This is a genomic window from Pseudomonas sp. FG35 (genome assembly GCF_057809295.1).
This window is the reverse complement of sequence record NZ_JBMDJR010000005.1, coordinates 342,748-398,352: the sequence shown is the minus strand read 5'-3', so window position 1 is coordinate 398,352 and position 55,605 is coordinate 342,748. Positions and strand designations below refer to the sequence as shown.

Annotated in this window: 54 protein-coding genes, 1 other RNA gene and 1 pseudogene (1 of these 56 only partly in view); 27 read left to right on the top strand and 29 right to left on the bottom strand. The window is 60.8% G+C overall.

Features of this window, described 5'->3' with window-relative positions; all coding sequences use genetic code 11:
• The 8 genes from gcvT to ACODTD_RS13165 form a co-directional block, all read right to left on the bottom strand.
• A protein-coding gene (gcvT, locus tag ACODTD_RS13200) for a glycine cleavage system aminomethyltransferase GcvT (protein ID WP_011336465.1) crosses the window boundary here: on the bottom strand, positions 1-753 show its 5' portion. 330 nt of this gene lie to the left of the window's left edge; 753 of the gene's 1,083 nt are visible here — the first part of the coding sequence; its start codon is at positions 751-753; the stop codon falls past the left edge of the window.
• A 157-nt stretch (positions 754-910) separates the two neighbouring features.
• Positions 911-2,527: an ABC transporter permease gene (locus ACODTD_RS13195; RefSeq protein ID WP_489104911.1), complete on the bottom strand. Its 1,617-nt coding sequence runs from the start codon at positions 2,525-2,527 to the stop codon at positions 911-913.
• Positions 2,528-2,698: 171 nt separating this feature from the next.
• On the bottom strand, positions 2,699-3,703 hold the full coding sequence (locus tag ACODTD_RS13190; RefSeq protein ID WP_489104910.1) for an extracellular solute-binding protein: 1,005 nt from the start codon (positions 3,701-3,703) through the stop codon (positions 2,699-2,701).
• Between the two features lie 107 nt (positions 3,704-3,810).
• Positions 3,811-5,028, bottom strand: a complete 1,218-nt coding sequence (locus ACODTD_RS13185) for a 2-octaprenyl-3-methyl-6-methoxy-1,4-benzoquinol hydroxylase (protein ID WP_489104919.1) — start codon at positions 5,026-5,028, stop codon at positions 3,811-3,813.
• 9 nt (positions 5,029-5,037) lie between these two features.
• Positions 5,038-5,523 carry a DUF4442 domain-containing protein gene (locus ACODTD_RS13180; RefSeq protein ID WP_011336469.1) on the bottom strand — a complete coding sequence of 162 codons (486 nt, stop codon included), beginning with the start codon at positions 5,521-5,523 and terminating at the stop codon, positions 5,038-5,040.
• Positions 5,516-6,703 (bottom strand): 2-octaprenyl-6-methoxyphenyl hydroxylase, encoded by a 1,188-nt coding sequence (gene ubiH, locus ACODTD_RS13175; RefSeq protein WP_011336470.1) that lies wholly within the window; start codon positions 6,701-6,703, stop codon positions 5,516-5,518. Before ubiH ends, ACODTD_RS13180 begins: the two co-directional genes overlap by 8 nt.
• The gene (gene pepP / locus ACODTD_RS13170) at positions 6,700-8,034 is read right to left on the bottom strand and encodes a Xaa-Pro aminopeptidase (protein WP_285354327.1); all 1,335 of its coding nucleotides are present in this window, start codon (positions 8,032-8,034) and stop codon (positions 6,700-6,702) included. The genes ubiH and pepP overlap by 4 nt, the downstream gene beginning before the upstream one ends.
• 27 nt (positions 8,035-8,061) lie before the next feature.
• Positions 8,062-8,622 (bottom strand): YecA/YgfB family protein, encoded by a 561-nt coding sequence (locus tag ACODTD_RS13165; protein ID WP_007951810.1) that lies wholly within the window; start codon positions 8,620-8,622, stop codon positions 8,062-8,064.
• A 125-nt stretch (positions 8,623-8,747) separates the two neighbouring features.
• Here ACODTD_RS13165 and ACODTD_RS13160 point away from each other — a divergent pair, with 125 nt between their 5' ends.
• The 4 genes from ACODTD_RS13160 to ACODTD_RS13145 all read left to right on the top strand — a co-directional run bounded on the left by ACODTD_RS13160 (position 8,748) and on the right by ACODTD_RS13145 (position 10,166).
• Positions 8,748-8,957 (top strand): TIGR02449 family protein, encoded by a 210-nt coding sequence (locus tag ACODTD_RS13160; protein WP_007940359.1) that lies wholly within the window; start codon positions 8,748-8,750, stop codon positions 8,955-8,957.
• Entirely contained in the window at positions 8,954-9,271 is a 318-nt protein-coding gene (locus ACODTD_RS13155) for a cell division protein ZapA (protein ID WP_007951811.1), read from the top strand. The genes ACODTD_RS13160 and ACODTD_RS13155 overlap by 4 nt, the downstream gene beginning before the upstream one ends.
• 30 nt (positions 9,272-9,301) lie before the next feature.
• Positions 9,302-9,480: non-coding RNA, 6S RNA (ssrS, locus tag ACODTD_RS13150), on the top strand.
• Positions 9,481-9,560: 80 nt separating this feature from the next.
• Positions 9,561-10,166, top strand: coding sequence for a 5-formyltetrahydrofolate cyclo-ligase (locus ACODTD_RS13145; RefSeq protein ID WP_201818848.1), 606 nt, complete (start codon positions 9,561-9,563; stop codon positions 10,164-10,166).
• A 35-nt stretch (positions 10,167-10,201) separates the two neighbouring features.
• Here ACODTD_RS13145 and ACODTD_RS13140 read toward each other — a convergent pair whose 3' ends face one another.
• Positions 10,202-10,357 carry a hypothetical protein gene (locus tag ACODTD_RS13140; protein WP_007911192.1) on the bottom strand — a complete coding sequence of 52 codons (156 nt, stop codon included), beginning with the start codon at positions 10,355-10,357 and terminating at the stop codon, positions 10,202-10,204.
• A gap of 197 nt (positions 10,358-10,554) precedes the next feature.
• On the opposite strand from ACODTD_RS13140, the gene ACODTD_RS13135 reads away from it, so the two are divergent.
• The 4 genes from ACODTD_RS13135 to ACODTD_RS13120 all read left to right on the top strand — a co-directional run bounded on the left by ACODTD_RS13135 (position 10,555) and on the right by ACODTD_RS13120 (position 15,928).
• Entirely contained in the window at positions 10,555-11,004 is a 450-nt protein-coding gene (locus tag ACODTD_RS13135) for an EVE domain-containing protein (protein ID WP_011336473.1), read from the top strand.
• Positions 11,005-11,127: 123 nt separating this feature from the next.
• Entirely contained in the window at positions 11,128-12,093 is a 966-nt protein-coding gene (locus tag ACODTD_RS13130; RefSeq protein ID WP_221615785.1) for an HlyD family secretion protein, read from the top strand.
• Positions 12,090-14,810, top strand: coding sequence for a ribosome-associated ATPase/putative transporter RbbA (gene rbbA, locus ACODTD_RS13125; protein WP_489104909.1), 2,721 nt, complete (start codon positions 12,090-12,092; stop codon positions 14,808-14,810). The genes ACODTD_RS13130 and rbbA overlap by 4 nt, the downstream gene beginning before the upstream one ends.
• Positions 14,810-15,928, top strand: coding sequence for an ABC transporter permease (locus ACODTD_RS13120; RefSeq protein WP_064379942.1), 1,119 nt, complete (start codon positions 14,810-14,812; stop codon positions 15,926-15,928). Before rbbA ends, ACODTD_RS13120 begins: the two co-directional genes overlap by 1 nt.
• 16 nt (positions 15,929-15,944) lie before the next feature.
• On the opposite strand, the gene ACODTD_RS13115 is transcribed toward ACODTD_RS13120, so the two are convergent.
• Complete coding sequence (locus tag ACODTD_RS13115) at positions 15,945-16,352, bottom strand: flagellar basal body-associated protein FliL (protein WP_007951814.1); 408 nt, start codon at positions 16,350-16,352, stop codon at positions 15,945-15,947.
• A 150-nt stretch (positions 16,353-16,502) separates the two neighbouring features.
• Here ACODTD_RS13115 and ACODTD_RS13110 point away from each other — a divergent pair, with 150 nt between their 5' ends.
• The 4 genes from ACODTD_RS13110 (at position 16,503) to ACODTD_RS13095 (ending at position 20,032) form a co-directional block, all read left to right on the top strand.
• The gene (locus ACODTD_RS13110; protein ID WP_011336478.1) at positions 16,503-17,480 is read left to right on the top strand and encodes an NADPH:quinone oxidoreductase family protein; all 978 of its coding nucleotides are present in this window, start codon (positions 16,503-16,505) and stop codon (positions 17,478-17,480) included.
• Positions 17,481-17,647: 167 nt separating this feature from the next.
• The gene (locus ACODTD_RS13105) at positions 17,648-17,998 is read left to right on the top strand and encodes a hypothetical protein (protein ID WP_221615787.1); all 351 of its coding nucleotides are present in this window, start codon (positions 17,648-17,650) and stop codon (positions 17,996-17,998) included.
• Positions 17,964-19,760 carry an S-type pyocin domain-containing protein gene (locus tag ACODTD_RS13100; protein ID WP_489104908.1) on the top strand — a complete coding sequence of 599 codons (1,797 nt, stop codon included), beginning with the start codon at positions 17,964-17,966 and terminating at the stop codon, positions 19,758-19,760. Before ACODTD_RS13105 ends, ACODTD_RS13100 begins: the two co-directional genes overlap by 35 nt.
• Positions 19,757-20,032: a bacteriocin immunity protein gene (locus ACODTD_RS13095; protein ID WP_011336728.1), complete on the top strand. Its 276-nt coding sequence runs from the start codon at positions 19,757-19,759 to the stop codon at positions 20,030-20,032. Before ACODTD_RS13100 ends, ACODTD_RS13095 begins: the two co-directional genes overlap by 4 nt.
• A gap of 50 nt (positions 20,033-20,082) precedes the next feature.
• On the opposite strand, the gene ACODTD_RS13090 is transcribed toward ACODTD_RS13095, so the two are convergent.
• Entirely contained in the window at positions 20,083-20,697 is a 615-nt protein-coding gene (locus tag ACODTD_RS13090; protein ID WP_041475457.1) for an energy transducer TonB, read from the bottom strand.
• Positions 20,698-20,761: 64 nt separating this feature from the next.
• Positions 20,762-21,079, bottom strand: a complete 318-nt coding sequence (locus ACODTD_RS13085) for a hypothetical protein (protein WP_011336480.1) — start codon at positions 21,077-21,079, stop codon at positions 20,762-20,764.
• A gap of 222 nt (positions 21,080-21,301) precedes the next feature.
• Between ACODTD_RS13085 and glpT the strand changes: the two genes are divergently transcribed.
• On the top strand, positions 21,302-22,651 hold the full coding sequence (gene glpT, locus ACODTD_RS13080) for a glycerol-3-phosphate transporter (RefSeq protein ID WP_489104907.1): 1,350 nt from the start codon (positions 21,302-21,304) through the stop codon (positions 22,649-22,651).
• On the opposite strand, the gene ACODTD_RS13075 is transcribed toward glpT, so the two are convergent.
• The 7 genes from ACODTD_RS13075 to ACODTD_RS13045 form a co-directional block, all read right to left on the bottom strand.
• Positions 22,627-23,295 carry a gamma-glutamylcyclotransferase gene (locus ACODTD_RS13075; RefSeq protein ID WP_064379938.1) on the bottom strand — a complete coding sequence of 223 codons (669 nt, stop codon included), beginning with the start codon at positions 23,293-23,295 and terminating at the stop codon, positions 22,627-22,629. The two genes, glpT and ACODTD_RS13075, sit on opposite strands and share 25 nt — an antisense overlap.
• Before the next feature lie 197 nt (positions 23,296-23,492).
• Positions 23,493-24,461 carry a CDP-6-deoxy-delta-3,4-glucoseen reductase gene (locus ACODTD_RS13070; RefSeq protein WP_064379936.1) on the bottom strand — a complete coding sequence of 323 codons (969 nt, stop codon included), beginning with the start codon at positions 24,459-24,461 and terminating at the stop codon, positions 23,493-23,495.
• Entirely contained in the window at positions 24,461-25,927 is a 1,467-nt protein-coding gene (ubiD, locus tag ACODTD_RS13065) for a 4-hydroxy-3-polyprenylbenzoate decarboxylase (RefSeq protein ID WP_221615789.1), read from the bottom strand. Before ubiD ends, ACODTD_RS13070 begins: the two co-directional genes overlap by 1 nt.
• 69 nt (positions 25,928-25,996) lie before the next feature.
• Positions 25,997-27,994, bottom strand: a complete 1,998-nt coding sequence (locus ACODTD_RS13060) for an acyltransferase family protein (RefSeq protein WP_221615790.1) — start codon at positions 27,992-27,994, stop codon at positions 25,997-25,999.
• Between the two features lie 172 nt (positions 27,995-28,166).
• Complete coding sequence (gene rho / locus ACODTD_RS13055; protein WP_011336486.1) at positions 28,167-29,426, bottom strand: transcription termination factor Rho; 1,260 nt, start codon at positions 29,424-29,426, stop codon at positions 28,167-28,169.
• A 250-nt stretch (positions 29,427-29,676) separates the two neighbouring features.
• On the bottom strand, positions 29,677-30,006 hold the full coding sequence (gene trxA, locus ACODTD_RS13050; protein WP_003206727.1) for a thioredoxin TrxA: 330 nt from the start codon (positions 30,004-30,006) through the stop codon (positions 29,677-29,679).
• 120 nt (positions 30,007-30,126) lie between these two features.
• A complete protein-coding gene (locus ACODTD_RS13045) occupies positions 30,127-30,834 on the bottom strand; it encodes a FadR/GntR family transcriptional regulator (protein ID WP_011336487.1) in 708 nt (235 codons plus the stop codon).
• A 256-nt stretch (positions 30,835-31,090) separates the two neighbouring features.
• Here ACODTD_RS13045 and ACODTD_RS13040 point away from each other — a divergent pair, with 256 nt between their 5' ends.
• From ACODTD_RS13040 to ppx, 5 genes are all read left to right on the top strand, one after another.
• Positions 31,091-31,876 (top strand): transporter substrate-binding domain-containing protein, encoded by a 786-nt coding sequence (locus tag ACODTD_RS13040; RefSeq protein ID WP_011336488.1) that lies wholly within the window; start codon positions 31,091-31,093, stop codon positions 31,874-31,876.
• Between the two features lie 21 nt (positions 31,877-31,897).
• Positions 31,898-32,578 (top strand): amino acid ABC transporter permease, encoded by a 681-nt coding sequence (locus tag ACODTD_RS13035; RefSeq protein WP_011336489.1) that lies wholly within the window; start codon positions 31,898-31,900, stop codon positions 32,576-32,578.
• On the top strand, positions 32,575-33,225 hold the full coding sequence (locus ACODTD_RS13030; protein WP_011336490.1) for an amino acid ABC transporter permease: 651 nt from the start codon (positions 32,575-32,577) through the stop codon (positions 33,223-33,225). The genes ACODTD_RS13035 and ACODTD_RS13030 overlap by 4 nt, the downstream gene beginning before the upstream one ends.
• The gene (locus ACODTD_RS13025) at positions 33,212-33,949 is read left to right on the top strand and encodes an amino acid ABC transporter ATP-binding protein (RefSeq protein ID WP_011336491.1); all 738 of its coding nucleotides are present in this window, start codon (positions 33,212-33,214) and stop codon (positions 33,947-33,949) included. Before ACODTD_RS13030 ends, ACODTD_RS13025 begins: the two co-directional genes overlap by 14 nt.
• 248 nt (positions 33,950-34,197) lie before the next feature.
• Entirely contained in the window at positions 34,198-35,700 is a 1,503-nt protein-coding gene (gene ppx, locus ACODTD_RS13020) for an exopolyphosphatase (protein ID WP_489104906.1), read from the top strand.
• Between the two features lie 66 nt (positions 35,701-35,766).
• On the opposite strand, the gene ppk1 is transcribed toward ppx, so the two are convergent.
• Together ppk1 and hemB are read right to left on the bottom strand one after the other, a co-directional pair.
• On the bottom strand, positions 35,767-37,992 hold the full coding sequence (ppk1, locus tag ACODTD_RS13015; protein WP_285354318.1) for a polyphosphate kinase 1: 2,226 nt from the start codon (positions 37,990-37,992) through the stop codon (positions 35,767-35,769).
• 18 nt (positions 37,993-38,010) lie between these two features.
• Complete coding sequence (gene hemB, locus ACODTD_RS13010; RefSeq protein ID WP_007951836.1) at positions 38,011-39,024, bottom strand: porphobilinogen synthase; 1,014 nt, start codon at positions 39,022-39,024, stop codon at positions 38,011-38,013.
• A 208-nt stretch (positions 39,025-39,232) separates the two neighbouring features.
• On the opposite strand from hemB, the gene ACODTD_RS13005 reads away from it, so the two are divergent.
• Positions 39,233-39,889 carry a DedA family protein gene (locus ACODTD_RS13005; RefSeq protein WP_285354317.1) on the top strand — a complete coding sequence of 219 codons (657 nt, stop codon included), beginning with the start codon at positions 39,233-39,235 and terminating at the stop codon, positions 39,887-39,889.
• On the opposite strand, the gene ACODTD_RS13000 is transcribed toward ACODTD_RS13005, so the two are convergent.
• Entirely contained in the window at positions 39,870-41,105 is a 1,236-nt protein-coding gene (locus ACODTD_RS13000; RefSeq protein ID WP_489104905.1) for a sterol desaturase family protein, read from the bottom strand. The two genes, ACODTD_RS13005 and ACODTD_RS13000, sit on opposite strands and share 20 nt — an antisense overlap.
• A 115-nt stretch (positions 41,106-41,220) precedes the next feature.
• Here ACODTD_RS13000 and elbB point away from each other — a divergent pair, with 115 nt between their 5' ends.
• Positions 41,221-41,889: an isoprenoid biosynthesis glyoxalase ElbB gene (elbB, locus tag ACODTD_RS12995; RefSeq protein ID WP_197867131.1), complete on the top strand. Its 669-nt coding sequence runs from the start codon at positions 41,221-41,223 to the stop codon at positions 41,887-41,889.
• A gap of 48 nt (positions 41,890-41,937) precedes the next feature.
• Here elbB and ACODTD_RS12990 read toward each other — a convergent pair whose 3' ends face one another.
• Positions 41,938-42,393, bottom strand: coding sequence for a YaiI/YqxD family protein (locus ACODTD_RS12990; protein WP_041475621.1), 456 nt, complete (start codon positions 42,391-42,393; stop codon positions 41,938-41,940).
• 4 nt (positions 42,394-42,397) lie between these two features.
• On the bottom strand, positions 42,398-44,293 hold the full coding sequence (locus ACODTD_RS12985; RefSeq protein ID WP_489104904.1) for an FTR1 family protein: 1,896 nt from the start codon (positions 44,291-44,293) through the stop codon (positions 42,398-42,400).
• A 151-nt stretch (positions 44,294-44,444) separates the two neighbouring features.
• Between ACODTD_RS12985 and ACODTD_RS12980 the strand changes: the two genes are divergently transcribed.
• From ACODTD_RS12980 to ACODTD_RS12960, 5 genes are all read left to right on the top strand, one after another.
• On the top strand, positions 44,445-45,818 hold the full coding sequence (locus ACODTD_RS12980) for a COG3014 family protein (protein WP_201818828.1): 1,374 nt from the start codon (positions 44,445-44,447) through the stop codon (positions 45,816-45,818).
• A 202-nt stretch (positions 45,819-46,020) separates the two neighbouring features.
• A complete protein-coding gene (locus ACODTD_RS12975; RefSeq protein WP_011336501.1) occupies positions 46,021-47,415 on the top strand; it encodes a COG3014 family protein in 1,395 nt (464 codons plus the stop codon).
• Positions 47,416-47,430: 15 nt separating this feature from the next.
• Positions 47,431-47,805 carry a YcfL family putative periplasmic lipoprotein gene (locus tag ACODTD_RS12970; protein WP_011336502.1) on the top strand — a complete coding sequence of 125 codons (375 nt, stop codon included), beginning with the start codon at positions 47,431-47,433 and terminating at the stop codon, positions 47,803-47,805.
• A gap of 36 nt (positions 47,806-47,841) precedes the next feature.
• Entirely contained in the window at positions 47,842-48,429 is a 588-nt protein-coding gene (gene lpoB, locus ACODTD_RS12965) for a penicillin-binding protein activator LpoB (protein WP_007951848.1), read from the top strand.
• 3 nt (positions 48,430-48,432) lie between these two features.
• Positions 48,433-49,176, top strand: a complete 744-nt coding sequence (locus ACODTD_RS12960; protein WP_221615794.1) for a penicillin-binding protein activator LpoB — start codon at positions 48,433-48,435, stop codon at positions 49,174-49,176.
• Positions 49,177-49,236: 60 nt separating this feature from the next.
• On the opposite strand, the gene ACODTD_RS12955 is transcribed toward ACODTD_RS12960, so the two are convergent.
• From ACODTD_RS12955 to ACODTD_RS12945, 3 genes and pseudogenes are all read right to left on the bottom strand, one after another.
• Positions 49,237-49,869 carry a LysE family transporter gene (locus tag ACODTD_RS12955; RefSeq protein WP_011336504.1) on the bottom strand — a complete coding sequence of 211 codons (633 nt, stop codon included), beginning with the start codon at positions 49,867-49,869 and terminating at the stop codon, positions 49,237-49,239.
• 114 nt (positions 49,870-49,983) lie between these two features.
• Positions 49,984-50,560: pseudogene (locus tag ACODTD_RS12950) on the bottom strand (mechanosensitive ion channel domain-containing protein).
• The gene (locus ACODTD_RS12945) at positions 50,560-52,470 is read right to left on the bottom strand and encodes an ATP-binding cassette domain-containing protein (protein WP_011336506.1); all 1,911 of its coding nucleotides are present in this window, start codon (positions 52,468-52,470) and stop codon (positions 50,560-50,562) included. Before ACODTD_RS12945 ends, ACODTD_RS12950 begins: the two are co-directional and overlap by 1 nt.
• A 50-nt stretch (positions 52,471-52,520) precedes the next feature.
• Between ACODTD_RS12945 and ACODTD_RS12940 the strand changes: the two genes are divergently transcribed.
• Positions 52,521-52,982, top strand: coding sequence for a TIGR02444 family protein (locus tag ACODTD_RS12940; protein WP_011336507.1), 462 nt, complete (start codon positions 52,521-52,523; stop codon positions 52,980-52,982).
• Here ACODTD_RS12940 and ACODTD_RS12935 read toward each other — a convergent pair.
• A complete protein-coding gene (locus ACODTD_RS12935) occupies positions 52,979-54,043 on the bottom strand; it encodes an AlgP family protein (protein WP_489104903.1) in 1,065 nt (354 codons plus the stop codon). The two genes, ACODTD_RS12940 and ACODTD_RS12935, sit on opposite strands and share 4 nt — an antisense overlap.
• 192 nt (positions 54,044-54,235) lie before the next feature.
• Here ACODTD_RS12935 and ACODTD_RS12930 point away from each other — a divergent pair, with 192 nt between their 5' ends.
• Positions 54,236-54,901 carry an FKBP-type peptidyl-prolyl cis-trans isomerase gene (locus ACODTD_RS12930; protein WP_221615796.1) on the top strand — a complete coding sequence of 222 codons (666 nt, stop codon included), beginning with the start codon at positions 54,236-54,238 and terminating at the stop codon, positions 54,899-54,901.
• A 60-nt stretch (positions 54,902-54,961) separates the two neighbouring features.
• Here ACODTD_RS12930 and ACODTD_RS12925 read toward each other — a convergent pair whose 3' ends face one another.
• On the bottom strand, positions 54,962-55,420 hold the full coding sequence (locus ACODTD_RS12925; RefSeq protein WP_041475458.1) for an Rsd/AlgQ family anti-sigma factor: 459 nt from the start codon (positions 55,418-55,420) through the stop codon (positions 54,962-54,964).
• Positions 55,421-55,605: the final 185 nt, after the last annotated feature.

Here is a 55,605-nt window from a genome sequence, read left to right as displayed (position 1 = left end):
GGCCATGTTCGAGGCCAGAGGCGAAACGTCCTGGTGGATGTCCTGACCGTAGAGGTTCATGCCGGCCTCGACCCGCAGCGTGTCGCGGGCACCGAGGCCGATGGGGGAAATGCCGGCGCCCACCAGATCGTTGAAGAATCCGGGGGCCTGATCGGCCGGCAGGGCGATTTCCAGACCGTCCTCACCGGTGTAGCCGGTGCGCGCAATGAACCAGTCGCCGTCGACGTGGCCTTCGAAAGGCTTGAGCATCTGGATCAGGTTGGCGCGGGACTGGGTCACCAGCTCGGCAATCCTGTGCCGGGCATGGGGACCTTGAATGGCGAGCATCGCCAGCTCGGAGCGTTCGGTCATCTGAACATCGAAGCTGCCCAATTGTGCCTGCATCCAGGCCAGGTCCTGATCGCGGGTGGAGGCGTTGACCACCAGACGATAACCGTCCTCAAGGCGGTAGACGATCATGTCGTCGACGATACCGCCGCGCTCGTTGAGCATGGTGCTGTACAACGCACGGCCGGGGCTGTGCAGGCGTTCGACGTCATTGGCCAGCAAATGCTGAAGCCAGGCCTTGGCCTGGGGGCCGGTGACATCGATCACGGTCATGTGGGAAACATCGAACACCCCGCAATCGCGACGCACCTCGTGGTGCTCCTCGACCTGCGAGCCGTAATGCAGGGGCATGTCCCAACCGCCAAAATCGACCATCTTCGCGCCGAGGGCGAGATGCAGGTCATACAGAGGCGTACGCTGTCCCATGGGTTTCTCCTTCCGGGCGTGGCGAAGGTGCGGAGCGCTGCTGCACGGTTCGGAAAACCCTGTAAAAAAGGGCTTTCAGCCGATTTCAGCGACAGGGTCTGTCAGACGGACCGCACCGAATGCCGCGCATTGTAGCCGCATGATTCAGGACTGACGACTAAGTGTTTCGATGCGCCGAACGGCGAATAAGTCCGATGACCGGCAACAGACCGACCAGCACCAGGGTCAACGCCGGCAACGACGCCCTCGCCCATTCGCCTTCGCTGGTCATTTCGAAGATCCGCACCGCCAGTGTGTCCCAGCCAAACGGGCGCATCAGCAAGGTCGCGGGCATTTCCTTGAGCACATCGACGAACACCAGCAAGGCGGCGCTGAGCGTGCCGGGCAGCAGCAACGGCAGATACACTTTGAAAAACAGTCGCGGCCCACTGACACCCAGGCTACGTGCCGCTTCAGGCAAAGAGGGCCGTATACGCGCCAGACTGCTTTCCAGAGGCCCATAGGCCACCGCCACGAAACGCACCAGATACGCCAGCAGCAGCGCCGCCAGACTGCCCAGCAGCAACGGTTTGCCAGCACCGCCGAGCCAGCCGGACAGCGGAATCACCAGCTCCCGGTCCAGATAACTGAACGCGAGCATGATCGACACCGCCAGCACCGAACCCGGCAAGGCATAACCGAGATTGGCCAGACCGACTGCGGAATTGATCGCCCGGGTGGGCGCCAGACGCCGGGCGAATGCCAGCAACATCGCCACGCTGACCGTGATCAGCGCTGCCATGCCGCCCAGATACAGGGTGTACAGAATCAGTCCCGCGTAGCGCTCATCCAGATCGAATCGCCCGCGCTGCCAGAACCACACCGCCAGTTGCAGCACAGGAATGACAAACGCGCAGGCGAACACCAGACCGCACCAGCCGGTCGCCGCCCAGGCCTTAGGCCCGCGCAGGTGATACAGCGCCTTGACCCGTGGTCGCTCGTTGCTCGCCCGATTGGCGCCTCGCGCGCGGCGTTCGCCGTACAGCACCAGCATCACCACCAGCAGCAACAGGCTGGCGAGTTGTGCGGCGCTGGGCAGGCTGAAGAAGCCGTACCAGGTCTTGTAGATCGCGGTGGTGAAGGTGTCGAAGTTGAACACCGACACCGCACCGAAATCCGCCAGGGTTTCCATCAACGCCAGCGCCACGCCGGCACCGATGGCGGGCCGCGCCATCGGCAATGCCACACGCCAGAACGCCTGCCACGGTGACTGGCCGAGCACTCGCGCGGCTTCCATCAGGCCCTTGCCCTGAGCCAGGAACGCAGTACGCGCCAACAGGTAGACATAGGGATAAAACACCAGCACCAACACCAGAATCACGCCACCGGTGGAGCGCACTCGCGGCAGGCGCAGGCCGGTGCCGAACCATTCTCGCAGCAGGGTTTGTACCGGGCCTGCGAAATCCAGCAGGCCGACGAACACGAACGCCAGCACGTAGGCCGGGATTGCGAACGGCAGCATCAGCGCCCAGTCGAGCCAGCGGCGGCCGGGGAATTCGCAGAGGCTGGTGAGCCAGGCGAGGCTTACGCCGATCAGTGTCACACCGACGCCGACGCCGAAAACCAGCGTCAGTGTGTTGCCCAGCAGGCGTGGCATCTGGGTTTCCCACAGGTGCGACCAGATCTGGTGGTCGATGGTTTGCCATGAGAGCAGGAGCACGCTGAGGGGGAGCAGCACCAACGCGGCGATGGCGAAGACGATGGGGTACCAGCGGCGTTGGGCGGGGTGGGCCAAGGAAACAGTCTCGTTCAAATGATTGTGCCCACGTTTTGCGTGGGCACACATTCTGTGACGCTCCGCGTCACGCTGTCGATGATGCGACGCAGAGCGTCGGGGACTGCATTCCCACGCAGACGGTTCGACGCCTCGACGTGGGAACGATCAAACATTGCTGTCAGGAAAGACTCAATTCCAACCCGCCCGATCCATCATCCGGATCGCTTCAGCCTGACGCTTGCCTGCCACTTCAACCGGCAATGTATCGGCTACGAACTGCCCCCACGCCGCCACTTCTTCCGAAGGCTTCACCGCTGGATTCGCCGGGAACTCCTGGTTCACATCGGCAAAGATCTTCTGCGCTTCAGGCGTGGTCATCCACTCCACCAGCGCCTTGGCCGCTTCCGGGTGCGGCGCATGTTTGGTCAGGCCGATGCCCGACAGGTTGACGTGTACACCACGATCCGCCTGATTCGGCCAGAACAGTTTTACCGGCAGGTCCGGCTTCTGCTTGTGCAGGCGGCCGTAGTAATAAGTGTTGACGATGCCGACATCGCACTGGCCGGCGTTGATCGCTTCCAGCACCGCGACGTCGTCGGAGAACACGTCGGTGGACAGGTTGTTGACCCAGCCCTTGAGGATCTGCTCGGTCTTCTCGGCGCCATGCACTTCGATCATGGTGGCGGTCAGCGACTGGTTGTAGACCTTCTTCGCCGTGCGCAGGCACAGGCGGCCTTCCCAGTTCTTGTCGGCCAATGCTTCGTAGGTCGTCAGCTCGCCCGGCTTCACCCGTTCGGTGGAATAGGCGATGGTCCGTGCGCGCAGGCTCAGTCCGGTCCAGGCGTGGCTGGACGAGCGATATTGCAGGGGAATGTTGGCGTCGATGGTTTTCGAAGTGAACGGCTGGAGAATGCCCATCTGCTCGGCCTGCCAGAGGTTACCGGCATCGACGGTCAGCAGCAGGTCGGCGGTGGCGTTCTCGCCTTCGGCCTTGATCCGCTGCATCAGCGGCGCTTCCTTGTCGGTGATGAACTTGATCTTCACCCCGGTCTTGGCGGTGTAGGCATCGAACACCGGTTTGATCAGTTCATCGATACGCGAGGAGTAGACCACCACCTCGTCGGCGGCCTGGGCGGCAGTGCTGCCGATCAGGGTCAGGGCCAGTGCGGTCAGAACACGCTTGGATGCCAACATGGGAGCGGTCTCTCGGTCGGGAAAAGTGGCCCAAATGATAAGGACTCACATTTACCAGCTCAATCGATCACTTTCCCAAGGAGTTACCAGATGTTGCACGACAGTCGTCAGGCCTTGGCCAGGGCCGGCAAGTCCCCGGTCAGCCCCAATGCTTCACGCACGAACAGCGCCTTGGCCTCGGGCATCTGCTCGACGATTTTCAGCCCGGTGTTGCGCAGCCAGCGCAGCGGCAGCGGGTCAGCCTGGAACAACCGCTCGAAGCCTTCCATCGCCGCCATCAGTGCCAGGTTGTGCGGCATACGCCGACGCTCGTAGCGGCTCAGGACTTTCACGTCAGCCAGGCGTTCGCCGCGTTCGTTGGCCTGCAACAACACTTCGGCCAGCACCGCGGCGTCGAGGAAACCCAGGTTCACACCCTGCCCCGCCAATGGGTGAATGGTGTGTGCGGCATCACCGATCAGCGCCAGGCCTTCGGCCACGTAGCGCTTGGCGTGACGCTGACGCAGCGGCACACACAGGCGCGGGTCGGCGCTGATGACCTCGCCGAGGCTACCTTCGAACGCGCGCTCCAGCTCACGGCAGAAGTCCGCTTCCTCCAGCGCCATCAGCCGTTCGGCTTCGCTCGGCGTGGTAGACCAGACGATCGAGCACCAGTCCTGCTGACCGTCACGCTCCAGCGGCAAAAAGGCCAGCGGCCCGTGATCGGTGAAACGCTGCCACGCGGTCATGCGGTGCGGTTTGCTGCTGCGCACGCTGGTGACGATGGCGTGATGCAGGTAATCCCACTCGCGAGTGGCGACACCGGTCAGACGGCGCACGGCAGAGTTGGCGCCGTCCGCCGCGATCACCAGCGGCGCGCGCAAGGTGCGGCCATCGGCCAGGGTCAGCAGCCAGTCGTCACCGGAACGGCGCATCTGCTCCAGCCGCGCGTTGGCCAGCAGGCCCAGGTCGCAATCGTGCAGACGCTCGAGCAAGGCATCCTGGACCACGCGGTTTTCAACAATATGCCCAAGCACATCGGCGTGCACACTGCTGGCCGAGAAGTGGATCTGGCCGGTGCCGCTGCCGTCCCAGACGTGCATGTCGGTGTAAGGGCTGGTGCGTCGATTGACGATGCCGTCCCACACGCCGAGGCGATCGAGGATTCGCTGGCTGGCCGCCGACAGTGCGCTCACCCGTGGCTCGAACGGTGCGTCGCCCTTGAAGGGTTTGACGCTCAACGGGCTGCCGTCGAGCAGCAGGACTTCCAGCCCGCTGCCCTGCAACGCCAGCGCCAGGGCACTGCCGACCATTCCGGCTCCGACAATCAGCACATCCGCGCGCATTTCCATGCTTTAAGCCTGTCTCGCTGGCGGCTTGAGCCGCACGTAAAGGGTTTTACCGACCCGCGCCACCAGGTTGCCGGCGCCGTCATGAATGTCGACCTGCAACTGCGGCAGGTATTTCTCGCCACTGGCGGTCTGCCGGCGGATCTCGTCGAGCAGGGTGTCGTCGATGTTGAACCGGGCGAACACCGGGCCTTTGCCCGGCGAGATGAAATCAATGTCGGCGGCCTTGTCCCAGACGATGTACTTCGAGCCGAGGTTTTCCATGAGCATCAACATGAAGAACGGATCGACCATCGAATACAGACTGCCGCCGAACTGGGTGCCGACGTAATTGCGGTTGTACCAGCCCAGGCCCATCGAGACCTGGATGTCACGAAAGTCATCGCTGATGTGCTGCACCCGGACACCGGCGCCGAAGTACGGCGGGTAGAGCGTCATGATCCAGCGCATCAGCCGCGCCTTGCCAAACCGTCTGATCAGCCACTCACGCATCCGGCCGCGTCCCCAGCCCCATGGCCTGACGGGCGAACCAGCGTTTGGCCGGCGGCAGCAGATCGAGGCCGAGCAGGCCGATGTTGCGCCCCAGCGACACCAGCGGCTGGGTGCTGCCGAACAGGCGCGTAACCTGATCGGAGAAACCGACGGTGAGGTCCTGATCGAGACGCTGACGCTCGCGATAGGCCTGCAAGGTCGCAAAATCCCCCAGCGGTTTGTCGCTGGCCAGCAACGCGGCGGCCAACGCATCGGCATCGCGCAGGGACAGGTTGAAACCCTGCCCGGCAATCGGGTGCAAGCTGTGGGCGGCGTTGCCGAGCACGGCCAGATGCGAGCGCACCTGCTCTTCGGCTTCCACCAGCGACAGCGGATACAGATGCCGCGCGCCGACCTGCTTCAGAGTGCCAAGACGGTAACCGAACACGCCTTGTAGCTCGCTGAGGAAATCTCGTTCGCTCAGGTCGGCCAGCCGTTGCGCGTCCATGCCCAGACGGGTCCAGACCAGCGCGCAGCGGTTTTCCGGCAGCGGCAGCAGCGCCATCGGACCTTCGTCGGTGAAGCGCTCGAAGGCCATGCCGTTGTGCGCTTCGCTCGGCGTGATGTTGGCGATCAGCGCGCTCTGGTTATACGGACGCTTGCGTACGTTGATGCCCAGTTGCTCGCGCAGACCGGAACGACCGCCATCGGCGAGCACCGCCAGATCGCACTCGACCGTGGTCTCGTCATTGAGGGTCAGGCGATAGCCGTCGGGCAACGGTTCCATGCGGCTGACTTCCGCCGGGCAGCGCCAGCTGATCACGTCTTTGTCGAGGTGCTGCCACAGGCACTGGCCGAGCCAGGCGTTTTCCACCACGTAACCGAGCGCCGGGACGCCCTCTTCCATCGCCGACAGGCGAGCGGTGGAAAAGCGTCCACGGTCGGACACGTGAATCTGCTTGATCGGCTCGGCGCGACGGGAGATTTCCTGCCACACGCCCAGCCGCTGATAAATCTGCCGCGAGCCGAAGGACAGCGCCGAAGAACGCGCGTCGTAGCTTGGCTGCCAGGTGTCACCGGGGGCGAACGGTTCGATCAGCACGATCTTCCAGCCACGGGCCTTGGCCCCGGCCTGCAAGGCCAACGCCAGACTGGCGCCGACCAGACCGCCACCGATGATTGCCAGATTGACCCGACTCATGCCGCGCAGGTCCGTGCTTGCGCCATCAGGGCTTCGATCTCGGCGACGGTTTTCGGCACGCCGCCGGTCAGGATTTCACAACCGCTCTTGGTCACTACCACGTCATCCTCGATGCGCACGCCAATGCCGCGCCATTTCTTCGCTACGTTCTGATTGTCCGGGGCGATGTAGATGCCCGGCTCCACGGTCAGCGCCATGCCGACTTCCAGCACCCGCCATTGGCCGCCGACCTTGTATTCGCCGACGTCATGCACATCCATGCCCAGCCAGTGACCGGCGCGGTGCATATAAAACGCCTTGTAGGCCTCGGTAGCGATCAATTCGTCGACTTCGCCCTGCAACAACCCCAGCTTCACCAGCCCGGCGGTGATGACCCGAACCGTGGCTTCGTGCGCCTGGTTCCAGTGCTTGTTCGGAGCAATTTCGGCGAATGCCGCTTCCTGCGAGGCCAACACCAATTCGTAGATCGCTTTCTGCTCGGCGGAGAACTTGCCGTTGACCGGCCAGGTGCGGGTGATGTCGCTGGCGTAGCAGTCGATTTCGCAACCGGCGTCGATCAGCACCAGATCGCCGTCCTTGAGCAGTGCGTCATTTTGCTGGTAATGCAGGATGCAGCTGTTGCGCCCGGCAGCGACGATCGAGCCATAGGCCGGCATCTTCGCCCCACCCTTGCGAAACTCGTAATCCAGTTCGGCTTCGAGGCTGTACTCGTACAACCCGGCACGACTGGCCTGCATCGCCCGGATGTGGGCCTGGGCGGAAATCCGCGCCGCTTCGCGCATCACCTTCACTTCTGCCGCCGATTTATACAGGCGCATGTCGTGCAGCAGGTGATCCAGGGCAACGAATTCGTTCGGCGGCTGGGCGCCGAGGTGCGCCTTGGAGCGGATCACGTTGATCCAGTCCATCAGGTGGCGGTCGAATTCCGGGTTGCTGCCCATGGCCGAATACACCCGGTCGCGGCCTTCGATCAGGCCCGGCAGAATGTCGTCGATGTCGGTGATGGGGAAAGCGTCATCGGCGCCGAAATCGCGGATCGCACCTTCCTGGCCGGCGCGCAGGCCGTCCCAGAGTTCGCGTTCGGCGTTGCGTTCACGGCAGAACAGCACGTACTCGCCGTGTTCGCGACCGGGCATCAGGACGATGACCGCCTGTGGCTCGGGGAAACCGCTGAGGTACTGGAAGTCGCTGTCCTGGCGATAGACATGCTCGACGTCGCGGTTGCGAATGGCGACCGCGGCGGCAGGCAGGATCGCGATGCTGTTGGGTTCCATCTGCGCCATCAGCGCCTTGCGGCGCCGGGCGTATTCCGCTTTCGGGATATGGATCATGGGCAGATGGCTTTCCCTGGCACGCGATCAGTGCAGCGACGGCTTGGCCGCTGGCGGCACGTCGGCCTTTTTGGTTTCGGAGAACAACAGCAGCGGCGCGACACGCAGGTACTCCATGACTTCCATGTAATCGCTTTCGCCGTCTTCGGATTCTTCCAGGGCGTCTTGCACCTGGGAGATCGCTGCCAAATCCTGCAACACTTCGGTAGCTTCGGTGCTCAGCATGCTGCTGTCGCGGCAGTTCAGGCCGAAACCGGTGAGGAAGCCCTGGCACCATTCGCCCAGCGCGGCGGCGCGTTCGGCCAGAGGTGCGTCATCGTTCGGCAGCAGCAGAACCACGGTGACGTCGTCGCCAGTGAGTTCGCTCTTGACCATCTCCTGCAGACCGATCAGCGCGTTGCGGACGTTGTCCTGCGGCTCGCTTTCAAGCAGCTCGGCGGCATCGATCAGCCATTCTTCGGCATTGAAGCCGGCGCCGGCACAACTGCGACCGAGCAACAGGCCGTGCAGTTCGGCAGGCGAAACGGAGTGACCGCTGGAGTTCAGCAGGGTGGCGAAGCCTTGGTACGGGGAATTCTGAATGGGCATGGGCAGCTAGGCGCCAGACGGCGCTATGTCTAGAATGAAGGCCTTGTATCCTACATCGACAGACTCGCCAAGACCATTAAAGGCTGTCCGCCAGCCAAACCCATCAGACCGAATCAGTGGACACAATGGAAGACACCGACCTGCAAGCGCTGATGGCCAGACTCGAACTGCTGATTACCCGAGTCGAGCAACTAAAGAGTCAAAATGCACTCTTACTTGCTCAGGAAAAGACCTGGCGCGAGGAACGCGCGCACCTCATTGAAAAAAACGAAATCGCCCGGCGTAAGGTCGAATCGATGATTTCGCGCCTCAAGGCCCTGGAGCAAGACTCATGAGTTCAAGCAATAGCGTTACCGTGCAGATCCTCGACAAAGAGTATTCGATCATCTGTCCCCAGGAAGAGCGCAGCAATCTGATCAGCGCCGCCCGCTACCTGGACGGCAAGATGCGCGAGATCCGCAGCAGCGGCAAAGTCATCGGCGCCGACCGCATCGCCGTGATGGCCGCGCTGAACATCACCCACGATCTCTTGCACAAAGAAGAGCGCCCGGACATCCAGGCCAGCGGCTCGACCCGTGAACAGGTGCGTGACTTGCTCGATCGTGTCGATCTGGTGCTGGCCGACGATCCGGACATCAGCAAGGGCTGATTCGCCAGGCCGCTTGAGTTATACTCGCCGCACTCCCTGGGGTGCTTGCCAGTTGACGATGTCCCTGAGCCGATTTGCACTACCCTGGGGGTTGCACGTTGGGCTGGTGTGCATGTCCGCCAGACGGAAAGCCTTAAAGCCTACTGCATCCTCCACCTTGAACTCTCGGGTTCAAGGGCTAAGTCGACAGCGGCTCATCCGGGGAGCCTGATTCGAATCCGATGCCGGTGCATGCCGGCATCGGATTTTTTATGCGTACGTTTTCGTCCCACCCTGCCGAAGCCGAACCATGACCGAACCCGCGCTGCTGCCCCGTCCTCAACTGCGCCGCCTGCTGCGCAAGGCCCGCCGCTCGCTGACACCGAGTCAGCAACGCCAGGCCGCCGAAGGCCTGTACAGGCAACTGGCACAAGACCCGCACTTTCGCCGGGCCAAACATATTTCCCTGTACCTGCCCACCGACGGTGAAATCGACCCGCGCCTGTTGCTGCGCGCCGCCCAGCGTCGGGGCAAGAAAACCTACCTGCCGGTGCTCAGTGCCTGGCCGCGGACCAAAATGGTCTTTCAGCAAATCCGCCCCGGCGAAAAACTAAAACCCAACCGTTTCCGCATTCTTGAACCGCGCGCCAATCTGGCCCGTCAGCGCAAGGTCTGGGCGCTGGATCTGGTGTTGTTGCCCCTGGTGGGGTTTGACGATGTCGGCGGACGCCTGGGTATGGGCGGCGGTTTCTACGATCGCAGCCTGGCGTATCTGGCCCGACGACAGAACTGGCGCAAGCCGACGCTGCTGGGCCTGGCCCATGAATGTCAGAAAGTCGAACGTCTCGCGCAAGCGAGCTGGGATGTACCGTTGCAGGGAACGGTGACAGACAAGGCGTGGTATTTCGCAGGATAGACGCCGCGCGGATCAGCGGCGTCGAAAAGGCAGTGTCAGCGCTTGAAGGCTGTCGACTGTTGTACTTGTTGCGCCACTTCAATCGGTGCATCGGCCTTGTTGGCCCACAGACTTTGCGCATAACCGGTGGTCACGACGCCCAGACCGAACAAAATCACCAAAGTCCACAGCAAATCCGGTTTGCGTTTCATCGATTGCCCCCCTCAAGGCACATCATCACGATGACAGCAGCGGTTTCCATTCGTAGGCCGTGCAGCAGCGTCAAGCTTTAAAGGCCGGCATTTTGCGACAACGTGAACCTCTGCGCAAATGCTGACGTCAACCGACCGTCGGTTTGTCATAAAATTGCCGGACAACCTGCCCAATGACCGCTTGAGGAGCACACACCATGGCCTACTGGCTGATGAAATCCGAGCCCGACGAGCTCTCGATCAAGGGCCTGGAAAAGCTCGGCAAGGCGCGCTGGGACGGGGTTCGCAACTATCAGGCACGCAATTTCCTGCGGGCCATGGCGGTGGGGGACGAATTCTTTTTCTACCACTCCAGCTGCCCGGAGCCGGGAATTGCCGGAATCGGCAAAATAATCGAAGCCGCGTACCCGGATCCCACCGCACTGGAACCGCAAAGCCATTACTACGACCCGAAAGCCACCCCGGATAAAAACCCCTGGAGCGCGATTGATGTCGCCCACGTCGAAACTTTCAGCCGGGTCTTGAAGCTGGATTATCTGAAACAGCAGACCGCGTTGGCCGAGATGCCGCTGGTGCAGAAGGGCTCGCGACTGTCGGTGATGCCGGTGACGGCCGAGCAGTGGGCGGCAGTACTCGGTTTGCGCTGAGAGGCGTTGCCCCTTGCGGCTGACATGGCTCAGCGCTGCCTGCGTCGCCGATCATTTGACAGACATCAAGCGATGCCATCGCTTTACCCGTCAGACTGAACGCCCAAGCCGCAGGATGCCCTCATGTCAACGTACCGACGCTCCTCTCTGTTATACGCCGGCGCCCTCATCCTGTTGTTGATGGCGGCCGGAGGCTTCGGCTACTGGAAGTCCATGAGCAACCGCCTTCCCGAGGGGCTTCACAGCGCAAACGGGCGACTGGAGGCCACGCAAGTGCAGATCGCCAGCAAGACCCCGGGACGTCTTGCCGAGGTCTTGGTCGATGAAGGCGACAAGGTCAGCAAAGGGCAACTGCTTGCTCGAATGGACACCCGAACCCTCGAGGCCCAGCGCAATCAGGCCGAAGCCGAGGTTATCCGCGCCCGCGAGAACCTCGCCGCCGCCCAGGCCAACGTACAGTTGCGCCTGAGCGAGCAACTGCTGGCCCAGCAAGAACTTGGCCGCTCACAGTCGTTGTTCAAGCATGGTTTTGTCAGCGCGCAGGTTATCGATCAACTGCAATCACGGATCGGCACCGCTAGCGCTGCTGTGACTGCTGCCCGGGCACAGGTCGCTGCAGTCAGCGCGGCCATCGGTGCAGCCCAGGCCCAGGTTGCGCAACTGGCCAGCGAGATCGATGACAGCCGTCTGCGCGCGCCGATCGACGGGCTGATCCAGCTGCGCATGGCCGAACCCGGCGAAGTGCTGGGTGCCGGCGGCAGAGTCCTGCTGCTGATCGATCCCGGCGACCAATACATGAATCTTTACTTGCCGGCCTCTGTCGCCGGGCGTCTGGCGGTCGGCGATGAAGCGCGGATCCTGCTCGACGCCCTGCCCGACCAGGCATTGCCGGCGAAAGTCAGTTTCGTGGCGGCCAAATCGCAATTCACACCCAAAGAGGTTGAAACCCGCGACGAGCGGCAAAAACTGGTCTTTCGCGTCAAGCTGCGACTGACTCGACCTGGCGACGTCCCCCAGGCCAAGCCCGGCATGCCCGGCACGGGCTATGTGCGCACCGCGCCGATCGACTGGCCGGCCCAACTGCAATGAACAGCGTCGCGGTTCACGCGAACGCCATCACTCACCGCTATGGCGAGCGGCAAGCGCTGGATGGCATCGCGTTCGACCTGCCGGCCGGTACCCGCTGCGGCTTGATTGGCCCTGACGGAGCGGGCAAATCCAGTCTGTTGGGGCTGATTGCGGGCGTGAAAGCCCTCCAGCAAGGGCAACTGGAAGTGCTTGGCGGTCCGATTCAGGATCGCAGCCACCGCAACACGCTTTACGCGCGTATCGCTTTCATGCCGCAGGGATTGGGCGGCAACCTGTACCCGGAACTGTCGATCCGCGAGAACGTGCATTTTTTCGCCACCTTGTTCGGCCTCTCCGCCGACGAAAGCGCGCAGCGCCTGCACAACCTGTTGCTCGCCACTGATCTGCTGAGGTTCGCCGATCGACCGGCCGGCAAACTCTCCGGTGGCATGAAACAGAAACTCGGACTGTGTTGCGCACTGATTCACGAACCGGATCTGTTGATCCTCGACGAGCCGACCACCGGCGTCGATCCGCTCTCGCGCCGCAAGTTCTGGGAATTGATCGACGATGTTCGGCGCCAACGACCGCAGCTGACCCTGCTGGTCGCCACGGCCTACATGGAGGAAGCTGAACAATTCGAGCATTGCCTGATGCTCGACGGCGGCCGGATGATCGCCACCGGTCTGAGCCGCGAACTGGCTGCTGTCACGCCGAGCGGCAAGCTTGATGACGCCTTCACTCATTTTCAGGGTGAAAGCCGTCACGCCACTCAACCGCTGCACATCCCGCCTTACACCGGCAACACCGATATTGCCATCGAAGCTCATGACCTGACGTTGCGCTTCGGCAACTTTACGGCTGTGGATCACGTCAGCTTCGCCATCGGGCGAGGCGAAATTTTCGGTTTCCTTGGCTCCAATGGCTGCGGCAAGACCACCACAATGAAAGTCCTGACCGGACTGATGCCCGCCAGCGAAGGTAACGCAACGCTGCTGGGCAATCCGGTGGATGCGAAGGATCTGGCCACGCGCAAACGGGTCGGATTCATGTCTCAGAGCTTTTCGCTGTATGGCGAACTCAGCGTGCGGCAAAACCTTGAACTGCACGCACGCCTGTTCGATTTGCCGAAAACCGAGAGCGCCCAGCGCATCGACGCGCTGATTCAACGCTTCGATCTGCACGGTGTCGCCAATCAATCGTCCGGGGCCTTGCCTCTGGGAATACGCCAGCGCCTGTCACTGGCGGTCGCGGTCTTGCACAGCTCGGAAGTGCTGATTCTGGATGAGCCGACCTCTGGAGTTGATCCCGCGGCGCGAGACGATTTCTGGCGCCTGTTGATCGAACTGTCCCGTGATCAAGGCGTGACCATTTTCCTTTCCACCCATTTCATGAACGAAGCTCAGCGTTGCGACCGCATTTCCCTGATGCACGCGGGCAAAGTGCTGGCCTGTGACACGCCGACGGCACTGCAACAACAGTTTGGCGGCAAGTCCCTGGAGGCGGCGTTCGTGACCTGCCTTGAACAGGCTCAGGGTAGTGCCGAAACCGCCCCGCCTCCCGCGCCGTCACCGGCCCCGAAGGCGCCGGCCAGCTCCGTCAGGGAGCGGGTTTTCAGTTTCGGTCGTCTGACGGCAGTGGCTCGCCGCGAAGGCAAAGAACTGATCCGCGACAAAGTGCGCATGGCGTTTGCACTGCTGGGTGCCATTTTCATGATGGTGATTTTTGGCTTCGGGATTTCCCTGGATGTAGAGAACCTGGCCTTCGCCGTGTATGACCAGGATCAAACGCCACAAAGCCGCGCCTATCTGGAGGCCTTCCGCGGCTCCCGCTATTTCGCCGAACAGCCGCCCATCGAAGATGCACAGGCTCTGCACCGCCGGCTGCAACGTTCGGAAATCAAACTGGCGCTGGAGATCCCGCCCGGATTCGGCCGCGACCTGTACGCCGGACATCGGCCGGAAGTCGCGGCGTGGCTGGATGGCGGCATGCCCTTTCGCGCCGAGACCAGTCGCAACTACGTCGAGGCCGTCCATCTGGCCAATCTTGAGCAACTTGCCGAACAAAGCAGCCCGGCATTGACCCTGTCAGCCCCAGCCACGCTGCAGACCCGCTTTCGCTATAACCAGGATGTGGTCAGCGTCAATGCCATCGGCCCCGGCGTGATGGCGCTGATTCTGGCCTTCATTCCGGCGATGCTGACTGCGCTCGGCATCGTGCGCGAGAAAGAGCTGGGCTCGATCACCAATTTCTACGCCACGCCCCTGACCCGCCTCGAATTTCTGCTGGGCAAACAACTACCCTATCTGCTGGTCAGCCTGGTCAACCTCGCCGTGCTCGTGGCGATGAATCGCTGGCTGTTCGGCGTGCCCTTCAAGGGCAGCCTGCCGACCCTTGCGTTCGGCGGGCTGCTGTATGTACTGGCCACTACCAGCATGGGCCTGCTGATTTCAGCGTTCACCCGAACGCAGATCGCGGCGATCCTCGGCACCATGATCATCACCAGCCTGCCGACCATCCAGTTCTCGGGTCTGATCGTGCCGCGTTCTTCGCTGGAAGGAGCCGCCGCCGTGATGGGCTTGCTGTTTCCGGCCGGTCACTTCCTCGACATCGCCGTAGGAACGTTCACCAAAGCTCTGGACCTGCGTCAACTCTGGCCACAATGTCTGGCGCTGGGCGGCTTTTTTATCGGGTTCACCGGCTTGAGCCTGATCATGCTGAAGAAGCAGGAGGCCTGATGCACAAACTCGTACACATCCTGCGATTGGGTCTCAAGGAACTGACGAGCCTGCGCCATGACAGCGTGTTACTGCTGTTCCTGTTCTACGCCTTCACCGTGGCCATCTATATGCCAGCCGCCGGTTCAGTGATCGGCGTGCATAACGCCAGCGTGGCGATTGTCGACGAGGATCACAGCGCCCTTTCGCGCCAATTGGCCGAGGCGCTGCAGCCTCCGGAATTCCAGACGCCGGTAACGCTGCCCTACGAGCAACTGGATGAAGTCATGGACAGCGGCCGATACACGTTCGTCATCAATATCCCCGCCGGTTTTCAGACCGACCTGCTCGCGGGTCGCCAGCCAGCCCTGCAAGTCAACGTCGACGCCACCGCCATGAGCCAGGCATTCATGGGCGCCGGCTACATCAGCCGAATATTTCAGCGTGAATTATTGGCATATTCAGGCCAGGGTGATGTGCAGACCGGGTCTGCGGTACAACTGACGACTCGAGCCCTGTTCAATACCAATCTTGAGGGCGGCTGGTTTCTGGCCGTGATTCAGATCGTCAACAACATCACCATTCTGGCGATCATTCTGACCGGCACCGCGCTCCTGCGCGAGCGCGAACACGGCACCCTGGATCATTTGCTGGTGCTGCCGCTGACCGCACTGGAAATCATGCTGGCGAAAGTCTGGAGCAATCTGCTGGTGGTGGTGCTATGCACCTGGCTGTCACTGGAAGTGATTGTCAAAGGAGCGTTGGGCGTACCTTTATCCGGCTCATTGAGCCTGTTTTTGCTGGTCACGGCCGTTTATCTGTTCGCCAGCACCGCGCTGGGTATCTTCCTGGCAACGCTGGCGCGTTCGACACCGCAGTTCGGCCTGCTGGCCATCCCGGTGATTATCCCGATGCTGCTGTTGTCGGGCGGCAGCACACCGCTGGACAGCATGCCGCAGTGGTTGCAATGGGTCATGCAAGGGTCACCGTCCACCCACTTCGTCAGCCTCGGCACCGCGATCCTGTTTCGCGACGCCGGACTGAGCGTAGTGTGGCCTGATTTGCTGGCGCTGGTCGTGATCGGTTTACTGTTCTTTTTCATCGCCCTGGCACGGTTTCGCAAGAGCCTGGCGTCCTGAACAACCGCGACGACGTTTACTGAATGATCAGGTTGTTGAACAACAGATCCTCGACCACCGGTTTGCCGGTCTCGTCATTCATCACCTGCTGGGTCTGCTTCAAGGCTTCCTGACGCAGTTTTTCCTTGCCCTCGATGCTGCCCATCGCATCGGTGGTCTGCTGAGTGAACAGCGCCACCAGTTGATTACGGATCAGCGGCTCGTTGGCCTTGACCAGTTTGGTCGCCTCTTCGCCGGTCACCCGCAGTGCCACGTCGGCCTTGTAGACCTTGAGCTTCGGAGTGCCATCCAGCCCGTAGTTGCCCACGAACGGCGGGCTCAGGGTGATGTAGTTGACCTTCGGCGCCTCGCCCTCTTTGGCTTCTTCGGCCAGCGCTGCCACAGGCAGAGACAGGGCCAGCAACAACATGATCCACGCTTTCACAATTCGCTCCTTATCCGGTTTGCGGCCTAGCATAACGACCCGCCGCACAAGCACAAGCTTATGGCGGACTATCAGGGCCGGGCATGCTCGTTGACCCGTTGACTGCCACACCTACACTTATCGGCCATCACTCCCAAAGGAATAGCCCTGATGAAAGCCGTGCTGTGCAAAGCCTTCGGCCCTGCCGAATCGCTGGTGCTGGAAGACGTCGCCAGTCCTGTCGCCAAGAAGAATGAAATCCTGCTGGACGTGCACGCCGCCGGGGTCAACTTCCCGGACACGCTGATCATCGAGGGCAAGTACCAGTTCAAGCCGCCCTTCCCGTTCTCGCCCGGTGGCGAGGCCGCCGGCGTGGTCAGCGAAGTGGGTGAAAAGGTCAGTCACCTGAAAGTCGGCGACCGGGTCATGGCCCTGACCGGCTGGGGCAGCTTCGCCGAGCAGGTCGCAGTGCCGGGCTATAACGTGCTGCCGATCCCGCCCTCGATGGATTTCAACACCGCCGCCGCGTTCAGCATGACCTACGGCACGTCGATGCACGCCCTCAAGCAGCGCGGCAACCTGCAACCGGGCGAAACCCTGTTGGTGCTTGGCGCTTCCGGTGGTGTTGGCCTGGCCGCCGTGGAAATCGGCAAAGCCATGGGCGCCCGGGTGATTGCCGCCGCCAGCAGCGCGGAAAAACTTGCCGTGGCCAAGGCTGCCGGTGCCGACGAACTGATCAACTACAGCGAAACCAGCCTCAAGGACGAGATCAAGCGTCTGACCGACGGCCAGGGCGCCGACGTGATCTACGACCCGGTCGGTGGCGACCTGTTCGACCAGGCCATCCGCGCCATCGCCTGGAACGGCCGCCTGCTGGTAGTCGGTTTCGCCAGCGGACGCATTCCCGAACTGCCGGTCAACCTCGCTCTGCTCAAGGGCGCGGCGGTACTCGGCGTGTTCTGGGGCTCCTTCGCCCAACGCCAGCCACAGGACAACGCGGCGAACTTCCAGCAACTGTTCGGCTGGTTCGCTGAGGGCAAGCTGAAGCCGCTGGTGTCACAGGTGTATCCGCTGGGCAATGCCGCGCAGGCGATCAATGATCTCGGGCAGCGCAAGGCTGTCGGAAAAGTCGTGGTGCAAGTGCGCTGAGCCTGAACTCTCCCAAGGCCAGAATCGCGGAACTAGCGGTTCTGGCCTTTTTTATATCAATGGAAAGTAGCCACAAATTTATTCAACGACTTGGCGGTAGATATGTACCGCAATCTTTGTAAAAAACCACGATAGTTTTCTGCCATACAGACACAAGGAGTAACTGTATGAGCAATCAAGACTGGACACCTGGCAAACTAACGATACACACACCAATCGTCATTTCTGACAAAGAGCAAGACTTTAAAGGCTTGGAAGGTGGTGGTTATGGTGGCCCGAGGCCGGGATATAGATTAAATGCTGCAACCGCGCAGCAAACACTTAGCGTTCGAAATACGTTAGATGGTGAATATCGTCAAAAACTTCTTGAAACACCAGCCGCAATCAACTCCGAGCTTATCAACAATGGAGTGACGAGCACCGAATCCAGCCTGCCATCTGATCTCCCCACTATTGAACGTGAAAAAAAACACCATAGCTCGGATGATTCAGCTAAAAAACGAGAGCCGGCAACGTAGCCTGATTCAGGCCAACAGCTTCTATGGCAGTGATCCCCACCACAAGTCAACGCAGGAGTATATAAATACTTTCAATACCCACTTAATCGGAAATGAGAGGGCGCCTGGAGAAGTCCATCGGCAGTGGAAAAAATCATATATGGCGGGCTATTCGGTCTGGCTGTATACCGAGTCTATCCGCATTCTCACACACCGTTTTCAACAGCTTGACGCTGCTCACGCGGCTGCGCTGGCTCGACAACATGCGGCACACCAAGCGGCAGTTCAACAGGCCATAGCGGCACGAGCGGCTGCTGAACAAGCGGCAAGAGCAGAGGCAGCGCGTGCTGCTGCCGAACACGCAGCACAGGAGCAAGCCAGGCAACGCGAAGCGGAGAAGCAGATTGAAGAACAGAGAGCACAAAGGGCCGCTTCTGAAGCTGCAGACCGGTTCGATGCAGTGCTTAAGCAGCTGACGGTAAATCGGCCAGAAGCCTCAAGTGAAAAACTTCAACGATTAAAGGAAACCCATCAAAAGCTGTATGCCGCGCATGTCGAAGCATCAAAAGCCGAGCGCGCATTCAAAAATTTCTACAATTTTCAAAGACGGAAAAGACGCTGGAAAACGATTAGGGACTCACAAAAAGAAATCAGTGAGCTAACAGGACAGATAAAAAACAGCACAAGGATAAAACTGCCTACTGTTGACGGTACTGTTACATCTGTTTACCCCTTGGTAATCAGCTCTGACGGACTAATTACGGGACTTGAAGGCTCGCCTTTCACCTTAGGCAAGGCGCTCGACACCCTCGGCGCCCTACGCGGGGCAATTTCCGCTGGGCCAGTCAGTACGTTTCTAGCTTCAGTTTTTTATACGCCGACACTCGGCAATGGCGAACTGCAGCGCAACCCGTTGATTCTTACGATCCCTTTATCACAACTCGCCCAGAACGATGGGCGTGTAGCACTTCCTGGACCGGCCGAGGCCAACTGGCTCCCTGCCCGCGCAGTATCGTCGGTTAAGAGAGAGCACACGCAGCTCTATTTACGCTCAGCCGATCCAGGTCAAACGGTCAGAGTCAGGCAAGCAAAGTTTAATCGCTCGGACAATCTCTACACCTTCACGACCGAGGGTTTGTTCCCAATCACGTTGACCTGGACGCCCAAGACGCCTCCTGGAGACGACATTCCCGCCACCACTGAATTGCCCGCAACCGACTCTGGAACCAGAATTTATTCCGGAGCCCGCGTTACCCAGATTGAAGGCCGGCTAGACGAGCACCCTGCCTGTGAAATAGACGACCCTGATGACTACATCCTGACGTTTCCCATCGAGTCGGGAATCGAATCCATCTACATGATGGCCACCCGCGGCGGCCCGCGTAATGAACCGGGTACGGTAATCGGCAGGGGTAAGGAGGTCGGGGGTAATTGGTTGGGTAGCGCGGCAGAATCAGGTGGCGCCCCGATTCCCGCGCAGATCGCAGATAAGTTGCGTGGTAAGGACTTCAGGAATTTCGACAGATTCAGGGAAGGGTTCTGGCGTGCAGTCGCTGCTGACTCGGAACTTTCAAAACAGTTCGGTAAGGCTGACCTAAAGTTATTAACGAATGGAGCAGCTCCTAGCACGGACGAGGTAGACTCTGTTGGCCGAAGGGACAAATACGAAATCCACCATATACATCACATCAAAGATGGTGGCGAAGTTTACAATATTGACAACTTAACCATAATCACCCCTCGCGCACATATAGAACTACACAAGAATGGTATAGAACCATGAAATTAAAAGACAAAATCGAAGATTATACCGAAACTGAATTTCTGCTTTTCGTAACGGAGTTTTTCGAGAATACAAACAGCCTCACCGGCGACGCACTAAGCGCATACACAAGTAATCTCGCACTTCATTTTGAGAAAATAACCGAGCACCCGAGAAAGCGCGCGGTAATTTTCCGACCGACACCCGACCGTGAGGACAGTGCCGCTGGAGTAGTAGAAGAAATCAAAAAATGGCGCCAGGCAAACGGCAAGCCCGGATTCAAGGCTGAATAATTCATAAATCAGACAGTGTCACACCTACAGCGACACTGTCTGGCTTTTTACTAAAGCAATTCGCGAATATCCTCCGGCAACAAATTCACATACCGACTATTCGGGCTTTTTCCACAGCGATCAATAATGTAGCGGGCACGCTCATTGAGCTTGGCAATCAAGCCCAGTCGACGTTCGTTCGAAAGCTGACTTGTATAAACCACGCTGGATAAATACGCCCGCGTGTAATGAAAGACCGGCAAGTGAACCCAGGAAGAAACCGGACGGCGAATGGCGTATTGGTGGAGATCGACACATCGCACTCTGCGCAGCCATTGGTTTGCATGAATCGGAGAGTCAATATCCAGTCGAAAAAACATGGGGGCGATGACTTCCATTTCTGCGGGTTTGCCCGCCTCTACCGTCCATGACCTGAATCGCCATTGCCGCAGGGCATCAGTGACCGCTGCGGAAAAATCAGGATGCTCACTTTCCAGAATAGCGATGTCACTCACCGAGCCATCTGCATTGGCGGTGAAACGCACACGAACCTCACCCATGACCCCCGCCTTGGCAAGTTCGCGAGGATAAACCGGACCCGGATTATTATCGGGGATCAACACCACCTCTGCTGCTCCTGCAATCCCCATCAACGCCAGTAGAACCAGAGCAAAAAACCACCGCATGACCCACCCCTTCAAGCTGAAATGCCGAACCGGCAACAGCACAAAGACTACGGAGCAATGGCTTTCAACTGAATGGCGCAGCTTCTGCTTTGGATGCAGGACATTGCCTAAGCTGCGACGGGAAATTGATCGAAAACGCTGCGTAAACGTTCGCAGGTAATTTTTCTGACAGACCACTCTCTCTGGCTGCCGTCCCGGCATTTCCCAGCAACAAGCGCTCCTGAACTTGCGGTTTTTCCGCATGACGGATGATCAGCACCGTGGCATTACGCAAACCGGACTGGGCCGGGTGATCGGCGTAAATCAATCCCAGCACCGCAACGGCGATAACCGCCGCCGCCAATAATCGACGCATGAGCATGCGAACCTTCAAAGCCATCATTCATCTCTGCTGATCAATCGGTCGACGGATCGCGAGTCTAAGCCAGCCCACCTTCACAAGTAGTGAAAACGCCCTGTTCTTACAGCAGAGCGACAGGTTCGTAAAAGAACGTGCGACTTCCAACATTTTCCACTGTTTTGCCGATGGTAAGCGGTGCTATTTTCGGTAACGAAACTGTAACATTCGCATCCGCAGTCAAAACAAGAAATCTGGAGCTCTTGAATGTTTGCTTTCTTTCGTCCTGCCGCACATCAGGCTCCATTGCCTGAAGAAAAAATCGACAGCACCTACCGACGCCTGCGTTGGCAGATCTTCGCCGGCATCTTCTTTGGTTACGCGGGTTACTACCTGCTGCGCAAGAACTTCTCGCTGGCCATGCCGTACCTGATCGACGAAGGCTACAGCCGTGGCGATCTGGGCCTGGCAATGTCGGCCATCGCCATCGCCTACGGTCTGTCCAAGTTCCTCATGGGCCTGGTTTCCGACCGCTCCAACCCGCGTTACTTCCTGCCGTTCGGCCTGCTGGTATCGGCCGGGGTGATGTTCATTTTCGGTTTCGCGCCTTGGGCAACCTCCAGCGTGACCATGATGATCATCCTGCTGTTCATCAACGGTTGGGCCCAAGGCATGGGCTGGCCGCCGAGCGGACGCACGATGGTGCACTGGTGGTCGCAGAAGGAACGTGGCGGCGTGGTGTCGGTGTGGAACGTGGCGCATAACGTCGGCGGCGGTCTGATCGGCCCGCTGTTCCTGATCGGCATGGGCCTGTTCAACGACTGGCACGCAGCGTTCTACGTCCCGGCTGCCGTCGCCCTGGCAGTAGCGGTATTCGCTTTCGTCACCATGCGCGACACCCCGCAATCGGTCGGCCTGCCGCCGATCGAGAAGTACAAGAACGACTACCCGGAAGGCTACGACGCCAGCCACGAAGACGAATTCAGCGCCAAGGAAATCTTCGTCAAATACGTGCTGCGCAACAAAATGCTCTGGTACATCGCCATGGCCAACGTCTTCGTTTACCTGCTGCGCTACGGCGTGCTGGACTGGGCGCCGACCTACCTGAAAGAAGCCAAGGGTTTCACCGTGGATAAAACCTCGTGGGCCTATTTCTTCTACGAATGGGCGGGGATTCCGGGCACGCTGCTGTGCGGCTGGATGTCGGACAAGATCTTCCGTGGCAACCGTGGCCTGACCGGCATGGTGTTCATGGCCCTGGTGACCGTCGCGACGCTGGTGTACTGGCTGAACCCGGCCGGCAACCCGACCATCGACATGATCGCGCTGTTCTCAATCGGCTTCCTGATCTACGGCCCGGTGATGCTGATCGGCCTGCAAGCGCTGGAACTGGCGCCGAAGAAGGCCGCCGGCACTGCCGCAGGCTTCACCGGTCTGTTCGGGTATCTGGGTGGTTCGGTCGCGGCCAGTGCAGCGATGGGCTACACCGTGGACCATTTCGGCTGGGATGGTGGTTTCGTGCTGCTGGTGGGCGCTTGCCTGCTGTCGATGGCCTTCCTGGCCCCGACCCTGTGGCACAAGCAAGTCGCCAGTCAGAGCCGTGAAGCGGTCGCCTGATCGGCCTTTGACTTACAGCGCTTGAGCCGCGCCTCCAGATTCCGGTCTGGCATGGCGTGGCTGCGCAGGGCGTGAGCGGTCTGCTCGACATAATCGCGAGTAGTGCCGTAACGTCCGCAAGCGCTTTCGAACACCTGGCTCAGCACATGATCCGGCAAGTTGCCGGCATAGCTGGGCAGGTGTCGCTCCAATACGAATCCCAAGGCCTGAACCTGGCTGCCATCTTCGAGTCGGCAGTTGAGCCAGTGTGGCCGATAGGACGGGAACGGCATTTCGCGTTTCCACAATGCATACAGCGCGCTGTCCAGGTTCTCTTCCGGCAACCGATAGGCGAAGCCGCTGCACGAACCGCCACGATCCAGACCAAAGACCAGACCCGGCATTTCCGGCGTGCCGCGATGCTCGTGAGACCACAAGTACAAGCCACGGTGATAGCCATGCACGCGCCCACGCACCCGCTCGACGGCTGTGCATTCCGGCCGCCAGATCAGCGAACCGTAGGCGAACAGCCACACCGGCCCGCCCTTGTGGCGTGCCATGGTCGATTGCATGGAAGCGAGAAGTTGTTCGTGCGTCAGCTGCGGCCCAAGATCGAGCCGCGGAGGGTAAGCCAGGTTCAGAAAAGCGTTTTCAATGGCGCTCATGGCGAATAGCGTTCAGCTCCCCGCGGGTGAAGAATTACTTAATAGAACGCACCGCTGTAACAATAAGGCACATATGTTTTAAGGCAATTTGAGTGCCATGGCACAGTTCTTAATTGATTGCCAGATGGATATATAACCTACCGGCATTTATGTAATTACATAAATACCGATCGGCTATATGTAGAGTTATAACGAACTCAGGAGCGGGGTGCGTAAGCAAACACATCCGCACGCATCTGATGGGCATCCATCCCGGCTTCGACCAGCGCATCCAGCGTGCCGTAGACCATGGCCGGCGAGCCACTGGCATAGACGTGCAGCGATTTCAGATCAGGGAAATCCTCACATACCGCTTCGTGCAACATGCCGCAGCGCCCTTCCCAGCCGCACTGATCACTGACGACCTTGTGCAGGAAAAGATTGGGCAACTTCAGCCATTCGTCCCAATGCTCGATTTCATAAAAATCTTCCGGACGACGCACGCCCCAATACAGATGCACCGGGTGTTTGAAGCCCGTGGCCCGGCAATGCTCGATCAGGCTGTGGATCTGGCCCATGCCAGTACCAGCGGCGATCAGCACCAGCGGCCCGTCCGGCAGTTCCGCCAGGTGGGTATCGCCGAACGGCAGTTCGACCCGCACCATCGGGTTGCGCCTGAGCTGATCGATCAGGCTCAGCGCACTGGATTCGCGCGCCAGCACATGGATTTCCAGATCACGCCCGCCGTGAGGCGCCGAAGCCATGGAGAACGCCGATTTCTCGCCGTTCTCGCGCTCGATCATCAAATACTGACCGGCGTGATAGCGCGGCGGCTTGCCGGCCGGTGCCCGCAGGCGCACACGAAAGGTATCGCCACCGACGTCCCGGCATTCGATGACCTGACACGACACGCTGCGCACCGGCAGTTCTCCCAGCGCGAGCACGCCATCCCACAGCACGATGCAGTCTTCCAGCGGCTCCGCTATGCAAGTGTAGAACTCGCCGTGGTCGTGCACCTTGCCGGCCTGTTCGACCCGGCCTTCCACCAGCAGCGCTGCACACACATGGCAGTTACCATTGCGGCAGCTTTGCGGGCATTCGTAGCCCAGGCGCCGCGCGCCATCGAGAATCCGCTCTCCGGGCTGTATCTCGAGCACCGCTCCGGAGGGCTGCAGGGTTACACGCATCAATCTATTCCTAACTGATTCCAGATGGCATCGATCCGTTGGGTGACGGCGTCATCCTTGACGATGACGCGGCCCCACTCGCGAGTGGTTTCGCCCGGCCACTTGTGGGTGGCGTCCAGGCCCATCTTCGAGCCGAGCCCCGACACCGGCGAAGCGAAGTCGAGGTAGTCGATCGGCGTATTGTCGATCATCACCGTGTCGCGCTTGGGGTCCATGCGCGTGGTGATGGCCCAGATCACGTCGTTCCAGTCCCGCGCGTTGATGTCGTCGTCAGTGACAATAACGAACTTGGTGTACATGAACTGTCGCAAAAACGACCAGACACCCAGCATCACGCGCTTGGCGTGGCCCGGATACGACTTCTTCATCGTCACCACGGCCATGCGGTACGAGCAGCCTTCCGGCGGCAGGTAGAAGTCGGTGATCTCCGGGAACTGCTTCTGCAGGATCGGCACGAACACTTCATTCAGTGCCACACCGAGAATCGCCGGCTCATCCGGCGGACGGCCGGTGTAGGTGCTGTGGTAGATCGGCTTGATCCGGTGGGTGATGCGCTCGACGGTGAACACCGGGAAGCTGTCGACTTCGTTGTAGTAACCGGTGTGATCGCCGTACGGGCCTTCATCGGCCATTTCACCCGGATGAATCACGCCTTCGAGAATGATTTCGGCAGTCGCCGGCACTTGCAGGTCGTTGCCACGGCACTTCACCAGCTCCGTGCGGCTGTCGCGCAGCAGACCGGCGAAGGCATATTCGGAGAGGCTGTCCGGCACCGGCGTCACCGCGCCAAGAATGGTCGCAGGATCCGCGCCAAGAGCCACGGACACCGGGAACGGCTGGCCCGGATGCTTCTCGCACCACTCACGGAAATCCAGCGCACCGCCACGGTGGCTGAGCCAGCGCATGATGACCTTGTTGCGGCCGATCACTTGCTGACGGTAGATGCCGAGGTTCTGCCGATCCTTGTTCGGACCTTTGGTGACGGTCAGGCCCCAGGTGATCAGCGGCGCCACGTCGCCCGGCCAGCAGGTCTGCACCGGCAGCATCGCCAGATCGACATCGTCGCCTTCGATGACCACTTCCTGGCACGGTGCGTCTTTGATGACTTTCGGCGCCATCGCGATGATCTTGCGGAAGATCGGCAGCTTCGACCACGCGTCTTTCAAGCCCTTCGGCGGCTCAGGTTCCTTGAGGAACGCCAGCAGCTTGCCGATTTCGCGCAGCTCGCCGACCGACTCGGCACCCATGCCCATGGCGACCCGCTCGGGCGTGCCGAACAGGTTGCCGAGCACCGGAATGTCATAGCCGGTCGGTTTTTCGAACAGCAACGCCGGGCCCTTGGCCCGCAACGTGCGGTCGCACACCTCGGTCATTTCCAGCACCGGCGAGACGGGAATCTGGATGCGTTTCAACTCTCCGCGCTGCTCAAGCTGCTGCACGAAATCCCGAAGATCCTTGAATTTCATTGACGATGGCACCCTCAAAATAGGCGTACATCCTACCTGCTATGCCGGTCGCTGGCAGCCCGTCACTGCTTACTTGGCTGCATTCGCCTGACCTTTTCCAAGATTTGTCCTGGCCTGCAGGCTAACAAACAAGGGTTCTAGGATCGGTGCCACGAAACGTGCGCCGACCTCCGACAGGTGATTGTCATCGGTGTACAGCGAGTAACCACCGAGCTCTGCACGGCAAAGACCGCTCTCATCGCACAGCTTCGGCGCCGGATCGATGACGCGTACCGCCGGATCCTTCGCCAGATCAGCGAACAGCTGACTGATGAAAGCCTGGCGTTTGTGGTGTTCAGCGACGTTCAACCCGACGTCGTCCACAGGACGATCGAGCATCGCCAGCCGCGTCAGACGGTATGGCGGGCTGAAGTCCTGCAACGGCGCCTCTTTTACCAACCAGACCCGATGCCCACCGGCCCGCAACTGCGCCACCCGCTCGCGCAGACCATCAGTCAGGCGTTGCTCGGCGACGGCACGGTCGTATTGCCCGTCAGGCGTTCTCAAGACATGGCCCAGATCACCTTTGGCATCGCCATAGAGATACAGACTCCAGCGCGCAACCAGCACCACATCACTGACGGCTTGCGGTTTGATTGCCTGCACCACTCGTTGGTTGAACCGCGCGCAGCGGGCGTCATGCTCAAGACCTTCCACCGGTATGCAGCCCGGCGAACTGGCGAGCATCACGCTGACGCCATGGGCTTTTGCCCCGTCATCAAAGACCGGGATCAACGCCGTGGCATGACTGTCGCCCCAGACCAGCGCCCGCGAAGCACGGTTTTGCAATCCGTAATGGCAAAACAGCTTGTCATCGGGAGTCTTGTCGTCGGCCAGGCATGCCATCAACTCCGGCCGCCATTCACGGCCCTTGGCGTATTGCAGCGCCTGATCGGACAACCGCCATGGCAACCCATCGGTCCAGCGCAGGGTTTGTCCGGCCAACCCAAGCACCAGCACGCCGCAGGCACCGGCCAGGAGAATCTGCCGACGCCCGGCCAAGACGCGACGCTCGCGAAATGGCGTCTCGATGAGTTTCCATGACAGATAACCCAGCACCAGCGTCAGCAGGATCATCCCGGCGCTGTCGAAGGCGCCCGGTTCCTCGACGCTGGCGTAGCTGGAAAACACGAACACCGGCCAGTGCCACAAATACCAGGAATAGGAAATCAGGCCCAGGCCGACCATGGCCCGACTGCTCAAGAATTGACCCACCCAGGTCTGGCGATGACCGTTGGCCAGAATCAGCAGCACAACGCCAAGCACCGGCAGCAATGCAGCCGCACCGGGAAACGGTGTGCGCTTGTCGAAACCGAACACCGCCAACAGAATCAGGCCCATGCCGAGCAAGCTCAAGAATTGCGCCGCCATCGGCTTGAGGCGCCAGCCATGCATCGGCGCGATCGCCAGCATCGCTCCGGCCAGCAGCTCCCACGCTCGCATCGGTAACAGAAAGAAGGCTTTTTCCGGGTGCTGATGGACCGCCCAGACGCTCAGCCCGAACGACACGAGCAGTACGCCGAACAACGCCAGCCGCCAGTGTTTCAAGCGACTCGACATCAGCGTCAGCAACAGCGGGAAGACGATATAGAACTGTTCCTCCACCGCCAGCGACCAGGTGTGCAGCAGCGGTTTGAGGTCCGAGGCGACATCGAAATAGCCGTCCTGGCGCATGAACAGGATGTTCGAGACGAACATCACCTGATAACGCACCGAGCGCCCGAGCTCTTCGTAGTCCTTGGGCGCCATGAGAAACCAGCCCACCGCCAGCACCGCGATGATCATCGCAAACAGCGCAGGCAGAATCCGCCGCGCACGCCGCGACCAGAACTCGACGAAACTGAAACGGCCGGTCTGGCGCTGGTTCCAGATGATCGAGGTGATGAGGTAACCGGAAATCACGAAAAACACGTCCACACCGACAAAACCGCCGGTGAAACCCGGGACGCCAAAATGGAACAGCACCACGGCAATCACCGCGACTGCCCGCAAGCCGTCGATATCCCTTCGATAAGCGAGTGTGCTCATAAATCTCTAATGCCAATCAGATGGTTGTTTTTTGTACAGCATCGAACGCTGCTTGTTGTTTTGCCAAGTCACTGACCTTACCAGATCGCAAACCTCCTGCCGGCCGGACAAAAAACAGGCAAAAAAAATGGCGCCCCCAAAGGGGCGCCATTTTCTGAATCAACCGGCGATGTTACTTGCGCTTCATCGACAGGAAGAATTCGTCGTTGGTCTTGGTCGTTTTCAGCTTGTCGACCAGGAACTCGATGGCCGCCACTTCGTCCATCGGGTGCAGCAGTTTGCGCAGGATCCACATACGCTGCAGTTCGTCGTCGGCGGTCAGCAGCTCTTCGCGACGGGTACCGGACTTGTTGATGTTGATGGCCGGGAACACACGCTTCTCGGCGATACGACGGTCCAGTGGCAGCTCCATGTTGCCGGTGCCCTTGAACTCTTCGTAGATCACTTCGTCCATCTTCGAGCCGGTTTCAACCAGCGCGGTGGCGATGATGGTCAGCGAGCCGCCTTCTTCGATGTTGCGCGCGGCGCCGAAGAAACGCTTCGGTTTCTCCAGGGCGTGGGCATCGACACCACCGGTCAGCACCTTGCCGGAGCTCGGGATCACGGTGTTGTAGGCACGGGCCAGACGGGTGATGGAGTCGAGCAGGATCACCACGTCCTTTTTGTGTTCGACCAGGCGCTTGGCCTTCTCGATCACCATTTCAGCCACTTGCACGTGACGGGTCGGCGGCTCGTCGAAGGTCGAGGCAACCACTTCGCCGCGCACGGTGCGCTGCATTTCGGTCACTTCTTCCGGACGCTCGTCGATCAACAGCACGATCAGGTGAACTTCAGGATTGTTACGGGCGATGTTCGCTGCAATGTTTTGCAGCATGATCGTTTTACCGGCTTTCGGCGGTGCAACGATCAGACCACGCTGGCCTTTGCCGATCGGAGCGCACAGGTCGATCACACGACCGGTCAGGTCTTCGGTGGAACCGTTGCCGGCTTCCATCTTCATGCGCACGGTCGGGAACAGCGGGGTCAGGTTCTCGAAGAGAATCTTGTTCTTCGCGTTCTCAGGACGATCGAAGTTGATCGTGTCAACCTTGAGCAGGGCGAAATAACGCTCGCCTTCCTTAGGAGGGCGGATCTTGCCAACGATGGTGTCACCGGTACGCAAGTTGAAACGGCGGATCTGGCTCGGCGAGACGTAGATGTCGTCAGGGCCGGCGAGGTAGGAAGCGTCAGCGGAGCGCAGGAAGCCGAAGCCGTCCTGGAGAATCTCCAGCACGCCATCACCGGAGATTTCCTCACCGCTTTTAGCGTGCTTTTTCAGCAGGGAGAAAATCACGTCCTGCTTGCGCGAACGGGCCATATTTTCTATGCCCATCTGTTCGGCCAATTCGAGCAGTTCGGTAATCGGCTTTTGCTTGAGTTCAGTCAGATTCATATAGGAATGACGTAATCATTTATGGAGGGGGGGAAATTAAGCTTTTGGCTTAATGAGGCCGCGCCGCGGAGAAGGCGACAGGATCGCGTACTTATTCGAAAAGGAGTGCGTCGGCGACGGCTAGCAGGGGGCAGTGGAGAAACCAGTGCGGGGCCGAATGTACCACCTGAGTTTCGGAGCGTCTAGCCCTGAATACGCAAAAAGCCCCGCAATTTGCGGGGCTTTTTGCGGACAATCTTTACCGCGACGCTTAGATGTTGGCGTCGAGGAAAGCAGCCAGTTGCGACTTCGACAGAGCGCCGACCTTGGTCGCTTCCACGTTGCCGTTCTTGAACAGCATCAGGGTCGGAATACCACGTACGCCGTGCTTGGCAGGGGTTTCCTGGTTTTCGTCGATGTTCAGCTTGGCGACGGTCAGCTTGCCTTTGTAAGTCTCTGCAATCTCGTCCAGAACCGGAGCGATCATTTTGCAAGGGCCGCACCATTCAGCCCAGTAGTCGACCAGGACAGCGCCTTCGGCCTTGAGTACATCGGCTTCGAAGCTAGCGTCGCTAACGTGTTTGATCAGATCGCTGCTCATGGAATTCTCCAGGTTGTAAGCAAAAAAACGTGGCCCATCATAGCCGCCCTTCCCTTGTTCAGGAAGCCGCAGATGATTGAGTCTTGCTATGGCACTCGATGAGTTTGGGTATAGCTCAAGTCACGCGCTGGCGGGGGCGATGAAGGAAATTCCGGTACGCAGGGCCGCGTTGCGCACGTGCTCCTGCATGGCTTTCTGCGCGGCGGCGGAAGCCCGGCGAGCCAAGGCACGGAGGATCTTGCGGTGTTCCTGCCAGGTTTCCATGGCCCGCTCGGCGCGGATGAACGGTAGTTTCTGGCTCTCCAGAAAGATGTCGGCGCTGGCGGTGAGGATGCTCAGCATCGCCTGATTGCCGCTGGCCAGCAGGATCCGCCGGTGGAATTCGAAATCCAGTTTCGCCGCTGCCTCGAAGTCACCGACGCGCAGTTGCTCGCGCATGGCGGCAACGTTGTCTTCCAGTTCGTCCAGATCAAACGTGCTCAGCGTCACCGCCGCCAGACCGGCCGCAAACCCTTCCAGCGCATAGCGCAACTGAAAGATTTCCAGCGGCGAAGCCTGGGCGGCAAACGGCCAGGCCGGCGCGCCCTCGCCACGCGGCAGCTCCACCGGTGCCTGCACGAACACGCCTTTGCCCGGCTGGATGCTGACCACACCCAGCGCGCTCAATGACGACAACGCCTCACGCAACGAAGCGCGGCTGACGCCCAGCTGAACCGCCAGATCCCGTTGCGAGGGCAACGCATCGCCGGGGCCGAAGCCCTGCTCGGTAATCAGTTTGCGGATCGCTTGCAGCGCCACTTCGGGTACGGCGCGGGAGATCGAGTTCATGGTTTTCCAGACGGACCAGGCCAAGGTGCGGCCAGTTGTAATGCTATTCGAAGGATCAGGCAAGTCGTGCCCCAGCGGGGTTCGGCGGCGCAAGCCGATGCGCTATCGCAGTGCGAAACCCGACCTGACTGTTCAGACCAGTAAGACCGAACAAACCCGCTAAACCCGTGGCTTTGCATAACGAAATCGGCGTTTTGGCACGCCCCGTGCTCTGTCCGATCGCAGAATTCACTTCCCGCCGATCCGGAGATTGTCCATGACGAAGCGTTACAGCGCCCTCCTCGCCGCCCTGTTTGCCGGTCTGATGCTGAGCCAGGCCCCCGCCCATGCCGACGGTCTGGATGACGTGGTCAAACGCGGCACTTTGAAAGTCGCCGTGCCCCAGGACTTCCCGCCGTTCGGCTCGGTCGGCCCGGACATGAAACCGCGCGGCCTCGATATCGACACCGCGAAACTGCTGGCCGAACAGCTCAAGGTCAAACTGGAACTGACCCCGGTCAACAGCACCAACCGCATCCCGTTCCTCACCACCGGCAAGGTCGATCTGGTGATTTCCAGCCTCGGCAAGAACCCCGAGCGGGAGAAGGTCATCGACTTCTCCCGCGCCTACGCGCCGTTCTACCTCGCCGTGTTCGGCCCGCCGGACGCAGCCGTCAGCACCCTCGACGACCTCAAGGGCAAGACCATCAGCGTCACCCGGGGCGCCATCGAAGACATCGAGCTGACCAAGGTCGCTCCCGAAGGCGTGACCATCAAGCGCTTCGAAGACAACAACTCGACCATCGCCGCCTACCTCGCAGGCCAGGTCGACCTGATCGCCAGCGGCAACGTGGTGATGGTCGCGATCAGCGAGAAGAACCCGAAACGCGTACCGGCGTTGAAAGTGAAGCTCAAGGATTCTCCGGTCTACGTCGGCGTGAACAAGAACGAGCCGGCGCTGCTGGGCAAGGTCAACGAGATCCTGACCACCGCCAAGGCTGACGGCGCACTGGAAAAAAATGCGCAGACCTGGCTCAAAGAGCCGCTGCCGGCCGATCTCTGATCGGCGACGCGGGAGACTTTCATGGCCTATCAGTTCGATTTCTTGCCGGTGGTGGAAAACACCGACCTGCTGCTGCGCGGGGCGTTGTTCACCCTTGAGCTAACGGCCATCGGCGCGCTGTTCGGGGTTGGCGTGGGCATCGTCGGAGCGCTGGTGCGGGCGTGGAACATCCGCCCGTTCTCGACGATCTTCGGCGTTTATGTGGAGTTGATCCGCAACACGCCGTTTCTGGTGCAGTTGTTCTTCATCTTCTTCGGTCTGCCGTCCCTCGGCGTGCAGATTTCCGAGTGGCAAGCGGCGGTGCTGGCGATGGTGATCAACCTCGGCGCGTATTCGACCGAGATCATCCGCGCCGGCATCCAGGCGATTCCGCGCGGGCAGCTGGAAGCTGCGGCGGCATTGGCGATGAGCCGTTTCGAAGCGTTCCGCCACGTGGTGCTGCTGCCGGCACTGGGCAAAGTGTGGCCGGCGCTGAGTAGCCAGATCATCATCGTCATGCTCGGTTCGGCGGTGTGTTCGCAGATCGCCACCGAGGAGTTGAGCTTCGCTGCCAACTTCATTCAGTCGCGCAACTTCCGCGCCTTTGAAACCTACGCCCTGACCACCCTCATTTATCTGTGCATGGCGCTGCTGATCCGGCAGTTGCTGAACTGGCTCGGTCGGCGCTACCTGTCGAAAAGCAGCGCAAGGAGCAGCCAATGAGCGACTTCACGTTCTGGGACATCCTGCGCAACCTGCTCACCGGCCTGCAATGGACGCTGGCGCTGTCGCTGGTGGCGTTCATCGGCGGCGGGATCGTCGGGTTGCTGATCCTGATCATGCGCATCTCGAAAAACCCGCTGCCCAGCAGCATCGCCCGCACCTGGATCGAACTGTTTCAAGGCACACCGCTGTTGATGCAGCTGTTTCTGGTGTTCTTCGGCGTGGCGCTGGCCGGGGTGGAGATTTCGCCGTGGATGGCGGCGGCGATTGCCCTGACGCTGTTCACCAGTGCCTATCTGGCGGAGATCTGGCGCGGCTGCGTCGAGGCGATTCCCCACGGTCAGTGGGAAGCGTCGTCGAGCCTGGCGCTGAATCCGCTGGAGCAACTGCGCTACGTGATCCTGCCGCAGGCGCTGCGCATCGCCGTAGCGCCGACCGTGGGTTTCTCGGTGCAAGTGGTCAAGGGCACCGCCGTGACCTCGATCATCGGCTTCACCGAACTGACCAAGACCGGCGGCATGCTCGCCAACGCCACTTTCGAACCGTTCATGGTCTACGGCCTCGTGGCCCTGGGCTACTTCCTGCTCTGCTACCCCCTGTCCCTCAGTGCGCGCTACCTGGAAAGGAGACTGCATGCCTCTGCTTAGAATTTCCGCCCTGCATAAATACTACGGCGATCACCACGTGCTCAAAGGCATCGACCTGAGCGTCGAGGAAGGCCAAGTGGTGGCGATCATCGGCCGCAGCGGCTCGGGCAAGTCCACCCTGCTGCGCACCCTCAACGGTCTGGAGTCGATCAACGACGGCGTGATCGAAGTCGATGGCGAATACCTGGACGCCGCCCGCGCCGACCTGCGCAGCCTGCGGCAAAAGGTCGGGATGGTGTTCCAACAGTTCAACCTGTTCCCGCACCTGACGGTGGGCGAAAACGTGATGCTCGCGCCGCAAGTGGTACAGAAAGTGCCCAAGGCCAAAGCGCAGGAACTCGCGCGGCGGATGCTGGAACGTGTGGGTCTGGGTGAGAAGTTCGATGCCTTTCCTGAGCGTCTCTCCGGCGGTCAGCAACAGCGCGTGGCGATTGCCCGGGCGCTGGCGATGTCGCCGAAGGTGCTGCTGTGCGACGAGATCACCTCGGCGCTGGATCCGGAGCTGGTCAACGAAGTGCTCAGCGTGGTCCGCCAGCTCGCGAAGGAAGGCATGACGCTGATCATGGTCACCCACGAAATGCGCTTCGCCCGGGAGGTCGGGGACAAACTGGTGTTCATGCATCAGGGCAAGGTGCACGAGGTGGGCGATCCGAAAGTGCTGTTTGCCGATCCGCAGACGCCGGAACTGGCGAATTTCATTGGCACCGTGGAAGCGACTGCCTGAAGGATTCTCAGAGACTTTTCTGGCCTCATCGTCGGATCGCCGCCCGGACCAAGCCCGCTCCCACAGGGTTCTCTAGCGGGATACGGTTTTGTGTTCGACACAAAACCTGTGGGAGCGGGCTTGCCCGCGAATGGCCGCGCCGCGGTCTTGAGACTTTATGCGCTGAATCAAGGGTTTGAACCATGCGCGTTGGCGGCAGCGTTTGATCGTGGCACGATGTCGGGGTTATCGACCGAGACCCCCTGACCATGCCGCAATCCCAAGCCAAGAATCTGTCCCTGATCGCCGCGATCGACCTGGGCTCCAACAGCTTCCATATGGTCGTGGCCAAGGCCCAGAACGGCGAAATCCGTATTCTCGAACGGCTCGGGGAAAAGGTTCAGCTGGCCGCCGGCATCGACGATGAGCGCCAGCTCAACGAAGAATCCATGCAGCGCGGGCTCGACTGCCTCAAGCGCTTTGCCCAACTGATCAACGGCATGCCGCTGGGCGCCGTGCGGATCGTCGGCACCAACGCCCTGCGCGAGGCGCGCAACCGTGGCGAATTCATCCGCCATGCCGAAGAAATCCTCGGCCATCCGGTGGAAGTCATCTCCGGTCGTGAAGAGGCCCGCCTGATCTACCTCGGCGTGTCCCACACCCTCGCCGATACCCCGGGCAAACGCCTGGTCGCCGACATCGGCGGCGGCAGTACCGAATTCATCATCGGCCAGCGTTTCGAACCGCTGCTGCGCGAAAGCCTGCAAATGGGCTGCGTGAGTTTCACCCAGCGCTATTTCAAGGACGGCAAGATCACCCCGGCCCGCTACGCCCAGGCCTACACGGCGGCGCGGCTGGAAATCATGAGCATCGAACACGCCTTGCATCGCCTGACCTGGGATGAAGCCATCGGCTCCTCGGGCACCATCCGCGCCATCGGCCTGGCGCTGAAGGCCGGCGGTCACGGCACCGGCGAAGTGAATGCCGAAGGTCTGGCGTGGCTCAAGCGCCGCCTGTTCAAGCTCGGCGATGTCGACAAGATCGATTTCGAAGGCATCAAGCCGGATCGCCGGGCGATCTTCCCGGCGGGCCTGGCGATTCTCGAAGCGATTTTCGACGCCCTCGAACTGCAACGCATGGATCACTGCGAAGGCGCGCTGCGTGAAGGCGTGCTCTACGACCTGCTGGGTCGCCACCACCACGAAGACGTGCGCGAACGCACCCTGACCTCGCTGATGGAGCGCTACCACGTCGACCTCGAACAGGCCGCACGGGTCGAGCGCAAAGCCCTGCACGCGTTCGATCAAGTGGCCGTGGACTGGGAGCTGGATGACGGTATCTGGCGCGAACTGCTGGGCTGGGCGGCGAAAGTGCACGAAGTCGGGCTCGACATCGCTCACTATCACTACCATAAGCACGGTGCCTACCTGATCGAACACTCGGACCTCGCCGGGTTCTCCCGCGAAGACCAGCAGATGCTTGCGCTGCTGGTGCGTGGCCACCGTCGCAACATCCCCAAAGACAAGTTCGCCGAGTTCGGAGACGACGGCGACAAGCTGATCCGTCTGTGTGTGCTGCTGCGTTTCGCCATCCTGTTCCACCACATTCGTGGCACCCAGGCGATGCCGCAAGTGACGCTGCATGCCAACGGCAACCACCTCGACGTGGAATTCCCGGAGAACTGGCTGGATGAAAACCAGCTGACCCAGGCGGATTTCGGGCTTGAGGCCGAATGGCTGACGCGGGTGGGGATTGTCCTGACCGTGCATTGAGTAACGGGCAGGCACAAAAAAGGCGATCCGGATGGATCGCCTTTTTTATGGCTATGAAACCTGCGGTCAGCTGCTCACCGGCAGAATCGGGCTGCCCAATCGCTCCAGCAACGTCGCCTGCGCACTGCGCGGGTTCTGGTTGCCGGTTGGCGTGTTGCGAATGTAGCGGCCGTCCGATTGCAGGCTCCAGCTGTGGGTGTTGTCGGTCAGGTACAGCTCCAGCTCTTTCTTGACCCGGGTCAGCAGCTTCTTGCCTTCCACCGGGAAGCAGGTCTCGACGCGCTTGTCGAGGTTGCGCTCCATCCAGTCGGCGCTGGACAGGAACATCTGCTCCTCGCCACCGTTGAGGAAGTAGAACACTCGGGTGTGCTCAAGGAAGCGGCCGATGATCGAGCGCACGTGAATGTTGTGCGAAACCCCGGCGATGCCCGGACGCAGACAGCACATGCCGCGCACCACCAGATCGATGCGCACGCCGGACTGGCTGGCCTTGTACAGCGCGCGGATGATCTTCGGATCGGTCAGCGAGTTGAACTTGGCGATGATGTGCGCCGGTTTGCCGTCGAGCGCGAATTGCGTCTCGCGGGTGATCATGTCGAGCATGCCCTTCTTCAGGGTGAACGGCGCATGCAGCAGCTTCTTCATCCGCAGCGTCTTGCCCATGCCGATCAATTGGCTGAACAGTTTGCCGACGTCTTCGCACAAGGCGTCGTCGGAAGTCAGCAGGCTGTAGTCGGTGTACAGGCGGGCGTTGCCGGCGTGGTAGTTACCGGTGCCGAGGTGCGCGTAACGCACGATCTCGCCCTGCTCGCGGCGCAGGATCAGCATCATCTTGGCGTGGGTCTTGAAGCCGACCACGCCGTAGATCACCACCGCCCCGGCCGCTTGCAGACGGCTGGCCAGTTGCAGGTTGGATTCTTCGTCGAAGCGCGCACGCAGCTCGATGACCGCCGTCACTTCCTTGCCGTTACGCGCGGCGTCCACCAGCGCATCGACAATTTCCGAGTTGGCGCCGGAGCGATACAGAGTCTGGCGCACGGCCAGAACGTGCGGGTCCTTGGCGGCCTGGCGCAGCAGATCGACCACCGGGGTGAACGACTCGAACGGGTGCAGCAGCAGGATGTCCTGCTTGCTGATCACGCTGAAAATGTTCTCGCTGTTTTGCAGCAGTTTCGGGATCTGCGGCGTGAACGGCGTGTATTGCAGCTCCGGATGGCTGTCCAGGCCGGTGATGCTGAACAGACGCGTCAGGTTCACCGGACCGTTGACCTGATACAGCTCGGTCTCGCTCAGGTTGAACTGCTTGAGCAGGTAGTCCGACAGGTGTTTCGGGCAGGTGTCGGCGACTTCCAGACGCACGGCATCACCGTAACGGCGGGAGAACAACTCGCCACGCAGGGCGCGGGCCAGGTCTTCGACGTCTTCGGAATCAAGCGCCAGGTCAGCGTTTCGGGTCAGGCGGAACTGGTAGCAGCCCTTGACCTTCATGCCCTGGAACAGGTCATCGGCGTGGGCGTGGATCATCGACGACAGGAACACATAGTTGTCACCAGGGCCGCCGACTTCTTCCGGCACCTTGATGATCCGCGGCAGCAGACGCGGTGCCGGGATGATCGCCAGACCGGAATCGCGACCGAAGGCGTCGATGCCCTCGAGCTCGACGATGAAGTTCAGGCTCTTGTTCACCAGCAACGGGAACGGGTGCGTCGGGTCGAGGCCGATCGGGGTGATGATCGGCGCGATCTCGTCGCGGAAATAGCGGCGCACCCAGGTCTTGAGCTTGGTTGTCCAGTTGCGCCGGCGGATGAAGCGCACCTGATGCTTTTCCAGCTCCGGCAGCAGGATGTCGTTGAGAATCGCGTACTGACGGTCTACGTGACCGTGCACCAGTTCGCTGATGCGGGCCAGTGCCTGATGCGGTTGCAGGCCGTCGGCGCCGGCCTGTTCACGGGCGAAGGTGATTTGTTTCTTGAGGCCGGCGACGCGGATTTCGAAGAATTCGTCGAGGTTGCTGGAGAAGATCAGCAGGAACTTCAGCCGCTCCAGCAACGGGTAGGACTCGTCCAGCGCCTGTTCCAGCACGCGGATGTTGAACTGCAGTTGCGACAATTCCCGGTGGATGTACAGGCTGCTGTCATCCAGGCCGGGAATCGCGATCGCCGGAACCGCCGCGGCGGGCTCTGCCGCCTGCGCAGGTGGCGCAGGCTCCAGTTCCGGCGGGGTTTCGGTAATCTGCTCGACCACGGGTTGAGCTTCTTTTACGGCAACTTCAGTGAGTCCTTCGGTATTCATCGAATGTTCCTGGGAGGGCTATTTCTGCTCTCGTAACAATTGAGCGGCACGGACAGCAAAGTAAGTCAGGATGCCATCAGCGCCGGCACGTTTAAAGGCGGTCAGGGATTCGAGGATCACGCCTTCGCTCAACCAGCCATTCTGGATCGCCGCCATGTGCATGGCGTATTCGCCGCTGACCTGATAGACGAAGGTCGGCACTTTGAAGGCATCTTTTACCCGGAACAAAATGTCCAGGTACGGCATGCCGGGTTTGACCATGACCATGTCCGCGCCTTCAGACAAGTCCGCACCCACTTCGTGCAGCGCTTCGTCGCTGTTGGCCGGGTCCATCTGATAGGAGGCCTTGTTCGCCTTGCCCAGGTTCGCCGCCGAACCCACGGCATCGCGGAACGGGCCGTAATAGGCGCTGGCGTACTTGGCCGAGTAGGCCATGATCCGCACGTTGACGTGACCGGCCAGCTCCAGCGCTTCGCGGATCGCCTGGATGCGGCCGTCCATCATGTCCGACGGGGCAACCACCTGGGCGCCCGCAGCAGCGTGGGACAAGGCTTGTTTGACCAGTGCATCGACGGTGATGTCGTTCTGCACATAGCCTTCTTCATCGAGAATGCCGTCCTGACCGTGTGTGGTGAACGGGTCGAGGGCGACGTCGGTGATCACGCCCAGCTCGGGGAATCGGTCACGCAGGGCACGGGTGGCGCGCTGGGCGATACCTTCGGGATTCCAGGCTTCGGCGGCATCGAGGGATTTGAGTTCCGGTGGCGTTACCGGGAACAGCGCCAGCGCCGGAATTCCCAACTCGACCCATTTGGCGGCTTCTTCAAGCAGCAGATCGATGGTCAGGCGCTCGACACCCGGCATCGAAGCCACAGCTTCGCGGCGATTTTCACCGTCGAGCACGAACACTGGCAGGATCAGGTCATCGACCGTCAACACATTCTCACGCACCAGCCGCCGGGAAAAATCATCACGGCGATTGCGACGCAGGCGGGTGGCAGGGAACAGACGGTTGGCTGGGGTAAAGCTCACGGCAGACTCCTGAGCCCGCGCAAACGGGCGAGCGTGACAGTTATAGATGGCCATTATGACGGTCGTATGACAGTTATGTGCACCCCTGCGACAGGTAGTCGCTTTCCATTGTCCGTGTAGGAAATGTTCACGTCGAGACACATTTCGACACTTTCCTGAATGTGTCCGAAGGGTTAGGCTGCGCGTTCATTTCGCCAGCACCCAGACAATGCTCCAACAATTTCTGCATGACTTCGGCTACTTTGCCCTGTTTCTCGGGACGTTTTTCGAAGGCGAAACCATCCTGGTGCTCGCGGGCTTCCTCGCGTTCCGTGAATACATGGACATCAAACTGGTGGTGGTCGTGGCGTTCTTCGGCAGCTACGCCGGTGATCAGCTGTGGTACTTCCTGGGCCGCAAGCACGGACGCAAATTGCTGGCGCGCAAACCGCGCTGGCAGATGATGGGCGACCGCGCGCTGGAACACATCCGCAAGCACCCGGACATCTGGGTCTTGAGCTTTCGCTTCGTGTACGGCCTGCGCACGGTGATGCCGGTGGCAATCGGCCTCTCGGGCTATCCGCCGGGACGCTATCTGCTGCTCAACGGTATCGGCGCCGCGATCTGGGCCACCGCACTGGCTGCTGCCGCCTACCACTTCGGCGCCGTGCTCGAAGGCATGCTCGGCAGCATCAAAAAGTATGAGTTGTGGGTACTGGGCGCGCTGTTGATACTCGGCCTGGGCCTGTGGCTGCGCCGCCGGTTCAAGAATGCCCGGCTGGCGAAAAAGGTTTACGAGGAAGAACAGGCCGAGCTGCTGGCCAAGGCCGAACGGCACAAAACCGAAATGACCAACGCCGCCGATCCTAAGACGCCAGCCGACTAAGCCGCTGGCGACAGCCATACAGCCCGATGCCGCTGAGCAGGCTGTAACAGAGCAAACCGACCCATATCCCCGGGCTGGCCGGCCACAGCCCGACCAGCGGCGCCAGCCACACCAGCGGCAGGTTCGATGCCAGCCGCAGCACTTCCAGCTTACCCGCCCACGGGCGATTCTCCAGGGCCACGCCCAACACGAACAAACCGAACGCCACCGCGCCCCAGCCGAGTACCAATGCTCCGGTGGGCAGACTGTGTTCCAGATTCATCAGATAACTGCCCAGCGCCACATAGGCGGCAAACTGCAACCCCACGTACCACTGTTGACGGCTGTCCAGCGGCACCTCGAATTTGCGGAACTGACTCAGGTCCGGCTTGCTCATCGGGTACTTCGCCGCGACGTCCGCCGGACGCCAGCCAGTGCGCATGAACCAGATCCGGAGCTTGTCCCACGTACGCTCGGCCCGACGCGCGTCGTCCCACAGCTGCGCGTAAAACTGCAGGTTGGCCCACAACGGATTCCAGCTCGCCAGCGGCGTGGTCACGCCGAAAATCACCGGCTCGTTGTCGTCCTCTTCCTGGAACGAGCCGAACAGACGGTCCCAAATAATGAACACCCCGCCGTAGTTGCGATCCATGTAGAGAGCGTTCTGTGCATGGTGGGCCCGATGATTGGACGGCGTGACGAAGCACCACTCGAACCAGCCGAGCTTGGGAATGTGCCGGGTATGGACCCAGAACTGATACAGCAGATTCAGCGCCGCAACGCTGACGAACACCAGCAAAGGCACCCCGAACACGGCCATCGGCAGGTAGAAGATCCAGCTCAGCAGGAACCCGGTGCTGGTCTGGCGCAAGGCCGTGGAAAGGTTGTAGTCCTCGCTCTGGTGATGCACCGAATGCGCCGCCCAGAGGATGTTCCGTTCATGGCCCATGCGATGCAGCCAGTAATAGCAGAAGTCATAGAAGACAAAGGCAAACACCCAGACCCAGACGCTGTCCGCAGACAACCTGACCAGCGCCAGATGCTCCAGGGCAAACCCATAGGTCACCAGGCCCACGCCCTTGGTCAACAGGCCGGTGGTGGTCGACAACACCCCGGTGCTGATGCTGTTCACCGCATCGGCCAGGCGATAGTTGCTCACCCCGCGCCAACGGTCGGCGATGAGCTCCACCGCAATCAATACGAAGAAAAACGGTACCGCATACAGGATGAAGTTCATGACGCGCCCTGGTCGGAGTCTGTAGCACAGATCCTAGGTGTAGCCGCGGCTTGATCCTATGGCAACGAACGACAAATTAGAGGACATTTAGCGCCATGAATCTGGAGAGAAACCCATGAGCAAAAAAGTTGCAGTGATCCTGTCCGGTTGCGGCGTTTACGACGGCGCCGAGATCCACGAGAGCGTCATCACCCTGTTGCGCCTCGACCAGCGCGGCGCCCAGGTACAGTGCTTCGCCCCGAACATCGCGCAATTGCATGTGATCAATCACCTGACCGGTGAGGAAATGCCCGAGTCGCGCAACGTGCTGGTGGAATCGGCGCGCATCGCCCGGGGCAACGTCAAGGATCTGCGCGAGGCCGATGTCGAGGACTTCGATGCGCTGATCGTGCCTGGCGGTTTCGGTGCGGCGAAGAACCTGTCGAACTTCGCCATCGAAGGCGCCGGCTGCACCGTGCAGCCGCAAGTGCTGGCGCTGGCCGAAGCCTTTGCCGAAGCGGGCAAGCCTGTTGGCCTGATCTGCATCTCGCCGGCACTGGCCGCGAAGATCTACGGCCCGGGCGTGACCTGCACCATCGGCAACGATGCCGACACGGCCGCCGCCATGAACAAGATGGGCGCCACCCATGAAGACTGCGCGGTGACCGATATCGTCGAAGACAAGGCGCGCAAACTGGTGACCACCCCGGCGTACATGCTGGCGCAGACGATCAGCGAGGCGGCTTCGGGGATCAACAAGCTGGTGGATCGGGTGTTGGAACTGACCCACGAAAACGACGCCTGATTGGCGGCGGTGATCGTTTCCGCGCAGAGCGTGGGAACGATCAAAGACTCAGGATTGGCGCGCCAGCCGCGTCAGTATCCGGTCCAGCGCATTAGCGAACGCCTGCTTTTCCCGGTCACCGAACGGTGCCGGGCCGCCGCTGACCTGGCCCTGCTCGCGCAGGTCGGTGAACAGATTGCGAGTCGCCAGCCGTTCACCCATGTTCTGCGCGTCGAACTCCTTGCCTCGCGGGTCCAGCGCCGCCACACCCTTCTTCACCAGTCGGTCGGCCAGCGGGATGTCGCTGCAGATCACCAGTTCGCCCGGCACCGCGTGTTCCACCAGATAATCGTCCGCCGCATCCGGGCCGCTCGGCACCACGATCAGCTTGACGAGCGCCAGCGCCGGCTTGCTCTGCGGCTGCCCCGCCACCAGCACCACTTCGAAGCGGCGCTTGAGGGCGAACTTGACCACCAACTCCTTGGCCATCTTCGGGCAAGCGTCGGCATCGATCCATACGCGCATCATCTCAAGCCGCCACTCGGCGCTTTTCAGCCACCCGACTGCGACCGTACAGCACGATGATCGCCGCGATCGCCACGGCCTGCGCCGTCAGCGAATACGCATCGGCGTGAATCCCCAGCCAGTCGAAATCGAAGAACGCCACCGGCCGGGTACCGAAGATCCCGGCTTCCTGCAGCGCCTTCACGCCGTGGCCGGCAAACACCACCGACAACGCGCACAGCAGCGCTGCGTTGATGCTGAAGAACAGCGCCAGCGGCAGTTTCGCCGAGCCGCGCAGGATCACCCACGCCAGACCGAACAGCAACACCAATGCCGTCGCACCACCAGCAAGTACCGCGTTATGCCCGGCGGGACCGGCCTGCAGCCACAGGGTTTCGTAGAACAGGATCACTTCGAACAGTTCGCGGTACACCGAGAAGAATGCCAGGATCGCAAACCCGAAACGCCCGCCTCCGCCAACCAGACTCTGCTTGATGTAATCCTGCCAGGCCGCCGCGTGCCGACGGTCGTGCATCCACACCCCGAGCCACAACACCATGACGCTGGCGAACAGCGCCGTGGCGCCTTCCAACAGCTCACGCTGGGAGCCGCTGACATCGATCACATAGGCCGCCAGCGCCCAGGTTCCCAGGCCAGCCAGCAGCGCCAGCCCCCAGCCGACGTTGACGCTGCGCACCGCCGATTGCTGGCCGGTGTTGCGCAGGAACGCGAGGATCGCCGCCAGCACCAGAATCGCTTCCAGGCCTTCGCGCAGCAGAATCAACAGACCGGAGATGTAGCTCAGGGACCAGCTCAGACCGTCGCTGCCCAGCAAGCCGGCGGACTCCTTGAGTTTGGCCTTGGCCGCGTCAAGACGCTGTTCGGCCTGCTCCACCGGCAAGCCGTCCTGCAGCGATTGCCGATAGGCCATCAGGGATTTTTCGGTGTCCTTGCGCACGTTGGCGTCGACATTGTCCAGCGAGCTCTCGACCAGTTCGAAGCCTTCCAGATACGCCGCCACCGACAGGTCGTAAGCCTGATCGTGTTCACCGGCGCGGTACGCCGCCAGGCTCTTGTCCAGCGTCGCGGCAGTGTAGTCGAGCAACTGCGCCGGGCCGCGATTGACCTGCGGCGGCTGCGCCCGTTGTACACGGAAGATCGCCGCGGCTTCAGGGCCTTCGGCGGCCTGCACTTCGGCCGGGGTCTGGCGGGCCAGGTCGGCGATATTGTAGGTCTTGTCGGATTTGGCCGTGGCCGGATCGGCGCTGAACTGCGCGATATAGGTCGCCAGATCCCAGCGCTGACGGTCGTCCAGTTGATCGGCAAAGGCTGGCATGTCAGTGCCTTCGACGCCCTGGCCGAGGGTGCTGTAGATCGCATACAGGCTCAGGTGATCCATCCGCGCAGCGTCGCGCAGATTGGCCGGTGCCGGCGTCATGCCGAGGCCCGCCGGGCCGTCGCCGGCACCCGCGTCGCCGTGGCACACCGAGCAGTTTTGCGCGTAGAGCGGCGCACCACGGGTCGGATCAGGCGTGATGATCGGGGCCTGGCTGACTTCATAGGCCACCGCCAGTTTCGCCCCCAGTTGCCGGGCCTGACGGGCGACGTCCGCGCCATCCTGTTTCGCCGTGATCGCGGCGTGCAAGGCAGTGACGCCCTGCTCCAGCGCCACTTTCTCCGGCTTGGCCGGCAGGCCGGCGATCAGCCCTTGCAGCACTTGGGTGAATTCCAGCTGCTCGCGGTATTCGCCGTCGTCAGTGACCTTGCCTGCCTCAACCGTCGGCGGGTAATCGGCGCTGATGTAATCGAGCAGGTGCAGCGCTTGCGGCGCGCCTTCCACGGTGTCGGCCAGCAGATTGAAGCTGCTCAGGGCGCACAACGGGAACACCAGCCAGGCCAGAAATCGGGACGCGGCAGTCATGAATGAGTCTCAAGTGGAAATGCGAAGTTACATATTGTTCACTTCGAGCGCGATTCCCTCAAGCTTTCTCTCCAATACCCGGCACATGGCCATTGCCCGCCCCTATAATCCGTCACCTATCGCCTCTCTGTTCAAGGAAGAGCTGCACTCCATGCGCCAATGCTTGCTGCTCCCGGTATTAATCAGCGCGATCCTGCAACTGAGCGGCTGCGCGGCTTATCGCAATTACGATCTGGAAATGCAGCAGACCAATGACCGGTTGATGCTCGGCGACTATCAGGGCGCCCTGGATGTGCTGGAGTGGCACAACCCGTGGGAAGACAAGGACCTGCTCTACTACTTCGAGAAGGGTTCGATTCTCAGCTTCGCCAACGCCCGCCCGCAGAGCCAGAAAGCCTGGCGCAGCGCCGACCGGATGGTGTTCCAGCGTGAAGAAGCCGTGCCTTCCGCCCCCATGAAGCTGCTCAACCGGTTTGCCTATGAAATGGGCACCATGCTGGTCAATGACAAGCTCAGCCGCTACGAAGGCTATGACTACGAAAAAGTCATGCTGACCACACAGATGGCCCTCAACCAATTGGGTGAAAGTGATTTCGACGGCGCCCGGGCAGACATCAAGAAGACCCACGAACGTGAAGCACTGATCGCCCGCCAGCGGGAGCGCCAGTATGAAGAGCTCGAGGAACAGGCCAAAGCTCAAGGCATCATCGTGCAATACAAAGATCTGCAGGGCTATCCCGTCACCACCCTGGATGCGCCGGCGGTGATTGAACTGAAGAACGGCTACCAGAGTGCTTTCAGCCATTACCTGGCCGGATTCACCTATGAAGCGCTGGGTGAACGGGATCTGGCCGCACCGGGTTATCGCCAGGCGATCGAGTTGCGCCCGAACACGCCCTTCCTCGAACAGGCGTTGCGCAATCTCGACAAACCGCCGGCCAAGGATGATGAAAGCGATGTTCTGATCGTCGTCCAGAGCGGTCTGGCGCCGGCCCGCAGCTCGGTAACGGTGCCGATCCCGGTGCGGCTCAATGAAAACCTGGTCATTACCGCGCCGATCTCGTTTCCCATCCTGGTGCCGGACACCATCACACCGGCGTTCGACCACATCCTGGTGGATGGCCGCAAACGCCCGCTGACCGTGATCAACAGCGTCACCGACATGGCGTTTCGTACGCTGCGCGATGACATGCCGGCGATCATTTCCCGGGCGATGTTCCGCGCCAACATGGCCGCCATTTCCCAGGCCCAGGAAAACGAACGCAATCCGGCCAAGGCCTCGCTGGTTGTCACCGAGCACGACCCCTTTGAGGAGGCCGATACCAGAACCTGGCGCACGCTCCCCGACAAGACACTGGTGGCACGCATTAGACTGAAGAAAGGCGATCATCGATTCAATGCACCCAATGCGCCCGGAGCGTCATCGGTCATCCTGCGCATCGACCGCGATCACCAGTTGGTCAACCTGCGAGTTCTGAGAGATGTCGCCAACGTCATCGGCAATGCCAGATTGCCGGATAAGTAATGGCACCCAACTAAACCATGCAATTAAAAAGCTATTACATAGCCAGCATCGCCCGCTTATAATGCCGCGCCCGCGCTATCGCGATGCGGCATTAAAGCTCCTCTTTTTATGAGGAATTGGCAGGAGGCCAGCGCCACTGCCGATCGGTCCCAGCAGCCCGACCCGCACCCGAGGCTGTCGCTACTCATGGAAGAAGTACCCCATGGCATTCCGCGCCCCCACCCTGATCGCGCTCAGCGCTGTCACCCTGCTGTCCGGCTGTTCGGCGTTTCGCAACTACGATTCCGAACTGGCCCAGACCAACCAGCAACTGGCCACCGGCAACGTCGACGCCGCCCTGACCCTGCTGGAAAAGAACAACACCGGCCCGGACAAGGACCTGCTCTATTACTTCGAGAAGGGTGAACTGCTGCGCGCCAAGGGCGATCTGTCCGGCAGTCAGAATGCCTGGACCAGCGCCGACCAGGTGGTGGGCAAGTGGGAAGATTCGGTCAAGCTCGACACCGACAAGTACCTGGCCCAGTTCGGCAGTTTCCTGGTCAACGACAAGGTGCGCCGCTACGAAGGCTACGACTACGAAAAAGTCATGCTGACCACGCAGATGGCCCTGAACCTGCTGGCGGTCAACGATTTCGACGGCGCCCGCACCGCGATCAAGAAGACTCATGAACGCGAAGCGGTGATCGCCGACCTGCGCGACAAGGAATACCTCAAGAGCGAAGAGGAAGCCGAGAAAGAAGGCATCAAGACCGAATACAAGGACTTGCAGGGCTACCCGGTCGCCAGCCTCGACGCGCCGGAAGTGGTCGGCCTGAAGAACAGCTACCAGAGTGCGTTCAGCCATTACCTGGCCGGTTTCGTCTATGAAGCCCTGGGCGAGAAAGACCTCGCTGCGCCGGGCTACCGCAAGGCTGCCGAGTTGCGCCCGAACACCCCGCTGCTGGAGCAGGCGCTGGTCAATCTCGACAAGCCGGTCAAGAGCGACGACAGCGACATTCTGATCGTGGTGCAAAGCGGTCTGGCGCCGGCCCGCGATTCGATCCGCGTGCCGTTGCCGCTGCCAATCTCCAACAACGTAGTGATTACTCCGCTGTCGTTCCCGATCATCAAGCCTGACACCTCCACCGCGACGTTCGCGCAGATCGGCGTCGATGGCCAACAGGTCGACCTGACCGCACTGAACAGCACCACCGCCATGTCCCGTCGCGCCCTGCGCGATGACATGCCGGGGATCATCCTGCGCACCACCGTGCGCGCGATCACCAAAGGTGTGGCGCAGAAGAAGATCAACGAAACCAACCCGCTGGCGGGTCTGGCGGTGGGTATTTCTTCAGCTGTGCTCGAAGGTGCCGATACCCGTACGTGGCGTACCCTGCCGGACACCACACAAGTGGTCCGTCTGCGCTTGAAGAAAGGTGAGCACCAAGTCACTCTGCCGAGCGCCGTCGGTGGCTCTCAGGTCAAGATCACCGTCGACCAGCGTTATCAGGTGATCACCTTGCGCGCCGTCGGCAATCAGGTGTTCGCTGCCGGCATCGCCGCCCACGTCACCCCGAGCGCTGGCGCCACCGCCGTGGCCAGCCTCAAACAACCTTAAGAACGGAGTCTTTGCATGCGCTTCAAACTCATCGCCGTCGCCGCCCTCGCCCTGCTGGCGAGCGGTTGCGCCACCCCGCCACCACCGGAGCCGGGCAGTGCCGCGAGCAAGGTCGTGGCCATGGGCCCGCAGAAACACATCGTGGTCGGCGCGATGCGCGTGGCCCGGGAAAACGGCTTCATGACCGTCAACGTGCAGTTGAGCAACACCCTCAACAGCAACAAGACGTTCTACTACCGCTTCGCCTGGCTCGGGCCGGAAGGTTTCCCGATCGCCGAAGAAGAAGTCTGGAAAAGCCAGATGATGTACGGCGCCCAGACCAGCTTCATCCAGGGCATTGCCCCGACGCCTAAAGCCGTGGATTTCCGTCTGGAACTCAAGACGCCGTAAGCCCGACACCCTATTCCCGATTCAGAGAGCATTCCCATGTTTGCACGCTTTTCCTTCATCGCCGTCCTCGCCCTGCTGGCCAGCGGTTGCGCCAACACTTCGCCGACCCTGGGCAGCAAGAACATCAGCTACGGCGACACCAAGGCCGTTGAAACCGTAACCAACGAGTTCGGTTCGACCGACCTGCAGATGATCGCCGAGTCGATGACCCGTTCTCTGGCCCAGTCCGGCATTCTGCAGGGTCGCCCTGTGGTCCAGGTTTACGACGTCAAGAACAAGACCAGCGAATACATCGACACTCGCGAAATCACCACCAGCATCAAGACCCAGCTGATGAAGTCCGGCACCGCCCGCTTCGCCAGCGACAACACCGCGATGCAGAGCCAGGTCGACCAGCTCAAGCTGCAAAACCAGAGCGGCCTGTACAAGAAGAGCACCGTGGCCAAGACTGGCAACATGATCGCCGCCAAATACCGTCTTGAAGGTTCGATCAGCTCGATCGTCAAGCGCAGCAGCGACTACAAGGACGTCTTCTACAAATTCAGCCTGCAACTGATCGACGTTGAAAGCGGCCTGGCCGAGTGGATGGACGAGAAAGAGATCCGCAAAACCACGGAGCGTTAATCGATGCGCACATGGATTGGCATGTTGGCCCTGGCTTGCGCGTTCAGCGTGCAAGCGGCCCCGAAAGTCGCGGTGACGGATCTGGCATATCAGGAACGTGTGGAGCAATACATCCACATCGTTTCGGCCCAGAACAATTACCGTGAGGGTTACTACAGCTCCAGCGGTTCTTCGAGCTACAACGAACTCGAAGCCACCACCAGCTATATCGAACAGACCGAACTGCGTAAATTCACCGGCGACATCAAGGGTGAAATCCTGCGTACCGGCATGTTCCAGCTGGTGCAGGGCACGCCGTACACCGCGTCGTCCAAGGGTGACGTCTACGACGTGATCAAGCGGATCAAGGCCGGCAACTTCAAGGGTGCCGACTACGTGCTGTTCGGTACCGTGTCGGACATCGACTTCACCCAGGACGTGAACGAGCTGGCGAACACCGACAGCTATTCCGCCGTACTGGGCCTGACGCTGGTGGCCGATTTCAGCCTGATCAACACCAAGACCTTCGAAATCACTTCGGCCTTCACGGCGATGGGTGAAGCGCAGGACACCAAACTGGTGAACCACCGCGACATCAAGATCTCGCTCAACCGCCCGCGGGTGGTGCGTGACGTGTCGAAGGCGCTGGGCGAAGACGTGGCCGGACAGCTGAGCATGCAGCTGGGCGGTGGAAGCTACGAGCAGCCGCGTGAGCCGCAGCAACGCAACAATCTGCCGCGAGATACCGCGCCGGTAATCCTGCGCTGATCAACCGCCGGAAACGAAAAAGGCGACCTGAAAAGGTCGCCTTTTTTGTGCCTGTACGCTTTATGCGGCCGCTTTGCGCAACGTCGCCATGAACGCCGCCGCGCCGATGAACAGCCCGGCAAAGGTGCGGTTCATACGTCTTTGCTGGGTCGGTGTGCGCAGCAGACGCAGCACCTTCGACGCCAGACCGGTGTAGCCGGCCATGACGATCAGATCGACCGCGATCATGGTCACACCGATCACCACGTACTGGATAAATAACGGCGCATGCGGATTGATGAACTGCGGCAGCACCGCCAGCATGAACACCAGCGCCTTGGGGTTGCTGATATTCACCAGAAAGCCACGGAACACCAGAGCCAGCGGTTTGCCGATCGGCCGGACCGCCGCGTCGTCACTCATGTCCATCGGCTGTGCGCGCCATTGCTTGATCGCGAGATAAACCAGATAGGCGACACCAAACCATTTGATCGCGTGAAACGCTGTGGCGGAAGCGGTGAGGATCGCGCCGACACCGGCGCCGACGATGGCAATCTGCACGGCCAGGCCGATCTGCAGGCCCAGGGCGTTCCAGTAACCACGCCAGAAACCGTATTGCAGGCCGCTGGACATCGACGCAATGGCGCCGGCACCCGGAGAAAGACTGATCACCCAGCAGGCGGCAAAAAACGCCAGCCATGTTTGAAGCTCCATCGCACACCTCGACTCGGACTCGTGACAATCCTCAAAACTAATGCGGATTGGACTGGATGACTACCGTTTTTTTGTCGGATGTTGTGGCCGCCGACCAACGTGGCCGGCGCCCGGTCACTTTTCGAAACCGCTGGAAGGGAAGACATCCGTGCCGCGCCAGCGTCGCACCGAACGCTGGAAGAACAGGCTGTTGGGTACTTGCACCATGGCGCTGCCGGTGCCGAGCTCTTCAGCTTCGATCAAGGTGGTGTAGAGCAGATTGATCGCCACCACGCGGCCTTTGACGCCGGGCTTGTCGGTGGTGTCGACCAGTTCGACCACCAAGACGGAACGGGCCGACGGTGAAGATCAGAATCGCGCAGAGCAGGTTCGACAGCACACTCCACATGGCGAAGAACGCCACCGCCGCCACTGCGACGAAACCCGACAACGCGGTCCACAGCACCGTGGCCGACACCCCGAGTCGTTCCAGCACGAAGATCAGCGCACTGCCCATGATCAGCCAGCGCAGACCACCGCGCAGCGGCATCAGCAACTGCGGCGGGAACGGATACTTCTCGCCCAGGCGAGTCAGGAATCGGGCGACGACTCGCTGGGCGAAGTAGCCGGCCAACAGGATCAGCAGAATCTGCACGCCGAGCCAGATCGGCTCGACCCACATCGCCGGCAATGGAAGTTTGAAGGCTTCCATCAGGACAACGCCTCCAGCTCCGCCTGCATGCTTTCCAGGGTTTCCAGGGCTTGCATCCACGCTTCTTCAAGTTCGCCTTCGCGGACTTTCAGCTTGGCCTGTTCGGCCAGCAAGTCACGCAATTCGTTCTTGCGCGCCGGCTCGTAGAGGTCGCTGTCGCCAAGGCTGGCATCGACCTTCGCCAGCTTCTCGTGCAGCTTGCCGAGCTCGGCTTCGAGCTTGTCGGCTTCGCGCTTGTGCGGCGCCAGTTGCTGACGCAACGCAGCGGCGGCTTGACGCTGGGCCTTCTTGTCGGTCTTGTCCGGGTTGACCGGTGTGTTGCTGACCGGGGCGTTGCGCTGACGGTACTCGACCAGCCAACGGGCGTAGTCCTCAAGGTCGCCATCGAACTCCTCGACCTTGCTGTCCGCGACCAGGAAGAAGTTGTCGGTGGTGCTCTTGAGCAGATGCCGATCGTGGGAAACCACCAACACCGCGCCGCTGAATTCCTGCAACGCCATGGTCAGCGCCAGGCGCATTTCCAGGTCGAGGTGGTTGGTCGGTTCGTCGAGCAGCAGCAGGTTCGGCCGTTCCCAGGCGATCAGCGCCAGGGCCAGACGGGCCTTTTCGCCACCGGAGAAATTCAGCACCGGTTCGTCGATCCGTGCGCCACGGAAGTCGAAACCACCAAGGAAATCGCGCAGGGTCTGCTCGCGCTCGGTCGGCGCCAGACGCTGCAAGTGCAGCAACGGGCTGGCCTTGGAATCCAGCGAGTCGAGTTGATGCTGAGCGAAGTAACCGACCACGGTGTTCTCACCGCGAGTCAGGCGCCCGGCCAGCGGTGACAGCTCGCCGGCAAGGTTCTTGATCAGGGTCGATTTACCCGCGCCGTTGGGGCCGAGCAAGCCGATCCGCGCGCCGGGGGTCAGTTGCAGCTTGACCTTCTCCAGCACGGTTTTCTCGCCATAACCCAGACGTGCATCGGACAGATCGATCAGCGGGCTGGAGATCTTGGTCGACTCGCGGAACACGAAATCGAACGGCGAGTCGACGTGGGCAGCCGACAGCTCTTCCATGCGCTCCAGCGCCTTGATCCGGCTCTGGGCCTGACGGGCCTTGGTCGCCTGGGCCTTGAACCGGGCGATGTAGCTTTCCATGTGCGCACGCTGCGCCTGTTGCTTCTCGTAGGCCTGTTGCTGCTGGGCCAGACGCTCGGCACGGGCGCGTTCGAACGCGGTGTAGCCGCCACGGTAGAGTGTCAGCTTGCGCTGATCGACGTGGGCCACGTGATCGACCACTTCATCGAGGAAGTCCCGGTCGTGAGAAATCAGCAGCAAGGTGCCGGGGTAACTTTTCAGCCACTCTTCGAGCCAGATGATGGCGTCGAGATCCAGGTGGTTGGTCGGTTCGTCGAGCAGCAACAGGTCTGATGGGCACATCAAAGCCTGCGCAAGGTTCAGACGCATCCGCCAGCCACCGGAGAAATCTCCTACCTGACGATCCATCTGCTCGTTGGTGAATCCGAGGCCGGCGAGCAACTTGCGTGCACGCGCATCGGCGGTGTAGCCGTCGGCGCTGTCGAGTTCGGCGTGCAGACGGGCCAGCGCGGTGCCGTCGTGGGCCTCTTCGGCTGCCGCGAGCTCACGCTGCACTTCGCGCAGGCGCAGGTCGCCGTCGAGCACATAGTCGACCGCCAGACGCTCGAGTGTGTCGACCTCCTGGCGCATGTGGGCGATACGCCAGTCGGCCGGCAGCAGGCAGTCGCCCGAGTCCGGGTGCAACTCACCGCGGAGCAAGGCGAACAGGCTGGATTTGCCGGCGCCGTTGGCACCGATGAGGCCGGCTTTGTGGCCGGCGTGCAGGGTCAGCTCGGCGTCTTCTAGCAGACGTTGCGGGCCACGCTGTAAAGTCAGGTTCTGAAGTCGGATCATAATGGCGGCGGAGTCTACCAGCTTCCCCCGCAACTGGCGCGAGTAGCACGATGTCCTCTGACCTGTGGAGCTTTGCCCTTGCCGTCTACGCCCGTCCCGGCGTGGAGGATGCCTGCCTGCGCCTGCAATCGGCGGGGGCCAACGTGTGCCTGATGCTGTGCGGTTTATGGCTGGAACAACGCGATGCGACTTGTGACGAGGCGCGTGCGCGGCAGCTTCTGGAACTGACAGAGCCCTGGGACCGGGAAGTGGTCCAACCGTTGCGTGCATTGCGCATGCAGTGGAAAACCCTGGCCGACACCGATCCGGTGCTCAAGGGGATGCGCGAGCAGATCAAGGGATTGGAGCTGGAGGCGGAGCGCGCTCTGCTGTCACGACTGGAAGGCGCCGCGCAAGGCTGGAAGCGTCATTCGAAAGAATCGAGTGACTGGCTGGAAGTACTGGCCGGCCCTGCGGCCAACCTGAACCGCGACGCGCTGCAGGTGCTGCGCGTCGCGGCGACCGGCGCTTAGGAAGCGCTGGACGGGTTGCTGGCGACGCTCGACACCGGCGCCGACGATGGCGTGGTTGTGGTGGTCGAGGTAGGGGCGGCGGATGCCGGTGCTGCGGTCGGAGCCGGGGTTGCCGGTGCGGCAGGTTTGGCAGCAGGCGCAGTGGCCGGTTTTGCTGCAGCTGGTTTTGCTGCTGGCTTGGCGGCAGCCGGCTTGGCAGCGGCAGGTTTTTTCACCGCAGGTTTCGCGGCTGGCTTGGCGGCCGGTTTGGCAGCGGTCGCTGGCTTGGCTGCGGTCGTTGCAGGCTTCGCTGCAGCAGCAGGTTTGGCCGCAGCTTTTACCGCAGGCTTGGCCGCTGGTTTCGCCGCCGCTTTGGCTGCTGGTTTGGCAGCAACCGGCTTGGCAGCGTTTTTCGCCGCAGGCTTGGCAGCAGCAGTTTTGGCAGCTGGTTTAGCAGCCGCTTTAACGGCTGGTTTTGCTGCCGGTTTAGCGGCCACTTTGGTGGCTGGCTTGGCAGCTGGTTTTGCAGCGGCAGTTCTTGCCGGAGCCGCTTTCGCAGCAGCGGTTTTCGCCGCAGGTTTGGCGGCTGGTTTTGCAGCGGCTTTCACTGACGCTTTGGCCGGTGCTTTTGCAGCAGGTCTGGCGGCCGCTTTTTTCGCAGGCACCGCTGCAGGTTTAGCCGAACGCAGGGACAACGCCTTGCCGACAGCTTCTTGAACACGACCGACACCCTGGGCCAGTTTCAGGCTTTCCTGGGCATCGCGCTTGAGTTGCAGAATGTAGCTGCGAGTATCGGACTGACGCTCCTTCAGCGCATCGAGCAGATCTTCGAGTTCCTTCACGGCAGCCTTGGCCTTGGTCTGCGCCTTGGCTTTACCGGCTGCTGCTGCGTCCTGCAATTTGGTGCGGGATTTGTGCAGTTTTTCTTGCGCCTTGCCGCGTTGCTTTTCCAGTTTGGCGAGCAGTTTTTCAGCATCAGCCAAGGCTTGGGAGCAAGCGTTTTCCAGATGCTCGAGCAGGCTGCCCGAGAGTTGTTGGAGTAAATGCAACGGAGTGTTTACAGGCTTCTTGGTGGCCGACATGGTTTACCTCCTGGCTGACGTGAGTGCGGCTCATACTAGACCTCTGCTGCTACCGCCGCTAGGGCATGTTGACAGTATCGAAAGCACTCGGTTGCAGGCTTGCGAAAAACTTCTGCACCTTGGCAAAAGCAGTTCACCGTTGCAGACGTTCGCGCTGGCATAATCCACCGCAATTCTGGATGGAGAGTGCCCATGTCGCGCTACTTTTTTTTATCCCTCTGCATGATTTTTTCCGTGGTTCAGGCCGACGAAAAAACCACCGCGAACGATGCCCATGATCTGGCTTACAGCCTCGGTGCCAGCCTCGGTGAACGACTGCGTCAGGAAGTGCCGCAGCTACAGATCCAGGCACTGATCGAAGGTCTGCAACAGGCTTATCAAGGTAAGCCGCTGGCATTGAGCGAAGCACGTATCGAGCAGATCCTCGCCGATCACGAATCGCAGACAGCCGAGCAGGCAGCCATGCCTTCGACTGAAGCCGCGATGGAAAACGAGCGACGGTTTCTCACCGCCGAAAAAGCCAAGCCGGGTGTAAAGGAGCTGGCCGACGGCATCCTGTTGACCGAGCTGACGCCGGGAAATGGCACGAAGGCCGGCCCGGATGGAAAAGTGCAGGTGCTGTACATCGGTCGACTGCCTGACGGCACCGTGTTCGATCAGAACAGTCAGCCGCAGTGGTTCAATCTCGACAGCGTGATCGCCGGCTGGCGCACCGCGCTGCAGAACATGCCGGTCGGCGCGAAGTGGCGACTGGTGATTCCATCGGATCAGGCTTATGGCGCCGACGGTGCCGGTGACTTGATCGCGCCGTTCACACCGTTGGTGTTCGAAGTGGAATTGCGCGGCGCGACCAGTTGATCGCCCAATAAAAAACGGTGCGCCTGGGGCGCACCGTTTTTGTGTCTTGCGAGGTTCGATTCAGGCCTGAACCGAATCCTCTTCCTTGTGTGCGGTATGCAACACTTCGATCAGGCAGTCTTCCAGTTCGAAGCGTTCGTGGAGCAGACCGCCCAGCTCCTTGAACTTCTCGGCAACGCATTTGCCTTCATCGCAAAGGTCGTTGAACGCGAGCAGCTTTTCAGTAATGACATCGATCCGTGGATAGATCGTCTCGGCCAGTTCCAGGCCGCGCTTGTCGTTGAAGGCCTTGGCCTCGCCCGTCAGCTGTTCGTAGATCTCGAAGTGCCCGGCCGAGACGTAATCGACCAGCACGCCGCAGAATTCCTGCAAGGGCTTTCGATCCTCGGACAGTGCCTGAGGTTTGGCGCCCAGCCTGTCATAGGCAGCGATCAATTCCTCACGCTCCTGCAGCCAGCGGTCGATCAGCAGATGAACTCCACCCCAACGTTCCTGAGCATTCTGACAACTTTCGAGCATGGCGATCTCTCTTCCCTTGTGGGTCATGCTGCTCTACACCCGCGCCTCTTCTTGTGAATATTGCTTTGAGAGGCGGCCGGGCAGAGCGTCATCGAGCAACACAATTCCAATGACACGTGCGGGCCAGATTATGCCCGCACGCCTATGGCTTCAAGGTACGCAGGAGAGAAAGTTCATACAAGTGT

Coding starts and splice junctions, on each gene's coding strand:
- rbbA (WP_489104909.1), top strand. CDS start 12,090: ATGAACAGCGTCGCGGTTCACGCGAACGCCATCACTCACCGCTATGGC.
- ACODTD_RS13025 (WP_011336491.1), top strand. CDS start 33,212: ATGCCTCTGCTTAGAATTTCCGCCCTGCATAAATACTACGGCGATCAC.
- ACODTD_RS13095 (WP_011336728.1), top strand. CDS start 19,757: ATGAAATTAAAAGACAAAATCGAAGATTATACCGAAACTGAATTTCTG.
- ACODTD_RS12980 (WP_201818828.1), top strand. CDS start 44,445: ATGCGCCAATGCTTGCTGCTCCCGGTATTAATCAGCGCGATCCTGCAA.
- ACODTD_RS12925 (WP_041475458.1), bottom strand. CDS start 55,420: ATGCTCGAAAGTTGTCAGAATGCTCAGGAACGTTGGGGTGGAGTTCAT.
- ACODTD_RS12960 (WP_221615794.1), top strand. CDS start 48,433: ATGCGCACATGGATTGGCATGTTGGCCCTGGCTTGCGCGTTCAGCGTG.
- ACODTD_RS13070 (WP_064379936.1), bottom strand. CDS start 24,461: ATGCGTGTAACCCTGCAGCCCTCCGGAGCGGTGCTCGAGATACAGCCC.
- ACODTD_RS13045 (WP_011336487.1), bottom strand. CDS start 30,834: ATGAACTCGATCTCCCGCGCCGTACCCGAAGTGGCGCTGCAAGCGATC.
- ACODTD_RS12970 (WP_011336502.1), top strand. CDS start 47,431: ATGCGCTTCAAACTCATCGCCGTCGCCGCCCTCGCCCTGCTGGCGAGC.
- ACODTD_RS13075 (WP_064379938.1), bottom strand. CDS start 23,295: ATGAGCGCCATTGAAAACGCTTTTCTGAACCTGGCTTACCCTCCGCGG.
- ACODTD_RS13110 (WP_011336478.1), top strand. CDS start 16,503: ATGAAAGCCGTGCTGTGCAAAGCCTTCGGCCCTGCCGAATCGCTGGTG.
- ACODTD_RS13185 (WP_489104919.1), bottom strand. CDS start 5,028: ATGCGCGCGGATGTGCTGATTGTCGGAGCCGGAATGGTCGGCAGTGCC.
- ACODTD_RS13105 (WP_221615787.1), top strand. CDS start 17,648: ATGAGCAATCAAGACTGGACACCTGGCAAACTAACGATACACACACCA.
- ACODTD_RS13140 (WP_007911192.1), bottom strand. CDS start 10,357: ATGAAACGCAAACCGGATTTGCTGTGGACTTTGGTGATTTTGTTCGGT.
- ACODTD_RS13135 (WP_011336473.1), top strand. CDS start 10,555: ATGGCCTACTGGCTGATGAAATCCGAGCCCGACGAGCTCTCGATCAAG.
- ACODTD_RS13100 (WP_489104908.1), top strand. CDS start 17,964: ATGATTCAGCTAAAAAACGAGAGCCGGCAACGTAGCCTGATTCAGGCC.
- ACODTD_RS12990 (WP_041475621.1), bottom strand. CDS start 42,393: ATGCGCGTATGGATCGATGCCGACGCTTGCCCGAAGATGGCCAAGGAG.
- ACODTD_RS12930 (WP_221615796.1), top strand. CDS start 54,236: ATGTCGCGCTACTTTTTTTTATCCCTCTGCATGATTTTTTCCGTGGTT.
- ACODTD_RS13090 (WP_041475457.1), bottom strand. CDS start 20,697: ATGCGGTGGTTTTTTGCTCTGGTTCTACTGGCGTTGATGGGGATTGCA.
- ACODTD_RS13165 (WP_007951810.1), bottom strand. CDS start 8,622: ATGCCCATTCAGAATTCCCCGTACCAAGGCTTCGCCACCCTGCTGAAC.
- ppk1 (WP_285354318.1), bottom strand. CDS start 37,992: ATGAATACCGAAGGACTCACTGAAGTTGCCGTAAAAGAAGCTCAACCC.
- ACODTD_RS13040 (WP_011336488.1), top strand. CDS start 31,091: ATGACGAAGCGTTACAGCGCCCTCCTCGCCGCCCTGTTTGCCGGTCTG.
- ACODTD_RS13120 (WP_064379942.1), top strand. CDS start 14,810: ATGCACAAACTCGTACACATCCTGCGATTGGGTCTCAAGGAACTGACG.
- ACODTD_RS12940 (WP_011336507.1), top strand. CDS start 52,521: ATGTCCTCTGACCTGTGGAGCTTTGCCCTTGCCGTCTACGCCCGTCCC.
- ACODTD_RS13145 (WP_201818848.1), top strand. CDS start 9,561: ATGACCGAACCCGCGCTGCTGCCCCGTCCTCAACTGCGCCGCCTGCTG.
- ACODTD_RS12975 (WP_011336501.1), top strand. CDS start 46,021: ATGGCATTCCGCGCCCCCACCCTGATCGCGCTCAGCGCTGTCACCCTG.
- lpoB (WP_007951848.1), top strand. CDS start 47,842: ATGTTTGCACGCTTTTCCTTCATCGCCGTCCTCGCCCTGCTGGCCAGC.
- ACODTD_RS12935 (WP_489104903.1), bottom strand. CDS start 54,043: ATGTCGGCCACCAAGAAGCCTGTAAACACTCCGTTGCATTTACTCCAA.
- ACODTD_RS12955 (WP_011336504.1), bottom strand. CDS start 49,869: ATGGAGCTTCAAACATGGCTGGCGTTTTTTGCCGCCTGCTGGGTGATC.
- trxA (WP_003206727.1), bottom strand. CDS start 30,006: ATGAGCAGCGATCTGATCAAACACGTTAGCGACGCTAGCTTCGAAGCC.
- ACODTD_RS13005 (WP_285354317.1), top strand. CDS start 39,233: ATGCTCCAACAATTTCTGCATGACTTCGGCTACTTTGCCCTGTTTCTC.
- glpT (WP_489104907.1), top strand. CDS start 21,302: ATGTTTGCTTTCTTTCGTCCTGCCGCACATCAGGCTCCATTGCCTGAA.
- ACODTD_RS13035 (WP_011336489.1), top strand. CDS start 31,898: ATGGCCTATCAGTTCGATTTCTTGCCGGTGGTGGAAAACACCGACCTG.
- ACODTD_RS12945 (WP_011336506.1), bottom strand. CDS start 52,470: ATGATCCGACTTCAGAACCTGACTTTACAGCGTGGCCCGCAACGTCTG.
- ACODTD_RS13190 (WP_489104910.1), bottom strand. CDS start 3,703: ATGTTGGCATCCAAGCGTGTTCTGACCGCACTGGCCCTGACCCTGATC.
- ubiD (WP_221615789.1), bottom strand. CDS start 25,927: ATGAAATTCAAGGATCTTCGGGATTTCGTGCAGCAGCTTGAGCAGCGC.
- ACODTD_RS13130 (WP_221615785.1), top strand. CDS start 11,128: ATGTCAACGTACCGACGCTCCTCTCTGTTATACGCCGGCGCCCTCATC.
- elbB (WP_197867131.1), top strand. CDS start 41,221: ATGAGCAAAAAAGTTGCAGTGATCCTGTCCGGTTGCGGCGTTTACGAC.
- ubiH (WP_011336470.1), bottom strand. CDS start 6,703: ATGAGTCGGGTCAATCTGGCAATCATCGGTGGCGGTCTGGTCGGCGCC.
- ACODTD_RS13155 (WP_007951811.1), top strand. CDS start 8,954: ATGAGTTCAAGCAATAGCGTTACCGTGCAGATCCTCGACAAAGAGTAT.
- rho (WP_011336486.1), bottom strand. CDS start 29,426: ATGAATCTGACTGAACTCAAGCAAAAGCCGATTACCGAACTGCTCGAA.
- ACODTD_RS12985 (WP_489104904.1), bottom strand. CDS start 44,293: ATGACTGCCGCGTCCCGATTTCTGGCCTGGCTGGTGTTCCCGTTGTGC.
- ACODTD_RS13060 (WP_221615790.1), bottom strand. CDS start 27,994: ATGAGCACACTCGCTTATCGAAGGGATATCGACGGCTTGCGGGCAGTC.
- ACODTD_RS13085 (WP_011336480.1), bottom strand. CDS start 21,079: ATGATGGCTTTGAAGGTTCGCATGCTCATGCGTCGATTATTGGCGGCG.
- ppx (WP_489104906.1), top strand. CDS start 34,198: ATGCCGCAATCCCAAGCCAAGAATCTGTCCCTGATCGCCGCGATCGAC.
- ACODTD_RS13180 (WP_011336469.1), bottom strand. CDS start 5,523: ATGCGTGAGTGGCTGATCAGACGGTTTGGCAAGGCGCGGCTGATGCGC.
- ACODTD_RS13030 (WP_011336490.1), top strand. CDS start 32,575: ATGAGCGACTTCACGTTCTGGGACATCCTGCGCAACCTGCTCACCGGC.
- ACODTD_RS13000 (WP_489104905.1), bottom strand. CDS start 41,105: ATGAACTTCATCCTGTATGCGGTACCGTTTTTCTTCGTATTGATTGCG.
- pepP (WP_285354327.1), bottom strand. CDS start 8,034: ATGATCCATATCCCGAAAGCGGAATACGCCCGGCGCCGCAAGGCGCTG.
- ACODTD_RS13160 (WP_007940359.1), top strand. CDS start 8,748: ATGGAAGACACCGACCTGCAAGCGCTGATGGCCAGACTCGAACTGCTG.